The sequence below is a fragment of the Neoroseomonas terrae genome, from assembly GCF_018129025.1.
GTDB lineage: Bacteria > Pseudomonadota > Alphaproteobacteria > Acetobacterales > Acetobacteraceae > Neoroseomonas > Neoroseomonas terrae.
Genome location: NZ_JAAEDI010000014.1, coordinates 111,411 through 167,704, shown reverse-complemented (window position 1 = coordinate 167,704; position 56,294 = coordinate 111,411). Strand labels below are relative to the sequence as shown.

49 protein-coding genes (2 of these 49 cut by a window edge) are annotated in these 56,294 nt (G+C 69.4%); 21 read left to right on the top strand and 28 right to left on the bottom strand.

The genetic code is table 11. From position 1 onward, the window contains the following. From GXW78_RS14590 to GXW78_RS14580, 3 genes are all read left to right on the top strand, one after another. A protein-coding gene (locus tag GXW78_RS14590; RefSeq protein WP_456307083.1) for an acetolactate synthase large subunit crosses the window boundary here: on the top strand, positions 1-158 show its end. The gene continues 1,411 nt to the left of window position 1, outside the view; 158 of the gene's 1,569 nt are visible here — the last part of the coding sequence; its start codon lies beyond the left edge, outside the window; it ends in the stop codon at positions 156-158. 110 nt (positions 159-268) lie between these two features. Next, on the top strand, positions 269-514 hold the full coding sequence (locus tag GXW78_RS14585) for a hypothetical protein (protein WP_211869551.1): 246 nt from the start codon (positions 269-271) through the stop codon (positions 512-514). Positions 515-666: 152 nt separating this feature from the next. Further along, positions 667-1,440 carry a short-chain dehydrogenase/reductase gene (locus GXW78_RS14580; protein WP_211869550.1) on the top strand — a complete coding sequence of 258 codons (774 nt, stop codon included), beginning with the start codon at positions 667-669 and terminating at the stop codon, positions 1,438-1,440. A 41-nt stretch (positions 1,441-1,481) separates the two neighbouring features. Here GXW78_RS14580 and GXW78_RS14575 read toward each other — a convergent pair whose 3' ends face one another. Beyond that, complete coding sequence (locus GXW78_RS14575; RefSeq protein WP_211869549.1) at positions 1,482-4,850, bottom strand: hypothetical protein; 3,369 nt, start codon at positions 4,848-4,850, stop codon at positions 1,482-1,484. Between the two features lie 146 nt (positions 4,851-4,996). Further along, a complete protein-coding gene (locus GXW78_RS14570) occupies positions 4,997-5,947 on the bottom strand; it encodes a Bug family tripartite tricarboxylate transporter substrate binding protein (protein WP_211869548.1) in 951 nt (316 codons plus the stop codon). Between the two features lie 238 nt (positions 5,948-6,185). Here GXW78_RS14570 and GXW78_RS14565 point away from each other — a divergent pair, with 238 nt between their 5' ends. Beyond that, complete coding sequence (locus tag GXW78_RS14565) at positions 6,186-7,250, top strand: LLM class flavin-dependent oxidoreductase (RefSeq protein WP_211869547.1); 1,065 nt, start codon at positions 6,186-6,188, stop codon at positions 7,248-7,250. 50 nt (positions 7,251-7,300) lie between these two features. Here the strand turns inward: GXW78_RS14565 and GXW78_RS14560 are convergent, their stop codons facing one another. Together GXW78_RS14560 and GXW78_RS14555 are read right to left on the bottom strand one after the other, a co-directional pair. Further along, the gene (locus GXW78_RS14560) at positions 7,301-9,331 is read right to left on the bottom strand and encodes an HWE histidine kinase domain-containing protein (RefSeq protein ID WP_211869546.1); all 2,031 of its coding nucleotides are present in this window, start codon (positions 9,329-9,331) and stop codon (positions 7,301-7,303) included. Between the two features lie 129 nt (positions 9,332-9,460). Beyond that, positions 9,461-10,480, bottom strand: a complete 1,020-nt coding sequence (locus GXW78_RS14555) for an NADP-dependent oxidoreductase (protein WP_211869545.1) — start codon at positions 10,478-10,480, stop codon at positions 9,461-9,463. A 117-nt stretch (positions 10,481-10,597) separates the two neighbouring features. On the opposite strand from GXW78_RS14555, the gene GXW78_RS14550 reads away from it, so the two are divergent. Then, positions 10,598-11,398, top strand: a complete 801-nt coding sequence (locus tag GXW78_RS14550) for an enoyl-CoA hydratase/isomerase family protein (protein ID WP_211869544.1) — start codon at positions 10,598-10,600, stop codon at positions 11,396-11,398. A gap of 39 nt (positions 11,399-11,437) precedes the next feature. Here GXW78_RS14550 and GXW78_RS14545 read toward each other — a convergent pair whose 3' ends face one another. From GXW78_RS14545 to gluQRS, 5 genes are all read right to left on the bottom strand, one after another. After that, a complete protein-coding gene (locus GXW78_RS14545) occupies positions 11,438-12,394 on the bottom strand; it encodes a Bug family tripartite tricarboxylate transporter substrate binding protein (RefSeq protein WP_211869543.1) in 957 nt (318 codons plus the stop codon). 2 nt (positions 12,395-12,396) lie between these two features. Further along, positions 12,397-13,062, bottom strand: coding sequence for a flavin reductase family protein (locus GXW78_RS14540; protein ID WP_211869542.1), 666 nt, complete (start codon positions 13,060-13,062; stop codon positions 12,397-12,399). 10 nt (positions 13,063-13,072) lie between these two features. Continuing rightward, on the bottom strand, positions 13,073-13,867 hold the full coding sequence (locus GXW78_RS14535; protein WP_211869541.1) for a class II aldolase/adducin family protein: 795 nt from the start codon (positions 13,865-13,867) through the stop codon (positions 13,073-13,075). 155 nt (positions 13,868-14,022) lie between these two features. Then, positions 14,023-14,988: a Bug family tripartite tricarboxylate transporter substrate binding protein gene (locus tag GXW78_RS14530; protein WP_211869540.1), complete on the bottom strand. Its 966-nt coding sequence runs from the start codon at positions 14,986-14,988 to the stop codon at positions 14,023-14,025. A gap of 45 nt (positions 14,989-15,033) precedes the next feature. Next, the gene (gluQRS, locus tag GXW78_RS14525) at positions 15,034-15,939 is read right to left on the bottom strand and encodes a tRNA glutamyl-Q(34) synthetase GluQRS (protein ID WP_246522204.1); all 906 of its coding nucleotides are present in this window, start codon (positions 15,937-15,939) and stop codon (positions 15,034-15,036) included. 18 nt (positions 15,940-15,957) lie between these two features. On the opposite strand from gluQRS, the gene GXW78_RS14520 reads away from it, so the two are divergent. Together GXW78_RS14520 and GXW78_RS14515 are read left to right on the top strand one after the other, a co-directional pair. Then, the gene (locus tag GXW78_RS14520) at positions 15,958-16,629 is read left to right on the top strand and encodes an alpha/beta hydrolase (RefSeq protein WP_211869539.1); all 672 of its coding nucleotides are present in this window, start codon (positions 15,958-15,960) and stop codon (positions 16,627-16,629) included. Between the two features lie 174 nt (positions 16,630-16,803). Next, on the top strand, positions 16,804-17,379 hold the full coding sequence (locus GXW78_RS14515; RefSeq protein WP_211869538.1) for an HNH endonuclease: 576 nt from the start codon (positions 16,804-16,806) through the stop codon (positions 17,377-17,379). 7 nt (positions 17,380-17,386) lie between these two features. On the opposite strand, the gene GXW78_RS14510 is transcribed toward GXW78_RS14515, so the two are convergent. From GXW78_RS14510 to GXW78_RS14470, 9 genes are all read right to left on the bottom strand, one after another. After that, positions 17,387-18,499 carry a 2OG-Fe(II) oxygenase gene (locus GXW78_RS14510; RefSeq protein WP_211869537.1) on the bottom strand — a complete coding sequence of 371 codons (1,113 nt, stop codon included), beginning with the start codon at positions 18,497-18,499 and terminating at the stop codon, positions 17,387-17,389. 46 nt (positions 18,500-18,545) lie between these two features. Next, positions 18,546-19,385: a carbohydrate ABC transporter permease gene (locus tag GXW78_RS14505; protein ID WP_211869536.1), complete on the bottom strand. Its 840-nt coding sequence runs from the start codon at positions 19,383-19,385 to the stop codon at positions 18,546-18,548. Continuing rightward, positions 19,382-20,302 (bottom strand): carbohydrate ABC transporter permease, encoded by a 921-nt coding sequence (locus GXW78_RS14500; protein ID WP_211869535.1) that lies wholly within the window; start codon positions 20,300-20,302, stop codon positions 19,382-19,384. Before GXW78_RS14500 ends, GXW78_RS14505 begins: the two co-directional genes overlap by 4 nt. After that, entirely contained in the window at positions 20,296-21,567 is a 1,272-nt protein-coding gene (locus GXW78_RS14495) for an ABC transporter substrate-binding protein (protein WP_211869534.1), read from the bottom strand. The genes GXW78_RS14500 and GXW78_RS14495 overlap by 7 nt, the downstream gene beginning before the upstream one ends. A gap of 319 nt (positions 21,568-21,886) precedes the next feature. Then, positions 21,887-22,678 (bottom strand): enoyl-CoA hydratase/isomerase family protein, encoded by a 792-nt coding sequence (locus tag GXW78_RS14490; RefSeq protein ID WP_211869533.1) that lies wholly within the window; start codon positions 22,676-22,678, stop codon positions 21,887-21,889. Beyond that, positions 22,675-23,385 carry a metal-dependent hydrolase gene (locus GXW78_RS14485; RefSeq protein WP_211869532.1) on the bottom strand — a complete coding sequence of 237 codons (711 nt, stop codon included), beginning with the start codon at positions 23,383-23,385 and terminating at the stop codon, positions 22,675-22,677. Before GXW78_RS14485 ends, GXW78_RS14490 begins: the two co-directional genes overlap by 4 nt. Positions 23,386-23,402: 17 nt before the next feature. Next, positions 23,403-23,885, bottom strand: a complete 483-nt coding sequence (locus tag GXW78_RS14480; RefSeq protein ID WP_211869531.1) for a MaoC family dehydratase — start codon at positions 23,883-23,885, stop codon at positions 23,403-23,405. A 77-nt stretch (positions 23,886-23,962) separates the two neighbouring features. Further along, complete coding sequence (locus tag GXW78_RS14475; protein ID WP_211869530.1) at positions 23,963-24,631, bottom strand: hypothetical protein; 669 nt, start codon at positions 24,629-24,631, stop codon at positions 23,963-23,965. An 87-nt stretch (positions 24,632-24,718) separates the two neighbouring features. After that, positions 24,719-25,315 carry a HupE/UreJ family protein gene (locus GXW78_RS14470; protein WP_211869529.1) on the bottom strand — a complete coding sequence of 199 codons (597 nt, stop codon included), beginning with the start codon at positions 25,313-25,315 and terminating at the stop codon, positions 24,719-24,721. A 143-nt stretch (positions 25,316-25,458) separates the two neighbouring features. On the opposite strand from GXW78_RS14470, the gene GXW78_RS14465 reads away from it, so the two are divergent. Further along, the gene (locus tag GXW78_RS14465; protein WP_211869528.1) at positions 25,459-26,844 is read left to right on the top strand and encodes an aspartate aminotransferase family protein; all 1,386 of its coding nucleotides are present in this window, start codon (positions 25,459-25,461) and stop codon (positions 26,842-26,844) included. 3 nt (positions 26,845-26,847) lie between these two features. Beyond that, positions 26,848-27,645 (top strand): RMD1 family protein, encoded by a 798-nt coding sequence (locus GXW78_RS14460; protein WP_211869527.1) that lies wholly within the window; start codon positions 26,848-26,850, stop codon positions 27,643-27,645. Positions 27,646-27,678: 33 nt separating this feature from the next. Here the strand turns inward: GXW78_RS14460 and GXW78_RS14455 are convergent, their stop codons facing one another. From GXW78_RS14455 to GXW78_RS14445, 3 genes are read right to left on the bottom strand one after another with little or no spacing between them, the layout of a single operon-like run. Beyond that, positions 27,679-29,064: an amidase gene (locus GXW78_RS14455; protein ID WP_211869526.1), complete on the bottom strand. Its 1,386-nt coding sequence runs from the start codon at positions 29,062-29,064 to the stop codon at positions 27,679-27,681. Further along, entirely contained in the window at positions 29,061-29,252 is a 192-nt protein-coding gene (locus tag GXW78_RS14450; protein ID WP_211869525.1) for a hypothetical protein, read from the bottom strand. Before GXW78_RS14450 ends, GXW78_RS14455 begins: the two co-directional genes overlap by 4 nt. Before the next feature lie 53 nt (positions 29,253-29,305). Further along, on the bottom strand, positions 29,306-30,484 hold the full coding sequence (locus GXW78_RS14445) for a pyridoxal phosphate-dependent aminotransferase (RefSeq protein WP_211869524.1): 1,179 nt from the start codon (positions 30,482-30,484) through the stop codon (positions 29,306-29,308). Positions 30,485-30,549: 65 nt separating this feature from the next. Between GXW78_RS14445 and speB the strand changes: the two genes are divergently transcribed. From speB to GXW78_RS14425, 4 genes are all read left to right on the top strand, one after another. Beyond that, positions 30,550-31,446 (top strand): agmatinase, encoded by an 897-nt coding sequence (gene speB, locus GXW78_RS14440; protein ID WP_211869523.1) that lies wholly within the window; start codon positions 30,550-30,552, stop codon positions 31,444-31,446. A 556-nt stretch (positions 31,447-32,002) separates the two neighbouring features. Then, positions 32,003-33,229, top strand: a complete 1,227-nt coding sequence (locus tag GXW78_RS14435; RefSeq protein ID WP_211869522.1) for a type III PLP-dependent enzyme domain-containing protein — start codon at positions 32,003-32,005, stop codon at positions 33,227-33,229. A gap of 29 nt (positions 33,230-33,258) precedes the next feature. Further along, positions 33,259-34,665, top strand: a complete 1,407-nt coding sequence (locus GXW78_RS14430; RefSeq protein WP_211869521.1) for a homospermidine synthase — start codon at positions 33,259-33,261, stop codon at positions 34,663-34,665. A gap of 41 nt (positions 34,666-34,706) precedes the next feature. Beyond that, entirely contained in the window at positions 34,707-36,410 is a 1,704-nt protein-coding gene (locus GXW78_RS14425) for an acyl-CoA dehydrogenase family protein (RefSeq protein WP_211869520.1), read from the top strand. 524 nt (positions 36,411-36,934) lie between these two features. Here the strand turns inward: GXW78_RS14425 and GXW78_RS14420 are convergent. The 3 genes from GXW78_RS14420 to GXW78_RS14410 are packed head-to-tail and all read right to left on the bottom strand — an operon-like array spanning position 36,935 to position 39,914. Then, positions 36,935-37,906, bottom strand: coding sequence for a Bug family tripartite tricarboxylate transporter substrate binding protein (locus tag GXW78_RS14420; RefSeq protein WP_246522202.1), 972 nt, complete (start codon positions 37,904-37,906; stop codon positions 36,935-36,937). A 20-nt stretch (positions 37,907-37,926) separates the two neighbouring features. Then, positions 37,927-38,724, bottom strand: coding sequence for an enoyl-CoA hydratase/isomerase family protein (locus tag GXW78_RS14415; RefSeq protein WP_211869519.1), 798 nt, complete (start codon positions 38,722-38,724; stop codon positions 37,927-37,929). Next, complete coding sequence (locus GXW78_RS14410) at positions 38,721-39,914, bottom strand: CaiB/BaiF CoA transferase family protein (RefSeq protein WP_211869518.1); 1,194 nt, start codon at positions 39,912-39,914, stop codon at positions 38,721-38,723. Before GXW78_RS14410 ends, GXW78_RS14415 begins: the two co-directional genes overlap by 4 nt. Positions 39,915-40,157: 243 nt before the next feature. On the opposite strand from GXW78_RS14410, the gene GXW78_RS14405 reads away from it, so the two are divergent. Then, positions 40,158-41,126 (top strand): Bug family tripartite tricarboxylate transporter substrate binding protein, encoded by a 969-nt coding sequence (locus tag GXW78_RS14405; protein WP_211869517.1) that lies wholly within the window; start codon positions 40,158-40,160, stop codon positions 41,124-41,126. Positions 41,127-41,176: 50 nt separating this feature from the next. Here the strand turns inward: GXW78_RS14405 and GXW78_RS14400 are convergent, their stop codons facing one another. From GXW78_RS14400 to GXW78_RS14385, 4 genes are all read right to left on the bottom strand, one after another. Continuing rightward, complete coding sequence (locus tag GXW78_RS14400; RefSeq protein ID WP_211869516.1) at positions 41,177-41,962, bottom strand: IclR family transcriptional regulator; 786 nt, start codon at positions 41,960-41,962, stop codon at positions 41,177-41,179. 121 nt (positions 41,963-42,083) lie between these two features. Beyond that, entirely contained in the window at positions 42,084-43,076 is a 993-nt protein-coding gene (locus GXW78_RS14395; RefSeq protein ID WP_211869515.1) for a Bug family tripartite tricarboxylate transporter substrate binding protein, read from the bottom strand. Beyond that, positions 43,073-44,128: an amidohydrolase family protein gene (locus tag GXW78_RS14390; protein ID WP_211869514.1), complete on the bottom strand. Its 1,056-nt coding sequence runs from the start codon at positions 44,126-44,128 to the stop codon at positions 43,073-43,075. The genes GXW78_RS14395 and GXW78_RS14390 overlap by 4 nt, the downstream gene beginning before the upstream one ends. A gap of 5 nt (positions 44,129-44,133) precedes the next feature. Beyond that, positions 44,134-45,096, bottom strand: a complete 963-nt coding sequence (locus GXW78_RS14385) for a Bug family tripartite tricarboxylate transporter substrate binding protein (RefSeq protein WP_246522199.1) — start codon at positions 45,094-45,096, stop codon at positions 44,134-44,136. Positions 45,097-45,440: 344 nt separating this feature from the next. Between GXW78_RS14385 and GXW78_RS14380 the strand changes: the two genes are divergently transcribed. The 7 genes from GXW78_RS14380 to GXW78_RS27990 form a co-directional block, all read left to right on the top strand. After that, positions 45,441-46,121 carry a DUF4142 domain-containing protein gene (locus GXW78_RS14380; protein ID WP_211869513.1) on the top strand — a complete coding sequence of 227 codons (681 nt, stop codon included), beginning with the start codon at positions 45,441-45,443 and terminating at the stop codon, positions 46,119-46,121. A gap of 210 nt (positions 46,122-46,331) precedes the next feature. Next, positions 46,332-46,829, top strand: coding sequence for a DUF4126 family protein (locus GXW78_RS14375; RefSeq protein ID WP_211869512.1), 498 nt, complete (start codon positions 46,332-46,334; stop codon positions 46,827-46,829). Positions 46,830-47,101: 272 nt separating this feature from the next. Further along, positions 47,102-47,461, top strand: a complete 360-nt coding sequence (locus GXW78_RS14370; protein WP_211869511.1) for an NAD-dependent epimerase/dehydratase family protein — start codon at positions 47,102-47,104, stop codon at positions 47,459-47,461. Positions 47,462-47,476: 15 nt separating this feature from the next. Beyond that, a complete protein-coding gene (locus GXW78_RS14365) occupies positions 47,477-49,120 on the top strand; it encodes a glycosyltransferase family 2 protein (RefSeq protein ID WP_211869510.1) in 1,644 nt (547 codons plus the stop codon). Positions 49,121-49,306: 186 nt separating this feature from the next. After that, on the top strand, positions 49,307-52,990 hold the full coding sequence (locus GXW78_RS14360; RefSeq protein WP_211869509.1) for an FkbM family methyltransferase: 3,684 nt from the start codon (positions 49,307-49,309) through the stop codon (positions 52,988-52,990). After that, positions 52,977-55,757, top strand: a complete 2,781-nt coding sequence (locus GXW78_RS14355) for an FkbM family methyltransferase (RefSeq protein WP_211869508.1) — start codon at positions 52,977-52,979, stop codon at positions 55,755-55,757. Before GXW78_RS14360 ends, GXW78_RS14355 begins: the two co-directional genes overlap by 14 nt. A 57-nt stretch (positions 55,758-55,814) precedes the next feature. Continuing rightward, positions 55,815-56,294, top strand: partial view of a class I SAM-dependent methyltransferase gene (locus tag GXW78_RS27990; RefSeq protein WP_246522197.1) — the 5' end (the start) only. The gene runs 1,425 nt beyond the window's last position; 480 of the gene's 1,905 nt are visible here — the first part of the coding sequence; it begins with the start codon at positions 55,815-55,817; its stop codon lies off the right edge, out of view.

Sequence of the window (56,294 nt, the reverse complement as noted above, 5' to 3'; positions counted from 1 at the left end):
ACATGCTCGACCTCGGCAACCCGGACCTCGACTGGGTGAAGATGGCGAACGGCATGGGCGTGGAAGGCGCGCGGGCGACGACGCTGGATCAGGTCGGGGATCTGATGGCGCAGTCCTTCGCGCAGAAGGGGCCGTTCCTGATCGAGCTGATGATCTGACTGCGCTCGCGGAGAGGGGCTTTGCCCCCTCCGAGCGACCGCGCCAGGGGTGCGGAGCGCGTGGGGAACGCGCTCTCGCCCGACGTCACGGGCGGGCTTACGCTGTCCGCATGACACGCTTCAGCCCGCGACGGGCGCTAGCCCTGGTTCGCCTGATCGACCGGCGAGCCAGAGGAGTCGAGCCCGGGGACGACGCCCTGTCCCGCTTGCGGTTCGACAGGCTGGCGCCTGCACCGCGTCAATGGCTGGGTCACACCCTCGCCAAGCTGGCCGTGGTGCTCATATTGGCCGCGCTGGTCGCTGGGGTGTTCACAGGCGGGATTGCCGCCATGAAGGCGTTGGGCCTCGAGCGCTGAGCCCTGACGGAGCATTTGCCGCGGAAGCCCGTCCGATGGTTCCACGCATGACGGCATCCGAGGTTTGCAGAGGCCCTAGGTCTTTGGCACGAACGGACCGGGAGAGGCAGCGCCCCGCGCGGTCCTCCATCACAGGCACAGGGAAATCGTCCATGGACATGCAGCTTCAGGGTAAGCGCGTTCTCGTCACCGGCGGATCGAAGGGCATCGGCCTCGCTTGCGCCGAGGCGTTCGCGGCCGAGGGCTGCGACGTGGTGCTGGCTTCCCGCGATGCGGATGCGCTGGCCGCCGCAGCCGACAAGGTCCGCGCCGCGCGGCAGGTGCGCGTCGAGACCCTCGCTGTCGATCTCTCCCAGGATGCCGAGCGCGAGCGGCTGCACGCCGCCTTCCCCGACATCGACATCCTGGTGAACAACGCCGGTGCGATCCCCTCGGGGCGGCTGCAGGACATCCCGATGGCGCGGTGGAAGCAGGCCTGGGACCTGAAGGTGCTGGGCTACATCCACATGTGCCAGCTCTATTTGCCGGGGATGGAAGCGCGGAAGGCCGGCGCCATCGTGAACATCATCGGCATGGCGGGCCGTGCGCCGCGCGCCGGCTATATCGCGGGCGGCGCGGGTAATGCGGCGCTGGTCGCCTTCACTTCGGCGATCGGCGCGGCGGCGCAGGCATCCGGTGTGAAGGTCGTCGGCATCAATCCTGCCGTCACCAAGACAGATCGCATGCTGACCCAGGCACGTACGAACGCGAAGCTGAAATTCGGCGACGAGGAACGCTGGGCCGACACGCTGACCAACCTGCCCTTCGGCCGCCCGATCGAGGCGGGCGAGATCGGCGATCTCGCGGTGTTCCTCGCCTCGCCGCGCGGCCATTACGTGAACGGCACCGTGGTGGATGTGGATGGCGGCGGGATGTTCCGCGCCTGAGCGGCCCATGCCCGCGCCATAGTGGCGCGGGCATCGCGGACTCAGACGAGTTCGGGCTCCAGCACCGGCCGCAGCCGCATAACGACGTCGTTGTAGTCGAAATCCGAGTCCTCGGCGGCGGTGAGATCCTCGAAGCCGAAGGTGTTGTCACCGAAGATGCGGATGTATTCCTGGCCGCCGGCATTGCCGTTCCCGGGGACGAAGATCTGGCCCGACTGGGTGATGAGGACGGGCGCGTAGAAGCCGGTCCCGCCGGCGACGGTCCATTCCGCGGTGTCCCGGAAGGTGCCGCCGCCGACCTGGGCGCTGAAGCCGGCGTCGAGCGCATCCCGCACTGCCAGGCGGAAGGCGTCGCTGTCGGCATAGGCAACGCCACCGACCGTCGCCGTGCCCTCCGCCTGGTCGAAGTCGATCCGCACGAAGCCCAGCGTGTTGATGTTCGAAGCGCTGCCGGCCAGGGCGATCTCCAGCACCTCCCCCGCATCGAGATGCATCACCGGCAGGCCGTACATGCGCTGCACCGAAGCGGCCTGGAGGCCGGCGGAAAGGGTGTTGTCCACCGCGGCCGTCAGGGTGATCCCGCCAAGGTCGATGCTGAAGCTGCCGTCGCCTTTCGCCTCCGGCACGACAGGGCGCAGGTCCAGCGTGTCGCGCGCCGAGACGACAGCGAAGTGCAGTTCCTGCCCGAGCCCGAGATAGACGGCCTGGGTGCCGTCGAGCAGCGTCTCCCCGTCGTCGCTCGCGACGGAACCGACCCAGCCGAGGATGGCGTCGGCGACACTTGCGACGATGCTGCCGTCGGGGCCGACCGGATTGCCCGCCGCATCCGTCGCGTAGAGGGCGACCGCCACGCCTTCCGGCAGCCCGTCGCCCAGGGCGGAAAGGTGAATCCAGTTACCCTCGGTGCCGCTCTGGTCCGGCGACAGGGCAAGGCCGTCGCCGCTCGCGCCGAGGGCGAGCTTGGTCAGCGCGACGGTAACGGTCAGCGTCGCGCTTTCCTTGGTCAGCGGCACGGCCTCGTCGGGCTGGTTCGGCGCGTGCAGCTTGGCGGCATAGGCGGTCATCGACACGTCGTAGACGCCATTGCCGAGTTGCTGCGCCACGCTTCCCTGCCAGCCACCGACGAGATCGGCCTTCGCGTGGATCGGCGCGATGGCGTGGCCGCCATGATGGGCGATCGAGATGACGGCGATGGAGCTGCCCTGGACGAGGTTGGTGAAGGTCTCGGTCCAGGTCGTCCTGTCCGGGGCGCTGCTGAGCCCCGTCCAGCCGAAGGCGAGCTTGCCGGCATGGGCGGTGACGGCGAGATCGACGCCATTGCCCAACGTATCATGCACGTCGTCGGTCTGCCCGGCGACGGCGACGAAGGCGCCGGCATGCAAGACGCCGGCGACAGGTGCGGTGGCGGTGGTCTGGCCGTCGAGGAAGCTGCTGCTGGTGTTGGCCTGCATCAGCGACAGGTCGAGCGTCGGCGAGACGCCCGTGACATTGACCGAGAAGGTCAGCAGCCCGCCGCCGGTCGGCTGCATGGCGCCGGGCACCAGCGTCGCCAGGCCGTCGACGCCGAACAGCGACGGATCGGTGCCGAAATCCGAGAACTGCGGAAGCGTGGCGCCGTCGGGCAGGAAGGTGCTGGTGTAGAGGTTGTAGACCTTCTCGACGCCGCCGCGGTGCAGGACGATCTGGTACCAGCCCGTGCCGCTCTCGGCCATCGGGATGCCGGTGAGCACGAGGCTCTGCGAGGTCTGGCCCGCAGAGCCCCCGCCGCTGACCGAATAGGTCGTGCCGTCATGGGCGAAGGTCCAGTTCTGCCACGGGGACTGGCCGTTGCCGCCGAGGCGGATGTCCTGCCACTGCGGCGTGGTGCCGTCGTAGCCGGTCAGGATGCGGATCGAGATCGCGACGTCGTCGCGCAACACCAGCGACTGGGCGAGGCTATCGCCGGGATTGAAGTTGAGCGTGATGTTGGAGCCGTTGCCCTCGTACCACTGCGCCACTTCGTAGACCTCGGTTTCGAGGCCCGGCGCGACGTAGTTGTAGATCAATGGCGGCGTGTAGAGGCCGGCGGTCGGCGTTTCGGTATCGGCGAACAGCGTCACCGTCATCGTCGAGACGTTCTGGCCATTCGCATAGGTGGATAGCTGCGGCCCGCCCTGCGCGAAGCCCGTCATCAGGGCGTCGGCATACTGCGTCCCGTAGGAGTTCGAGTAGCGGTAGAAAATCTCCGAATACGGATCCCACCGCACCGTCACGTCGGAGCCCAGGTGGCTGTCGGTGTTGTTGCCGTAGGCGTAGTCGGGCGACCAGTTGTAGTTCTTGTTGAAGTCGATGCCGCCGGTGATCTCGGTGTTGGGCAAGATGCCGCTGGATTGCAGGTAGCCGGCCGTCAGGCCGAGCGTGAGCTGCTGCAGCACCTGGCCCCAGGCGTTGTTCGCGCCGACATTCATCTCGCTGGTGCCGGGATACAGCTCGAAAGGCGTGGCCGCGTGGGGCGTGTCGTAGAGCTCGACCGTGCCGAGGGTGGAGTAGATGCTGTCGGCGAGCTGGCCGGCGGTCAGCTTGATCGCACCCTGGATCTGGCTGCCTTCGGTGGGCGTCAGCCAGAAGGTGTTCTCATGCTCGTCCCAGTCCAGCCTGTAGCTGAAGAAGCCGGCATTGCGCCAGATGACGGGCGTGCCCGATGCCGCGCCGGCCTGGAGGTCGCCCGCGCCGTTGAAGTAGCCATTGATGATGATCGGCGTGTCGGGCGCCTTGAGGGCATCGATGTACCTCGTCCAGTCGTCGGCGCGGTAGAAGGCGTAGTCGTTGTGCGGGTCCACCGCGACGGCCGGGGAAACCGCCTCGCGGTTCTGCCCGGCGAGGCCGCCCTGGGTGAAGGTCGTCACCGGCTGGCTGCCGGCGACGGTATCCGTCGGTGCCGCGGCGAGGTCGGTGAAGAGCGTGCCGGCGGAGACCGCGTAGCTGCGCGAGCCGGTCGAGGCTTCGAGCGCCATGCCGATGCCGAAGCCTTCGATCGAGGTCAGGTTCGCCGCGTCGCCCGCAGCCCCCGTCAGGCTCACCTCAATGCTGTCGTACCGGTAGTCGAGCGCCGCCGCATTGGCCCAGGTGATGCTGGACTGGGCCAGCGTGGAGGGGTCGATCGCATCCGCCGTATCGTCCACGCTCTGGATGATGAAATAGACCTTGCCGCCATAGAGGTTCGGCTGGTCGCCCTTGGTCAGGTCCAGGGTGAAGGATCCGCCCGACTGCACCGCGCCGTCGCTGACCATGGTCTGCCACCCGAGCGGGGTATCGGCCGCGCCGCCCGCGACATCGCTGCCATAGAGGACGGCATAGGCGTAGACGCCGTTGCCGCTGCCCAACCAGGTCTGCATGTCCTGCGTCAGGTTGATCTGCAGCGTCGTGGTCATCGTCCGGTGGCCCCTCGGAGCGGCAGGCGTGGCATGCGGTCAGGATGCCGGCGGGACCATCTTCTTATGATGAACGCGATTCGGCCGCCGCATCGTGGCTGGCGGCCCATGCGGCGGCAAGCGGAGGCGGAACGAAATCGGCGGCGTCACTGCTTCCAGGGGCTGGTCGCCCAGATGCGGCGATAGGTCTCGGCCTGCTCCCGCACGAAGCTGGTCATGGTCGGGCGATCCATGTAGCGCACGACGAGGAAGTCGCGGTCCGTGATGGCGCGGAACTCGGGGTCCTGCGCGGTGCGGCGGATCGCTTCTTCCCAGCGCGCGATGATCGGCGCGGGCGTCGCCACCGGCAGCGCGAAGCCGCGCGCGGAACCCGCCGCGACATCGATGCCCTGCTCGATCCCCGTGGGCAGGTCCGGCGCCTTGTCCCAGCGTTCGCGCTCCATGATGGCGACGATGCGCAGCGTGCCCTGCTGGTGCGCCCGCACCGTCAGGCTGACGGTCGAGATCGAACCGGCGACATGCCCGCCCTGGACGAGCTGCACGGCCTGGCCCGCGCCCTGCGTCGGCACCCAGGTGAACTTCACGCCGGCTGCGCGCTCGATCGCCATCATCGCGAGATGCGGCGCGCCGCCCACGCCGGCGCCGGCGATGGTGACCGTCTCGGGTGCGGCGCGGGCGGCCTCCACCAGGTCGCGCAGCGAGCGATAGGGCGTCTCGTTGCCGACGAACACGGTATAGGGCTCGTCCGTCAGCAGGCCGGCATAGGCGAAGCTGTCGACGCGGTAGCGCGGCGTGTTGTCGTAGAGCGCCGTCACCAGCGCCGGAAAGGAGACGAGTGCGACGTGGCGCCCGTCGGGCGCGGCCGCCGAGACCTCGTTCAGCATCAGCATGCCGCCGGCGCCGGGCTTGTTGACGACGATGATCTGCGTGCCGCCCAGGTGCTTCTCAAGGAACGGCGCGGCCATGCGCGCAGCGAGGTCGATGTTCCCGCCCGGCGCGAAGCCGACATAGATCTGCACCGGACGATCCTGCGCGCTGGCGGACAGTGCCGGCAGGGAAAGCGCGCCCCCGACCAGGACCCGGCGCTTCATCGTCATGTGGCTCTCCCGCCTGATGCTGCGCAAGGCTGCATCGCGCCCCCCGGATGCGCAAGCGAGGACACTGCGGAATTCCCCGCGGGCGGCGCCGGCATTGCCTGCGGCGCGGGCGCAGGCGGATGCATCCAGCCTGCCGCGTGGGCGGCCGCGGTGCCGGGCGGCCGCGGCGATGCGGCCGGGTGATTTCGCCCCGCACCGATCTGCTCTAGCCTCCCCGTCTCACAGCGGAGACGGCGCGATGCTGCGCTTCAGCAACTTCCTTTTCCCCGAGAGCCGCGACCCCGATCGCGATGCCGACGTGATTGCCGACTGCATCGCCGAGGCGAAGCTGTGCGACGAGCTTGGCGTCGAGGTACTGTGGCTCGCCGAGCACCATTTCGACGGCAACTGCGCCTATGTGGACCCGGTGACCTTCGCGGCCGCGGTGCTGACCGCGACGAAGCGGATCAAGGTCGGCTTCGCGGTGGCGCAGGTGTCCCTGCATCATCCGATGCGCCTCGCCGAGGAGATGTCGCTGCTCGACAACATCGGCCGCGGCCGCGTGATCGTCGGGCTAGGGCGCGGCACTGCCTACAACGTCTACGAATACCAGGGCTATGGCATCCCGCATGAGGAAGCCGGCGAGCGGTACGAGGAGGCCGAAGGCATCATGCTCCAGGCCTGGACCAGCCCGAACGGCTTCACGCATGAGGGCAAGCACTGGACGCTGAAGGTGCCGCGGCTGCGGCCGACGCCGTTCACGAAGCCGCACCCCTACCTGATCCGCGCGGCGTCCTCCGAGGAAGGCGCGCTGCACCTCGCGCGCCGCGGGCTGCCGTTCCTGATGAATGTGCAGACCAACGAGACGACCGCGAAGCGGATCGCGCTCTACAAGCAGACGATGACCGAGGCCGGCTTCGACGCCGCGCATCTCGCGCGCTGCCTGGACGAGACATGGGTGTGGCGCAACATCGTCGTCGCCGAGACGGATGAGGAAGCGCGCCGCATCGGCATCCCGGCCTTCGAGGCGATGCAGGAGCACCGCAAGACCCTGCGCGAGAAGATCTATGCCGAACAGGGCATCATCATGAAGCGCGAGACGGCGCCGCCGGCGCGCGTCGGCATCGATTCGGGCCTCGTCGTCGGCTCGCCGGAGACGGTGGCGGCGAAGATGGCGGAGATCGAGGCGACGGGCGTCGGCGGCGTGATCTGCTCCTTCCGGCTCGGGCCCATGCCTGCGGATGCGGCGGCGTCCTCAATCCGGCTGTTCATGGAGAAGGTGGCCCCGCGCTTCGCGCCAAAGCTGCGCGCCGCGGCTGACTGACACCGGGTACCAGCGCGTCGGTTTCGCGCGGCGGCCAGCCTGCTCCGTGATCAGCCTGGCCCCGCGCGCGCCTGCGTGAGCGGCAGCACCAAGTCGCAAACGAGCCCTTCATCCGGCCAGCGGCGGTCCACCCCGCCGCCCAGCTGTCCCTTCACCGTGGCCTCGATGACACGCGAGCCGACGCCGCGGCGCGTCGGGAAGCTGGGCGGCGGGCCGCCCGTCTCGGCCCACCGGATGCGCAGCACGCCCGTGGCCTCGTCGACGACCCAGGTGATCGTCACCTGGCCTTCGGGAACTGACAGCGCGCCGTGCTTCGCCGCATTCGTCGCCAGTTCGTGAAACACCATGCCGAGCGCCTGCACGGCCTCGGCGCGGATGCGGAAGGCCGGGCCGTCGAGCCGCAGGCGCGCCTCGGCCCCGCCGGCGGCGGGGACCGCCTTGCCGAAGGGTGTAAGTTCATCTGCGATCAGCGCCGCGAGCGGCGCGCCGGTCCAGTGCTCCGCCGCGAGCAGCGACTGCGCGCGGGCCAGCGCCGACACCCGCCCCTCGACGAGGCGCGACAGCTCGGCCGCGGTCCCCGCCTTGGCGAGGCGGAGGATGGACTGCACGATGGCCAGGGTGTTGCGCGCCCGGTGGTTTACCTCCTGCGTCAGGAGTTCGCGGCGTTCTTCGGCCTCCCGCCGTTCGGTGATGTCCTTGATCGTGCCGGCGAGGCGCAGCGGACGACCGGTGGCGGGGTCGACGCGCACCGCGCTGCCCGTGCTCTCCAGCCAGCACCAGCCGCCGTCGCTGTGTCGGAAGCGGTACTCCACCTGGTAAAGCGCGAGCCTGCCGGCGCCGAGTGCGTCCCAGGCATCGAGGATTCGGCGGCGATCGGCCGGGTGGATGCGGGAGCGCCAGTCCTCGGCCGATGAGACGGCAATGCCGGGGGTCAGGCCGAAGATCTCGACGGCGCGCGGCGATCGCGTGGTCATGCCGCTGGCGAGCTCGGTCTCCCAGGTGCCGAGCTGCCCGGCTTCGACGGCGAGGCGCAGGCGCTCCTGCTCCTCGCGCAGCGATTCCGTGCGCTCGGCGACACGATGTTCGAGTCCGTCGAGCGCAATGCCCAGCGCCTGCTGCTGGCGCCGGACGACAAGGGCGAGGCCGAGCAGCGCGAAAACCGCCGGCAGGCCGACGCCCAGCAGCGGCAGGACCGCCTGGCGCCAGCTCTGCACCACGACGGCGCGTCGGCGGACCACCGCCACGGCGAGGTCCGGCATGCCCGGGACGCGCTGGAAGGCAATTGCGACCGGCATCCTGCTGCGCGGCATCACGCCGACGAGGCTGCCGCGCTCCCGCCCGGCCGCAAGCGCCTGCATCAGCGGCGTGTCGGAGGCCAGTGGCGAGGGAACCGCCTCGAAGGGGGGGGAGCGCGACAGCACCTGGCCGTCCAGGCGCAGCAGGCCGGCCATGTCGGATTCACTGGTGATGTGCCGCGCCAAGCCGCGGCCGAGTTCGACGGCATCCACCACCAGCACCACCGCGCCGCCCGGTGCCGGCAGCCGGAGCCCGATGGCGAAGACCGGTTCTTCTCCGTCGCGGCGATAGGCGCTGCCGGTCACGACGGTGCCGGGGGTCGCATCGTCCAGCGCCTCGAACAGCCCGCCGGCGGGGCGGCCTGGCGCGCCGCCGCCACGACTGTCGATCCGCAGCTGTTCTTGCCCGCCGGGGCCGTAAACCAGCACGGTGCGCAGCAGCGGGGCATCACCAAGCAGGGCGACGACGCGGTCCGACGTCGCGCTTCCAGCCTCGTCCGGTTTGCCACCGACGGTCTGCGCGATGCGAGTGCCGGCCTGGACCAGCCCCTCGATGCTGCGCTCCACGTAGTCGGCGTTGAAATCGGCGGCGCGGGCGAGGTCCCGCGCGGCGTCAGCCCATGTCAGGCGCCAACTGGCCCAGGCCCCGGTCGCGAGAATGGCAACCGGCAACGCGACAGCCGCCGCGAACAGGGGCCAGAGGCGCGGACTGCGCCGCCCGACTCGCCGCGGCTCTACGGCGCCATCGCGAAGGGTGGCGCTTTGCTGGAGGGCGGCGTCGTCCATTAATCATCCGCTTGCGACAGCGGGGCGGCGCCGCGGCCGCCGGCTGGCTCCCTCGGCGACTATTCCGTGGGGTCTCCCGCGGTGCAAGACGAATTACCGTTATTCAATCTTTGGAGAGGCGCCGCTACCTCAGTCCACGCGCACAACGAGCTTGCCGAAATTGGCGCCCTTCAGCATGCCGATGAAGGCCTCAGGTGCCTTACGGAGACCATCCACGACATCTTCGCGCCAGCGCACCCGGCCATCGCGGATCCATGCTTCCATCTGCGAGCGGAAGTCACCGTAGCGTGACCAGCCGGTGTCGCTGACGATGAAGCCCTGGATGCGCAGGCGCTTGCGGACGACGGGGCCGAGGTTGGGGCCCGGCGGCGCGCCGGCGGCGTCCGCGCCCGGCGCCTCGTTGTACTGGGAGATCATGCCGCACATGACCATGCGGCCGAAATCGCGGAAGCGCGGAAAGACGGCGGCCTGGGTCTTGCCGCCGACATTCTCCCAATAGACGTCGATGCCCTCGGGTGCCGCGGCATCGAGCTGCGCATCGAGGTCGCCATGATGATCGACGCACGCATCGAAGCCGAGCTCCTTCACCACGAACTCGCACTTCGCCGCGCCACCCGCGACGCCGACGACCTTGCAGCCGCGGAGCTTCGCGATCTGCCCCACCACCTGCCCGACCGCGCCGGAAGCAGCGGAGACGACGACGGTCTCGCCGGCCTTGGGCTGGCCGATATCCTCGAGGCCGGTCCAGGCGGTGAGGCCCGGCATGCCAAGCACGCCGAGGCTGCTCGACAGCGGCGGGTCCGACACCGGCACCTTGAACAGCCGCTCCGGCCCCACGACCGAGAAGCGCTGCCAGCCATAGCCGCCGAGGACGACGTCGCCCGGCTTGAAGCCCGGATGGCGGGAGGCGACGACCTCGCCCGCCGTCTGGCCTTCCATCACCGCGCCGAGGGCGACGGGCTTCGCGTAGGATTTCACATCGGCCATGCGGCCGCGCATGTAAGGGTCGAGCGACAGGAAGCGTGCGCGGACCAGCACCTCGCCCTCGCGAGGTTCCGGGGCGGGCGTCTCGACGATGTCGAAATCCTCGGGCACCGGCGCGCCGACGGGGCGGCGCTTCAGCAGGATCTGCAAGTTGGTCTCGGGCATGTCGTGTCCTCCGCTCGGCGCGGAGGATGGCATGCGGTAGCGGGGTCGCCTACCGCGGTTGCGTGCGGGCACGTTCCGCGCGACACGGGCGGCGACCGAGCGAGGGAAGGATCATCCATGGACCTGCCGCAATACGAGACGCTGGCGCTGGAAGCGCCGGAGCCGCACATTCTGGTCGTGCGGCTGAACCGCCCGCAGGTGTCGAATGCGCTGAATACGCAGATGGGGCGCGACCTGCATGCGGTGTGGATGCATCTGACGGCGGAACCCGGCGAGACGCGCTGCGTCGTATTTGCCGCCGCCGGCGAGAAGGCCTTCTGCGGCGGCGGCGACCTGAAGGAACGCCACGGCATGACCGATGCCGCCTGGCGCCACCAGCACGAGATCTTCGAGCGTGCCTATTGGGCGCAGCTGGACTGCCCGATCCCGATCGTCGCGGCGGTGAGCGGCCATGCCTATGCCGGCGGGCTGGAGATGGTGCTGGCCTCGGACTTTGCCTACGGCGTCGCCGCCGCGCGCTTCGCGCTGACGGAAGTGACCATCGGCATCATGCCGGGGGCGGGCGGCACGCAGACGCTGCCGCGCATCGTCGGTGAGCGGCGGGCGAAGGAGATCATCCTGACCGGCCGCCCCTTCACCGCTTCCGATGCGCGCGACTGGGGCATCCTCAACCGCGTGGTCGAGACCCGCGAGGAATTGTGGGACGCCGTGATGGAAACCGCGCGCACCATCGCGCGCAACGCCCCGCTATCCGTGCGGCAGGCGAAGCGGTCGATGCATTTCGGGCTGCAGATGGATCTGCGCTCCGCCCTGCGCTTCGAGGTGGAGTGCTACAACCAGCTCGTCGGCACCGAGGACCGGCGGGAGGGCATCGCCTCCTTCAACGAGAAGCGGAAGCCGGTCTTCAAGGGCCGCTGATCGAGACGCGCGCCGCAGAGGCGGCGCGCGCCCGCCAGGTCAGCCGACGGTGATGTTGCCGGCGGCAAGCACGCCGCGCCAGTTCTCCGCCTCCGTCCGCAGCCGCGCCGCGAAGGCCGGCCCGGCCAGCGGCGCGGGCGTGAAGCCGGAGGCTTCCAGTCGCTCGATCACCTCGGGGCGCGCGAGGGCGCGGGCGGATTCAGCCGCCATGCGCTCCGTGACGGGCGCGGGCACCCCGCCCGGCGCGATCAGCCCGTACCAATTGTCGAAGGACACGCCCGGCACCGCCTCGGCGATGGTCGGCGTGCCCGGGCTCGGCGCCCAGCGCTCGGCGCTGCTGACGGCCAGGAGGCGCAGGCGCCCCTGCTGCACCAGCGGCCAGGCCGTCGCGTCGCTGATCAGCACATCCGCATTGCGTGCGTAGATATCCGTCAGCGCCGGCGCCGCGCCGCGATAGTGAACGGGCTCCGTCCGCGTGCCGAGCTTCTGGTTGAGCCATTCGATGCCGAGATGCGTCGAGGTGCCGACGCCCGCCGAGGCGAAGCGCACCGAATCAGGCCGCTGCCGCATCCGCTGCAGCAGCGCGGCAAGATCGGTGTAGGGCGTGTCGGTGCCGGCCACGAGCAGGAAGGGACTGACCACCAGTCGCGAAATGTGCGTCAGCGCCCAGGGATCATACGGCGTGGCGCGAAGCTGCGGGCCGAGCGTGATGGTCGATCCGCTGCTGATGCCGAAGCTGTAGCCGTCGGGCTGGGCCCGCGACAGCGCGTCGATGCCGATGGCGCCGCCGGCGCCGGCCACGTTCTCGATGACGATGGTCTGGCCGATGGCGCGGCCGATCGGCTCGGCGAGCAGGCGGCCCACCAGGTCGAGCCCGCCACCGGCGGGGAACGGCACGATGATGCGGGCGGGACGGTCGGGCCAGGCGGCGAGCGCCGGGCGGGCGAGGATCGGGACGGCGGCGAGCAGCGCCAGGCTGCGGCGGGTCATGGTCATGGTCAGAACCTTTCGGTGCGCGGCACGGGGCGGCCTGCGGCCGCGGCCTCGGTGATGCGTGCGGTGTCGGGACGGGCGAGATCGAAGCGGTCGCGGATCCGCGCATAGGCGGATTCCCCGTGCAGCCGGCCGACGAGGTCGAGCTTCGGCGTGTCGATGTAGCGGCGCTGCGGGTCGAGTACGCAGTCGTCATGCACATGCAGCGCGATGATGCGACCGAGCACCGCGACGCGGCGGCCGAGCGGCAGCCGATCGTGCACCACGCATTCCATCGCGACCGGGCTTTCCGCGATGCGCGGCACGCCGATGCGGGTCGAGGGCACTGGCGTGAGCCCCGCGAGGGCGACTTCATCGACCCCGGCGGGAACGTCGGCGGCGGTGACGTTCATCGCCTCGGCCGTGGCGTCGGAGACGAGGCAGACGGTGAATTCCCGCCGCGTCTCGATGTTGAGCAGCGTGTGCTTCAGCTCCCCATCGGGCCGTGGCGCGATGCCCACCGAGAGGATCGGCGGATCGTCCGACAGCAGGCCGAAGAAGGAATAGGGCGCGGCGTTGACGCGGCCCTCGGCATCGGTGGTGACGACCCAGGCGATGGGCCGGGGCACCACCGTCGAGACCATCAGCTTGTACCGTTCCCTGGCCGGCAGGGCATCGAAGTCGAATTCCATGGCCGGTCCCTCAGCTCAGCAATTCGGGTTCGTCTTCGACGATGCCTTCCCACAGGGACTGGTAGCTGAGCAGGGCCGAGCGCGGCCGGCCGATCTGCTTCTGCGTCAGCCGCGCCGTCTCCGCCGGGATCAGCTTCGGCGTGCCGGCGGCTTCGGCGAGGAGCTGCGCCTGCGCGACATTGTCGAGCGCGAGGAACCACCAGGCCGCTTCCTCGACGCTGCCGCCGACGGTCAGCAGGCCGTGGTTCTGCAGGATGACGGCCTTCTTTGAGCCGAGCGTGTGGGCGATGCTGGCGCCCTCCGATCCTTCCAGCACGACGCCGTTGAATTCGCTGAACAGGGCGTGGTCCTCGAAGAAGACGCAGGCATCCTGGGTGATGGGGTCGAGCAGGCGGCCGAGCGAGGACCACGCCTTGCCATGCATGGAATGCGTATGGGCTGCGGCGATCGCATCGGGCCGCGCCGCATGGATCTCGGAATGAATCGCGAAGGCGGCCTGGTTGATCGGCTTGTCGCCCTCGACCACGCGACCTTCATGGTCGACCAGCAGCAGGTCGGAGACGCGGATGCGCCCGAAATGCACGCCGAAGGGATTTACCCAGAAGTGATCGGGGAATTCCGGGTCGCGTGCCGTGACGTGGCCGGCGAGGCCCCAGCCGAAGCCGGCGCGGGCGAAGATGCGGAAGGTCGCGGCCAGGCGCTGCTTGCGGTGCAGTCTTTCCTCGGCCGTGGTTCGATTACGTTGCAGGCCGCGCAACAGGTCATCGAAATCCTGCCGCGCATCGCCGACGAACTCACCGGTCATCACCCAGTCTCCAACACGGGCCGCGGCGCCATGCGGCGCCGGGCGAGGAAACGTGTGAACTGGTCCCGACCGAGAGCGCGGGCCGTACCCGCGCGCTTTCACTTGACCCGACTGTACAATCGGGATGGCGCCGCAGGCAAGCGGCGCCCGCCGCATCAGTTGGCGTTCGCGCCGGCGCGTTCGATCACCGGGCGCCACTTGGCCGTCTCGGCCCGGATGAAGCCGGTCAGCTCCTCCGGCGTGCTCGGTGCCGGTTCCAGCCCGTGCTTGGCAAGGTTCGTCGCAACGTCGGGGTCGCGCATGCTTTCGTTCATCGCGGCGTTGACGCGATTCACGATCGGGCGCGGCAGGGCGCGCGGACCCATCATCGCGTACCAGTTGGCGACCTCGTAGCCCGGCAGATTGGCGGCTTCGGCGACGGTCGGCACGTTGGGCAGCAGCGCGCTGCGCCGCGGGGACGGCACCGCGAGGGCGCGCAGGCGGTCGGCCTCGATATGCGGCAGCACGGTCGCGGCGGTGGCGATGGAGAAATCGACCTTGCCCGAGAGGATATCGGTGATGAGCTGCCCGCCGCCGCGATAGGGCACGTGGATCGTCTCGATCCCCGCCATGGAATCGAGCAGCGCGCCGCCCAGATGCCCCGCCCCGCCGACCCCGGAGGAGCCGTAGGAAAGCTCGCCCGGCCTTGCCTTCGCCGCCGCAATCAGTTCGGGCAGCGTGCGCCACGGCTTTTCCGGCGCGACGACAAGGAAGTTCGTCACCTCGACCGAGCGGCCGATGGCCGTGAGGTCGGTCAGCACGTCGAAGGGCAAGCGCGTCATGATCGGGTTCATCACCAGGGAGGCGATGGTGCCCATCATCAGCGCGGAGCCGTCGGCCGGTGCGTTGACGGTCGCCTCGGAGGCGAGGTTGCCGCCGGCGCCCGGACGGTTCTCCACCACGATCGGCTGGCCGAGCAGCGTCTGGAGCTTGGCGCCGATGGTGCGCGTGGTGATGTCCGTGCCGCCACCGGGGGCGAAGCCGACCAGCATGCGGATGGGGCGCGTGGGCTGCCACTGCGCGAGCGCGGGGCGCGCGAGCAGGCCGAGGGTGGTCGCGCCGATCAGGCGGCGGGTCAGCATGGACGGTCTCTCCTCACGCCCAGTCCCGGGCGGTTGCAGGAGAGGCTACGGCAAATCCGACGCGGGTGGCACTACCCCCGCGCGCCGCAGCACCTCTGCCGCGCCGACCCCGGATCGGCGCAGGTCGCGGATCGTCGCGGCACGGTCGCGCTTGGCGAGGCGTCGGCCGCCTTCGTCCGTCAGGAGCAGATGGTGCGCGTAGTGCGGCTCCGGCCAGCCCATCAGCGTCTGCAGCAGCCGATGGAGATCGGTCGCCGGCTTGAGGTCCTCCCCGCGCGTCACGAGCGTCACGCCCTGCAACGCGTCGTCATGCGTGACGCAGAGGTGGTAGGAGGCGGGCACGTCCTTGCGCGCCAGCACCACATCGCCGAAGTGGGCGGGATCACAGCGGAGGCGCCCCTTGCCTTCTTCCTCGAAGCTGAGCGGGGCGGTCAGCGCCGCAAGCGCGGTCCGCATGTCGAGGCGCAGCGCATGCGGTTCGCCGCGCGCCATTCTGTCCGCACGCTCGGCCGGTGACAGCCGGCGGCATGTGCCGGGATAGAGCGGGCCGTCGGGCCCGTGCGGCGCGGATGCGCTCGCCGCAACCTCGCGCGCGATGTCGGCGCGGGTGCAGAAGCAGGGATAGAGCAGGTCCCGCGCGGACAGCGCATCGAGCGTCGTGCGGTAATCCCCCAGATGCGCCGATTGCACGCGCACGGGACCATCCCAGTCGAGGCCGAGCCAGGCGAGGTCTTCCAGGATCGACTCGGTGAACTCGGGCCGGCAGCGGGTTGGGTCGATGTCCTCGATGCGCAACAGGAAGCGGCCGCCCGCCCGGCGCGCGTGCCGCCAGGCGAAGGCGGCGGAATGGACGTGGCCGAGATGCAGATGCCCGGTCGGGCTCGGCGCGAAGCGGGTGACGATGGTGGTTGCGCCCATGCGCGCCACCCGGTAGCGGGCGAGCCCGACCATCGGCAAGGGGGATCATGCATGGACGTGCTGGACGGGCCACGATTCGGCCCGGCGAATGGCGAAGCACCCGACGCGCTGGTTGTGCTGGTGCATGGCTTCGGTGCGGATGGACACGACCTGATCGACCTCGCCGCGCTGTGGGCGGAGGCCCTGCCGGGGGCGCTGTTCGTCGCCCCGAACGCGCCGGAACCCTGCGCGGGGATTCCCTACGGCCGGCAATGGTTCGCGCTATGGGATCGATCGGCGCCGCAGCTTGAAGCCGGGGTGTCGAGCGCGGCGGCGGCACTCGGCCGCTTCGTGGCGGCCGAAGCGGCGCGGCTGGGCCTGCCGCCCGAACGCGTGGCGCTGATGGGATTCAGTCAGGGTGCGATGACGGTGCTCGAAGCCGGCCTGTGCGGCCACGTGCCGGAACCGGCCTGCGTGCTCGCCTATTCGGGTGGCATGATCGGCGCGGAGGCGGCGGCCGGGCGGTTGGCGGCGCGACCGGCCGTCCTGCTGGTGCATGGGGAAATCGACGACGTCCTGCCCGTCGCTGCGACACGACGCGCGGAAGCTGCGCTCAGCGCCGCCGGCGTGCCGGTTCGGGCGCTGTATCGGCCGGCGCTGGGCCATGGCCTGGACGAGGCCGGGCTGGCGGCCGGTGCCGCGGTGCTGGCGGCCTGCCTCGGGACGGAGGGCGCCGCCGGCTGATCGGCTTGCATGACAGGGCGTTGAAACCCGCAGCCGCAGTCGGCAGCGAGACTTGCGGCACCCCTTTCAGCATGGCAATCATGCGCTGCATACGCGGCGGCGCCACATCATCTGGGGCCTTTCCGCCGGTCAGGCCCCAAGGACTTGTTGGCGCTCCGCTGGAAGGAGCGGCGCTTGCCTGACGGCGGACAGTTCTCCGGCGGCCAGTCCTATCCGGCCCTCGTGCTGAATGCGGATTTTCGGCCGCTATCTTATTTCCCGCTCTCCATCTGGTCCTGGCAGGATGCGGTGAAGGCGGTGTTCCTCGACCGCGTCTCGGTGCTGAGCGAATACGAGGTGGAGGTGCACTCCCCGTCCCTCGCCTTCCGCCTGCCCTCGGTGATCGCGTTGAAGGAGTTCATCCCTGCGACGCGGCGCCCGGCCTTCACGCGATTCAATGTGTTCCTGCGCGACCGCTTCGAGTGCCAGTACTGCTCCGAGGGCCGGCCGACGCCGGAGCTGACCTTCGACCACGTCATTCCGCGGTCCCGTGGCGGGCGGACGAGCTGGGAGAACGTCGTCACCGCCTGCGGCCCATGCAATCTGCGCAAGGGCAGCCGCCTGCCACGCGAATGCGCGATGATCCCACGGCAGGAGCCACGGCAGCCGACCTCGTGGGAGCTGCAGGACAATGGGCGGGGCTTCCCGCCGAACTACCTGCATGAGTCCTGGCGAGACTACCTGTATTGGGATTCGGAACTGGAGGGCTGAGTGCGGGCTATCCGGCCTTCGCCGGCGCCGCGCGGTACGCCCCGACCCCGTCACCCAGCTTGGCGTTGTTCGCCTCGCGGATCGCAGCGGCCGCGTCGTCATACAGGAACGGCAGGAAGGCGTAGCGACGGCCCGCCGTGACCGGCAGCGCCTGGTGCAGCAGGGAGCACGAGAACACCACCGCGCCGCCGGTCGGCGCGCGCCAGGATCGCTTGCCGTATTCCGGGAAGCGCAGCTCGCCGCCTTCGAATTCCTCTGCGTTCAGGTTGATGGTCACAGCGAAGCGGCGATGCGCGGTGCCGGAGGTCGTGTTGTCGCGATGCGCGCCGAAATGGCCGAGATCGGCGGAATCGTAGCAGGCCACGATGTAGCGCTCCATGCGCGTCGCCTTGAAGTGGTGTACCTTCAGCAGTTCCGGCACCACGCGGCGCAGGATGGCGGTGCGGGCGGCAACACGCAGGGATTCGTCGGCGATGGTGCAATCCGCGCGGCGCTTCAACGCGGCATCGAAGACCCCGACCGTCTTGCCATTCACCTCGCGCATGAAGCCGGACGGGGCGCCGCCCTGCGCCTCATAATGCGCGATCAGGGCGCGGCAGAGGCCGGGCTCGAAGACACGCGGCAGAACGAGCACAGGCGGCGGGATGTCGGTCCCCGCATGGTCGAAGACCGGCGGCAGGGCGGCAAGGCGATCCAGCATTGCCTCCGCCTCGTTGATCGGCCGCGTCTCGATCACCCGCATCATGGGGTCGAGCAGGAGCCAGCAGGGAACCAGCCGCTCCGCCGCCCCGGGCTGCGCCGGGTCGCGGTGGACAACGCCGTACTCGCGGCACACCCGTCCATCGAGGTCGAACAGGAAGCGGATGCCGGGCAGGATGGGCGCCAGCCGTTCGCGGTCGGCCGGATCGACGCTGATGCCGAAAAAGCAGGCGCGGTCATCGTCGAACAGGTCGCGTCGCGCCGTGGCGGCGGCGAGCGCCGCTTGGGCTTCCGGCCGCGCAGCGGAGCCAAGGAAGCAGATCAGGATGTAGCGCCCCGCCACGGAGTGGAAGGCGTAGCTGGGGTTGTCCGTGGACGGCAGGGTGAACCACGGAGCGGGATCGCCGGATTGCAAACGCATGACGGGGCAAGCGTAGAGCAGATCGCGATCAGGTGAAATCGCCTGGTCAGCCCTTCACCGCGCCCGCCGTCAGCCCGGCCACGATGCGGCGCTGGAAGACCAGCACCAGCAGGATCAGCGGCACGGTGACGATGACCGAGGCCGCCATGATCCGCCCCCAGGGCAGTTCGAAGCTGCTGGCGCCGCTGATCAGCGCGATCGCCACGGGAACGGTGCGCATCTCGTCCGTCAGGGTGAAGGTCAGGGCAAACAGGAACTCGTTCCACGCGGCGATGAAGGCGAGCAGGCCGGTCGTCGCCATCGCCGGGCCCATGATCGGCAGGAAGACGCGGATCAGCACGATGAAGGGCGAGGCGCCGTCCATCATCGCGGCTTCCTCGAGTTCCTTCGGCAGCTCCTTCATGAAGGTGGTCAGCACCCAGACGGTGAAGGGCAGCGTGAAGATCAGGTAGGAGAACACGAGGCTCAGCAGGTTGTTGTAGAGGCCGAGCCAGCGGATCAGCTCGAACAGGCCGGACAGCACCGCGACCTGCGGGAACATCGAGACGGCGAGGATGGTCGCCAGCAGGAAGCCGCGCCCGCGGAAGGAGGCGCGGCCGAGCGCATAGGCGGCCGAGAGCCCGAGCGCGAGCGAGAGCGCGACAACCGATCCGGAGACGATCACGGAGTTCAGGATGTTGCGGCCGAAGGGCCGGTCGCGGAAGGTGGCGACGTAGTTGTCCCAGGCCGGCGGGATCGGCAGCGGGCTGGCGGTGAACAGCGCGCTGCCCGATTTCAGCGAGGTGATGATGGCCCAGGCGAAGGGGAAGACGGTGTAGATCGCGATCGCCACCATCAGCAGCACGAAGAGGACGCGGCCGATCTGCCGCTTCAGCCGCCGGCTCATCGCGCATCCTCCGCACCGCCCAGGCGCACGCGGCCCAGCGTGACCAGCAGCACGGTGCAGATGGCGACGATCGCGAAGAGGCCCATCGCAGCGGCGGAGCCAAAGCCGAGATCCTGGAACTCGACAAGCTGCTGCCGCGCATAGACCGACATCGACGCCGTCGCAGCACTGTTGCCGGACAGGACGTACATCAGGTCGAAGACGCGCAGCGCATCCAGCGCGCGGAAGATGATCGCGACCATCAGCGCGGGGCGGATCAGCGGCAGGGTGATGCGGAAGAAGCGTCCCACGGGGCCGAGCCCGTCGATCTCGGCGGCCTCGTAGATCTCGCCGGGCAGCAATTGCAGCGCGGCGAGGATCAGCAGCGCCATGAAGGGCGTCGTCTTCCACACATCGACGGCGACGACCGCCCACAGCGCGAGGTCCGGGTCCGCGGTCCAGGCGATGGGCTGATCGATCAGGCCCAGGCCGAGCAACGCGGCATTCACCACGCCCGCCTGGTCGTGCAGCATCCAGCCCCACATCTGCGCGGAGACCACCGTCGGGATCGCCCAGGGGATCAGCATCGCGGCGCGCAGCGCGCCACGGCCGCGCATCTTTTCATTCAATGCGAGGGCGATGATCATGCCCAGCACGGTCTCGATGGTGACGGAGACAATCGCGAAGACCAGCGTGTTGCGGACCGCGTTCCACCATTCGGGATCGCGTAGCAGCAGCGCGTAGTTCTCCACCCCGACGAAGGCGCCGGGCGCGGCCTCGTCCAGCCGCGCATCGGTCAGGGAGAACCAGGCCGTGCGAAACAGCGGCCACCCTGCGACGAGGAGCACGGCCACGACCATCGGCAGCAGGAACCAGAACGCCGCACGGCGCCGATCCTGCGCGACGGCCGAGAGCCCGACCGGACCGCGGGTCACCATTGCCCGTCACGCCCGATGCGGTGCAGCCGCGCTTCCAGCAGGCGCAGCGCGTCCGCAGGCTCGGCGCGGCGGCTCAGCACGTTGTGGACTGCGTTGCGAAAGGCGGCGGAGACCTGATTGTAGCGCGTGCCCGTCGCCGCGGCAGGCCGAGGCACGGCGTTCCGGAAGGTGTCGAGCAACGGGCCGAAGAACGGGTTGGCGTCCAGCACCGCGCGATCCTCATAGAGATCCCGATAGGTCGGGTTCAACCCGCCCTCCACCGCGCGGCGCTTCTGTTCCTCGCGCGAGGTCAGGTACACCACCAGCGCCGCGGCTTCCGCCGGGTGACGGGAATAGCGGGACACGGCGAGCTGTTCCCCGCCCAATGTCGCGCTGTGCCGACCACCCTCCCCCGTGCCCCGCGGCAGCACGGCGACGCCGACGCGGCCGTGCACCGGGCTGTCCGGCGCATTCAGCAGCGGCCAGGCATAGGGCCAGTTGCGCATGAAGATGGCTTGGCCGGGCTGGAAGACGGCGCGCGCCTCCTCCTCCGCATAGTTCAGCACGCCCTGCGGCGCGATGGTGCCGATCCAGCCCGCCGCTTCGCCGATTGCGGCGGCGGCCCGCGGATTGTCGATGGTGACGGCGCCGTCCTCGCCGACGATCGTCCCGCCGCCATGGCTGTTCACCCATTCCAGGGCATTTGCCGTCAGCCCCTCATAGGCGCGCGCCTGGAATACGAAGCCCCAGAGCCTGGTGTCGCCGGCAGCGCGCTCGGCCGCCATGATATGCCGCGCCGTCTCGGCGAGGTCCGCCCAGCTTTCCGGCACGGGCCGGCCATACTTCTCCAGCAGGTCCCGGCGGTAGTAGAGCACGCCCGCCGCGGTGAACCACGGCATGCCGACCAGCCGGCCCTCCACCGTGTTATTCGCAATCATGGCCGGGAACTGCGCGTCGCGCGCCGCCTGGTCCAGCCGGTCCGACAGATCCGCCAGATGCGCAGCCAGCATGCCCGGCCAGACCGCGTCGATCTGCAGCACATCGATATCGGGGGACCGCGCCGCCAGAAGCTGCTGGTACAGCGCCAGCCGCTCGGATGCGCTAGCGGGGGTCGAGACCATCGTCACCCGGTTGCCGGTCTCGCGCGCCCAGGCCTCCGCACCCTCGCGGCATAGCCGCGCCTCCACGCCGACCGAGCCGCAGGAAACGGCAAGGGTTACCTCGGCGCGGGCAGGCAGGGCCGCGAGCGGCAGCAGCATCGCGATGAGCGCGGCGATCCGGCGCATGGTGATCCTTCCGATAGCGTGCCGGGATGGCAACGCGCGGGGGCGCGGAAGGATGCGATGCGGGGGAGCGGATCAGGAAGGGGCTCTGCCCCTTCCCGAACCCTACCCCGGCAAAGGCCGAAGGGCCTTTGCAAACCTCGACCTGGCGCCGCGCGCGAAGCTTCGGCCCCTTCTCATGACACGCTTCCGCGCACGGCAGGGGGCTTAATGCCAGGGGAATGGTCGTCGTGCTCATCGCCAAGTCCCTGCGGTCCAGGTGCTCCAAGCACCTGGCGGGGTGAGGCTCGGAGAGGGGCGGCGCCCCTCTCCGCCATCCGGCTCAGCGCCCCTTGAACACCGGCTTCCGCTTCTCCGCGAAGGCGGCCAGTGCCTCCTTCGTGTCCTCGGTCTTCGCCAGCAGCGCCGTCTGCGTCTGCTCGTAGACGTAGCCTTCGCGCAGCGGCATGTACTCGTTCAGCGTGAAGGCCCGCTTCGCGGCCTCGACGGCCAGCGGCACCTTGCCCGCGATCTCCCGCGCCATCGCTTGCGCCGCCGGCAGAAGGTCGTCCTTGCCGTAGCAGCCGGACGCGACGTTCATGCGGTACAGCTCGGTGCCGGAAAGCCGCCGCGCCGTCAGGAGGAACATGCGGGCGTCGGACTGGCCGAAATGGCGCAGGACATGCGCGACGCCGCCGGCGAGGCCGACATCGACCTCGGTCATCGACATGAACGAATCCTCGGCGACGAGCACGATGTCGCAGACCAAGGCGAGCACGCAGCCCGCGCCGATCGCGGCACCATTCACCGCCGCGATCACCGGCTTGCGGCATTCCATCACGCAGTCGAAGCCGGCGCGCACGGCGCGGCCATGACGCGGGAAGGCGCCGGGGCGCGTCGCATCCGGCCGGTCCTTCAGGTCGGCACCGGCCGAGAAGGTCTTGCCCGCGCCGGTCAGCACGATGGCGCGGACGTCCGCGGATTCATGCAGCACGTCGAAGATGCGCGTGATCTCGTCGCGGAACGCGCTGTTCTGCGCGTTGACGGGCGGGCGGTCGATGATGACCGTCGCCACGCCGTCCGCGACCTCGACGCGGAAGACCGTAAGATCCTCCAGCCCGGGAATGGCGCTCATGCCGTGAAGGCCGTGTTCTTCTCGGGCACCAGCACGCGGGCATTGGCGCCGTTCATTTCCTTCTCGAAGCCCGACGCATCCGGCAGCAGAAGGCCGAACGTCGCGTAGTGGCACGGGATTGCCGTGCGCACCGACGGGAGGAAGCGCTTTACCGACAGCGCCGCGGCGCGCGGACCCATGGTGAAGCGGTCCCCGCAGGGCACCATGGCGATGGACGGGCGATACAGCTCGTCGATCAGCGCCATGTCCGAGAAGATGTCGGTGTCGCCCATGTGATAGACGGTCGGCTCCGCCTTGTCCTTCGGCGTCACCACGATGCCGTTCGGCGAACCGAGGCATTGCGACACGCCCTTGTCGTCCATCTCCGACGCGGAATGGAACGCGATGGTGAGCGACACGCTGAAATCACCCTGGTCGGTGGTGCCGCCGGTGTTCATCGGGTCGAACTTCTCGACGCCCTGCTTCGCGAGATAGACGCCGAGATCGTAGTTCGTGACGAGCTTCGCGCCGGTGCGCTTGCAGATCGCGACGGTGTCGCCGATGTGGTCGCCGTGGCCATGCGTCAGCAGCACATGCGTGGCGCCCGCGCTGGCCGCCTCCACATCGCCGCCGAAGGCCGGGTTGCCCGACAGGAACGGGTCGATCAGCACGACCGATGAACCGAATTCCAGCCGGAAGGCGGAATGGCCGAACCAGGTGATCTTCATGGGTCGTGCTCCGTCGATCAGGGGAAGGTCATGCGGATGGTGTCGGCGATCAGGGCGGGCTTGTCCTTGCCCTCGATCTCCATCGTCTGGCGCACCACGATGCGGTGCGTGCCGTTCGCGCCGTCATCGACGCCGACAAGGGCCTGGCGCAGCCGCACGCGGTCGCCCGCCTGCACCGGATTGATGATGCGCACCTTGTCCGAGCCGTAGTTCAGCGTGCGCGACGGCCAGGACACCTTGTAGACGCCGGCGCCGAGCTTCGGCAGCAGCGACAGCAGCAGATAGCCATGCGCGATGGTCTTGCCGCCCGGCATTTCCTTCTTCGCACGCTCGACATCGACATGGATCCACTGGTGGTCGCCGGTGACCTCGGCGAACTGGTCCATCATCGCCTGCGTCACTTCCAGCCACTCGCCGACGCCGAGTTCCTGGCCGATCAGCGCCTTCAGGGCGTCCGGTGATTCCACCATGCGCATGCTGCGTTCCTCCGTGCCTTGCATCGGCGCGGAGTGTCGGTCGGGGCCGCGCCGCGATCAACCCCAGGGGCAACCCCGGCCGGCGGCGCGGCCCGTAACGGTCAGTCGACCGCGAAGCAGTAGAACAGCCCGGCACCGCCGGTGCTGCGCAGACCCTCCTGCGAACACCCGCGCGAGGGATGCGACATGTTCCACGAGCGCGACGGTGCGTCGTCGCGCAGGCCGATGCGGTCGTGGTGGCCGACCAGCGCGGATCCGTCCGCACCGCTGTAGGTCCAGTTGCGGCAGGTCGTGTCGTCGCTGCCGGTGGAGGCGGTGCCGTCGGGCTGCGAGCCGGTCAGCATGTCGTGGTTGTTGGTGGCGTCGCCGCGGCCGCTCACCACCTCGCCCCGCTCGGTCAGGGCCGTCTGCTTGGTCAGGTTGTTCGCGTCGCTGTGCAGGTCCTCGACACTGCGCGCAATGGCGACGCCCCGGGCGTTGAGCCAGGGACCGCGGCCGATGCGGTCCCGCGCATTCACCGCCGGGCTGCCGCCGGCGGCGGTGGTGCTGAGATAGGCGCGCCAGTTGCGCGGTCCCATGCCGGTGGCGAGGGCGAGCGCCTGGCAATGCGCGTCGGCGCCGGCAAGGCCCCCGAGATCGGCGCCACGGCCGGAGCCGACGCTGGTGACGAAGAAGGTCATCTGGCCCGGCTGGGGTGCCTGGGCCTGACCGCCGCCGCTGAACGCGAGCAGCGCGGCGAGCATCGCCGCGGGTGGCATGATGCGTGTCATCTCGATCCTCCCGATGGGCGCCGCGTGCGATGGGCGCCGGATAGGGAGGATGCCGCAGATTCCGGCCCGGGCGGGACTCCGCTTTCGCTACGCGGCCAGGGCCAGGTAGACGAACAGCCCGCCGGCGACCGCGACGCCGGCGCCGGCCGCCTCCCTCAGCCGTGGCCATTGGGGGGCGAGCCGCCGGGCCAGCAGCATGACGCCGAGGCCGATGGCCGCCTGGGTCACCGCCAGCGCGGCGAGGTACGCGACGAGCGGCCCCTCCTCGGCACCGATGATCGCTTCCGCGAAGGCGTGGCCATGGAACAGGCCAGCCACCGCGAAGCCGGCGAGCAGCGCGGCGGCCGGCAGCCGCGCCCAGAGCAGCGCGACGCCGGCGGCGAGGACCGTGAAGGCCACCACGGCTTCCACCGGACCGAGGCCGATGCCGGCGAGATGGATCAGGCTGCCCGCGAAGCCGCCGAGGACGAAGGCGAGAATGGCAAGCACCCCGGCGCGCAGCGGCAGCATGGCCGCGAGCAGGCCGGCCGCCAGCAGGAAGGCCAGATGGTCGGCCCCGATCACCGGATGGCCGATGCCGGAGGCGATGGCCTGCCACAGCGTCGCGGGTGTCTCCCCGCCCATGGGGTGATGCGCGGCGGCAGGCAGCGGCAGCAGGGCCAGCAGGGCGGCGAGGCGCTTCATGGTCGTCTCCTTTGCCGGGCATGCTCGCCGCTGCCGGGCGTGGCCGCAAGGGTGGTCGGCCCCTCCCCTGCTGCCGGCGATGGACAGCGCCCAGCCGCCCGCGCAGGCTGGCGCTCTTCCCGCCCAGCCGCCGAGGCCGCTCGATGGACACCAACGCCCCGACCAATTCCCCGATCATCGCCGCCTTCGCCGCACGTACGCCGGGCAGCGCCGCGGCCTATGCCGAGGCACGCACGCATTTCCCCGGCGGCGTCACGCACGATACGCGCTTCGTACGCCCCCACCCGATTGCCGTCGCGCGCGCCGCCGGGCCGCGGAAATGGGATGTCGATGGTCATGAGTATGTCGATTACGCTGGCGGCCATGGCGCGCTGATCCTCGGCCATGCGCATCCGCAGGTGATGGCGGCGGTCGCCGAGCAGCTGGCGAACGGCACGCATTACGGCGCGAACCACCTGCTGGAGAATCGTTGGGCGGCGCTGATCAAGGAACTGATGCCGAATGCGGAGATGATCCGCTTCACCAATTCCGGCACCGAGGCGACGCTGATGGCGTTGCGCGTGGCCCGCGCCGCGACGGGGCGGCCGAAGCTGCTGCGGCTGCGCGGGCATTTCCATGGCTGGCACGACCACATGGCCTTCGGCGTGACCAACCATTTCGACGGCACGCCGACGCCGGGCATTCTTGAGAACCTCGCCGGCAACGTGCTGCTGGTAGACCCGAATGACGAAGCGGGCCTCGCCGCCGTGATGGCGGCGCATGGCAGCGAGATCGCGGCCGCCATCCTGGAACCCACGGGCTCCACCTTCGGCCAGGTGCCGCTGCGCGACAGCTTCGTGCACGCGCTGCGCGCCGAGACCGCGAAGCACGGCATCGTGCTGGTGTTCGACGAGGTGGTCACCGGCTTCCGCGTCGCGAAGGGCGGCGCGCAGGAGGCGCTCGGCATCACGCCGGACCTGACGACGCTCGCAAAAATCCTCGCCGGCGGGCTGCCGGGCGGTGCCGTGGTCGGACGGCGCGATCTGCTGGAATTGCTGGACCCGGAACGCGCCGCAGCGCGCGGCGTGGAGAAGATCCCGCACCAGGGCACCTACAATGCCAACCCAGTCTCGGCCGTGGCGGGCATCGTGACGCTGGAGATCCTGCGCGACGCCGATGCCATCGCGCGCAGCCACGCCTACGCCGCTGACCTCCGCGCGGCGATGAACCAGGCGCTGGTCGAAATGGGCGTCCCCTGGGCCGTCTATGGCACCTATGGCGGCGTGCACATCTTCACCAACTGGAAGCGGCTGCCGATCTCGCCGACCGGCTTCGACCCGCTGGGGCTTGGCTATGCCGATCTCAAGGTGCCGCGCGGGATGCAGACGGTGACGAAGCTGCTGCTCGCGCTGCGCACGCATGGCGTGGATTTCTCGCCCTGGCCGGGCGGGCCGGTCTCGGCCGCGCACGGGCCGGCGGAGCTTTCGGACACCGTCGCCGCCTTCCGCGCCGCGGTCAGCGACCTGCGCGCGGAAGGCGAGATCGGCTGACCAATGACCGCCGCGCCGCGGCTGCCGGCCCGTGCCCTGTTGCTCGGCGAACGGCTCGACCATCGGGGCCTGCCGCGGGAGGGCGCGCCGACCTTCGACCCGGTGCCGCTGGCGACCCCCGAGGGCTTTACCGCCTTCGCCTTCCGCTGGGGCGCGGTGGTCTTCATCGGAGCGAAACCGGCGCAGGAAGCCGCCGTGGTGGAGATGCTGAAGCCGCGGCTGACCAACGCGCTGCCGCGGCCGATCGAGGAGGTGGCGCAGATTGCTGACGAGGCCGAGCAGGATGGCGTCGACCCCGACGGCGTGATCCGGCTGCGGGACCTGTCCGTGCCGCGCTTGGCCGTGGTGGCGGATGCGCTCGCGAAGAGCGCGGCGCTGGCCCATCAGGAAGTGCTGCTGACCGAGGCGCTGGACCGGTTGGAGCCGATCGTCACCACCCTGCGCACCGAGGGGCGGCTCGCGGCATCATCGCGCGCGCTGCACCGGCAGATCGGCCACGCGCTTGCGGCGCGCAGCCGCACGACGGCGCGCGTCGAGGCGGAGGACAAGCCGGAGCTGCTGTGGGACCACCCGTCGCTGGAGCGCCTGCATGCGCGTCTCGCGGACGAGTACGAGTTGAAGGAGCGCAGCGACGCGCTGGACCGCAAGCTGTCGTTGATCGGCGACACGACGGAGGGGGTGCTGTCGCTGATCCATGGGCGCCGTGCGCTGGGGCTGGAAGTCGCCGTGGTCGTGCTGGTCGGGATCGAGGTGGTGTTCACCCTCTGGCAATACGTGCTGGCGCCGCTGCTCGGACGGTGATGGCGGCTGTCGAGGGGCTCCGTTGCCGCCTTCTCACCCCGCCATCGCTGGCCGCCTCGCCCGCCATCCTGTCGCCTGTTCATAGGCATGGCCGGCGCGCAGCACCGTCGCGTCCTCGAAGGGCCGGCCGATGATTTGCACGCCGACCGGCAGCCCCCCCTCCCCGAAGCCGGCGCAGACCGTCAGCCCCGGCTGGCCGGTGATGTTGAACGGGTTGGTGAAGTTCGGCGCCTCGAAGGAGGTCCACTTGCCCGGCACCGTAATCGGCGGCGCCTCGCTGAGCGCGCCGGCCGTGAGCAGGATGTCGCAGCGCTGCATCGCCCGCGCCACGGCATCGCACAGTTCCCGCCGGCGCCGCTGCGCCTGCAGGTAGTCCGCGGCGGTGATCGTCGCGGCCAGCGCCAGCCGCTCGCGCAGGAATTCCCCGTACTCGCGGTACTTCGTGCGCAGCCAGGGCTCGTGCACCGCGAAGGCGTCGGCGGCGAGCACCAGCCAGCCCACCGCGTTGAAATCCTGCAGCGGCGGCAGCGTCACGTCGGTGACGATGGCGCCGAGGTCCTCCAGCGTCTTCGTCACATCCGCGATACCCGCGGCGACACCCGGCGTCACCGGCGCGTCGGTCTCGTGGAAGTGGCGGATGACGCCGACGCGCAGGCTCTTCACCCCGCCGTTGAGTCCGGAAATCAGGTCGGGCTTCGGCCGGTTCGCGGAGGATGGGTCGGCAGGGTCATATCCGGTCAACGGGTCAAGCAGCAGCGCGCAGTCTTCCGTTGTCCAGGCCAGCGGCCCGACGGTGTCGAGACTGTGGGAGAGCGGCAGCACGCCGACGCGCGAGCAGAGGCCGAAGGTCGGCTTGATACCCGCCGTCCCGCACAGCGCCGCCGGCCCGCGGATCGACCCGCCCGTGTCGGAGCCCGTCCCGCCGAGGATGACGCCGGCCGCCACCGCCGCGGCGGTGCCGGAGGAGGAGCCGGCGGTGAAGCGGGACGTGTCCCAGGGGTTGCGCGCCGGCGGCCAGGGCAGGTCGAAGGACGGCCCGCCCCAGGCGAATTCATGCGTCGCGAGCTTCCCCAGCGTGACCGCGCCGGCCTCGGCCCAGGCGAGCACAGCCGCGGCGTCGGTCTTGGGGACGTGGTTCTCCAGCACGCGCGAATGCGCCGTGGTCGGGATGCCGGCGGTCTCGTAGATGTCCTTGTGGGCGATCGGGATGCCGTCGAGCTTCCCCTTCAGCGTCCCGGCCATCTGCCGTGCCTCGGCGGCCTGCGCCTGCTTCAGCGCGAGATCGGGCGTGAAGCGGATGAAGGCGTGGATCTCGGGGTTCAGCGCCTCGGCCTTGGCCAGGCATTCCTTCATCAGCTCGACGGGTGAGAGCTTTTTCGCCGCGATCAGCGCCGCGGCCCCGGCGATGGTCGGGGTCATTGCGCGGCTTTCGGCCCGAAGGTCACAGCCATCTCCGCGCCGGCCTCACGCGGGGTACGGACGCGCTCGGCCATCGCGAGGATATGGCCGGTGACGGCGCGGATGCCTTCGCGCTCGGCCTCGGTCAGCGGAATGCCGTGGCGCGCGATCAGCGCGTCGAATTGCGGCTTGTCCATCGGCTCGGGCATGGCGCTGCGTCCTTGGCTGCGGTCGGGGCATGCTGCGCGACCCGCCACGAAGGTCAACCCTGCCTTGGGCGCTCCGACAGCGCCTGCGCGACGCGACTGCAAGCGGCGCCGAGACGATCCTCGCTCTGGGCAAAACATAGGCGGAGGTGGCCTTCGCCGCCCGCCCCGAAGGCCGCGCCCGGCGCGAGGCCGACGCCGGCCAGGGTCAGGAGGGACTTCGCCAGGGCCACGCTGTCGGTGCAGCCTTCCACGCGCAGGAACAGGTACATCGCGCCGTCCGGCCGCGGCGCCGCGACGCCCGGCACGGCGCCGAGGATGCCGAGCGCGAGGTCGCGGCACGCGCGATACCGCGCCCGCGTCTCGGCAATGAAGGCATCGCCCTGGTCCAGCGCGACGACGCCCGCGTGCTGCACGAAGGTCGGTGCGGAGGACATGTTGAACTCGTTCAGCTTCGCAAGCGCGTCCATCAGCGCCGGCGGCGCCACGATCCAACCGAGCCGCCAGCCGGTCATCGACCACGATTTGCTGAAGGAGTTGGTCGACACGACGCGGTCCTCCTCGGTCGCGATCGACAGGAAGGACGGCGCCGCCGCGGCCGGGAAGTACAGCCGTTCATAGACGTCGTCCGACAGGATCCAGGTGCCGGTGCGGCGGCAATGGTCGAGGATGGTGCGCTGGTCTTCCGGGCCCAGCGTCCAGCCGGTCGGGTTCCCTGGGCTGTTGAGGAAGAGCATCCGCGTGGCCGGCGTCACGGTCGCCAGCAACTCATCCATGTCCACGCGCCAGACGCCGTTCGCGATGCGCAGCGGCAGCGGCGTGACGCGCGCGCCCATTACCCGCGCGATGCCGTCCATGTTCGGCCAGGCGGGCATCGGGATCACCACCTCGTCGCCCGGATCGAGCAGCGCCTGCGCGACCAGCATCAGCGCATTGACGCCGGAGGTGGTGACGGCGATGCGCTCGGCAGGCACCGGGCGCCCGTTGCGGATCAGGTAGCGGGAGATCGCCTCCCGCAGCGGCGCGATGCCGGGGTTCGGCGCGTAGAAGGTTTCCCCCGCATCGAGCGCGGCCTTGGCGGCATCGCGGATGAAGCCGGGCGTGACGGTGTCCGGTTCCCCGAAGAACAGGCGGATCAGGCCGGGGATGCCGCGGCCGGCCTCCGAGACCTCCCGGATCAGGGAGCCGGGGATGTCGTCCAGTGCGGTGCGCGGGCCGGTCGGAAAGGGCGTCATGGCCCTGGTGGTAGCGAACCGTGCCTGTTCTGGACAGCGTCCCGGGCGGCGGGCTTAACAGCACCATGGTCACACCCGTCACCTTCGCCGCCCCACACGCCTTCCTCGGCGCCCGCCTGTACGACCGGAAGGCGACGTTCTGCGTCGCCGGCATTCCCATGGACATCGGCACGACGAACCGCGCCGGGTCCCGGGACGGGCCGCGCGCCATCCGCGCCGCGGCCCGCATGCTGACGGATGGGCGGCATCCGGACAGCGGCGTCGATCCGACGGCGCTGGACCTGTCCGACCTCGGCGAGTTCGAGCTCGCGCTGGGCGACATCCCCGCGAGCCTCACGCGGATCGAGGAGCAGGCCGCCGGCCTGAACCATCTGCTGGCCTTCGGGGGCGAGCATGGCGTTACGCTCGCCCTGCTGCGCGCGCTGGTGAAGCGGATCGGGGAGCCGGTCGGGGTCGTTCACATCGACGCGCATCTCGATACGTCCGAAGACAATTTCGGCCAGCGCTTCGCCCATGGCTCCGTGTTCTGGCACGCCATCACCGAGGGGCTGATTGCGCCGAAGCGGATGATCCAGGTGGGCATCCGCGCACCCGCCTGGCCCGACATGTATGAGTGGACGCGCGGCCAGGGCGTGACGATCGTCCCGGCGCAGGATGTGCACGAGAGCACGCCAGCGGCCATCGCCGCGCAGATACGCGCCGTACTGGGCGACGGACCCGCCTATCTGTCCTTCGACATCGACGGGCTGGACCCGGCCTTCGCGCCAGGGACCGGGACGCCGGAGATTGGCGGCCTCGCCACTTGGCAGGCGCAGGGCATCCTGCGGCGGCTGACCGGCATCGACTTCCGCGGCGCCGATGTGGTGGAGGTTGCGCCAGCCTACGACGTGTCGGAGATCACGGCGCTGGCGGCGGCGACGATCGGCTGGGAGTACCTCTGCTTACAGGCGGTGCGGGACTGAGCGAGGCATCACACGGCTCGCACTTTTCGCAACTTCGAACCCCTGCCGGCGTCAAGCACGAAATATCCTGTCTCACCGGAGAGTTTCCGGCGATCCTAGGGAAGAATCCGGGCGATATGCGCGACCTTTAATGGAGTCGCGCGAGATTTCACTTGCAATCCTATGCCCAGCAGCACTATTTCCCGTCTGCGCCCGACGGTACGGGCGCTGACGCCATCGCACGTGCCGCGAGGCCCGATTTCCCGGGCCACAAGCAACGACGGGACGCGTCCTTTGTTCGATCCGGCCATGTCATGTGGGCCGGAAGGTTCGAGGGAGCCGCCTGTGTCGCCTGTCCGCCGCCTTGCGATGGAACCCCATCGCATCAGCCGCAGCGCCTGATCCGCGCCGCTGCGCCGCCGTCCCGTCCCTAAGCTCGCAAGGGCCGAGGGGGTCGCGGGGCGTCGTCCGCGGCAGACCGCCGGTAGGCTCCCTCATTCCCCGCCGCCGCGCCCGGCCCACGATGGCTGAGGCGCGGCGGCGGGCGCGCCCTTCTCGCCCCGAAAGTCCTGATGCGATGACCCAGATCCGCCCCCGCGGCGCCGTCGCGCCGCTCCGCCGCCCCGCCCTTTCCTCCCGCCGCCCGAGCGTGGATGCCGTGGTTGCGTCCCTGCGCCCGGAGGAGCCGGTGCATTGCCTGCGGCCGCAGGCCGTGAGCGCGGCGGCGCGCGCCTTCGTCGCCGCTTTCCCGGGCGATGTGCTGTACGCGGTGAAGTGCAACGCCGAGCCGACCGTGCTGCGCGCCATCGCGGCCGGGGGCGTCACGCATTTCGACTGCGCCTCGGAGGGCGAGGTGCGTCTCGTGCGTTCCCTGTTCCCGGACGCCGCGATCCACTTCATGCATCCGGTGAAGTCGCGCGGCGCGATCCGCAGCGCCTGGCAGCAGCACGGCGTGCGCGACTTCGTGCTCGACACTGATGGCGAGCTGACCAAGATCCTGGAGGAGACCGGCGACGGCGAGGATCTCGGCCTGGTCGTGCGGCTGGCGCTGCCGAAGGGCAACGCGGCCTATGACCTGTCGGGCAAGTTCGGCGCGGCGCCGGCGGAAGCCGCTGCCCTGCTGCGCGCGGCGCGGCCGCATGCGGCGCGGCTCGGCCTGTCCTTCCATGTCGGCTCGCAGTGCATGGACCCGTCCGCCTGGACGCGCGCGCTGGCGCTCGCCGCCGAGGTGATCGCGGCCGCCGATGTGGCCGTCGAGATCGTCGATGTCGGCGGCGGCTTCCCGGTCGCCTATCCGGGCAGCGAGCCGCCGGCGCTCGACCTGTTCATGGACGCGATACGCGCGGGTGCCGCGCTGCTGCCGGAAGGCGTGCGGCTGTGGGCCGAGCCGGGCCGCGCGCTGGTCGCGGGTGGTGCCTCCGTCGTCGTGCAGGTGCAGCAGCGGCGCGGCGATGCGCTGTATGTGAATGACGGCGTCTATGGCGCATTGTCGGATGCCGGCGCGCCCGGCTTCCGCTTCCCGCACCGTCTGATCCGCCTGGATGGCGAGGCCGCCGAGGTGGAGCGCGCCTTTACGCTTTTCGGTCCGACCTGTGACAGCGCGGATGTGATGCGCGGTCCCTGGATATTGCCCGCCGACGTCGCGGAAGGCGACTGGATCGAGATCGGCCAGCTTGGCGCTTACGGCACCGCGCTGCGCACCGCCTTCAACGGCTTCGACCGGGCGCATGTCACGGAAGTGTCTGATTCGCCCATGCTCGCCACGCCGGGCTATGAGGCAGGCGCGCCCGCGCGCGCCGCCTGATTCACTCGCAGTCACAAGGATACGGAACGATGAAGCACGCCGCCTTTGCGGGCCGCATGGTCATGCTCGGCTTCGGCTCGATCGGCCAGGGCGTCCTGCCGCTGATCCTCCGCCATATCGACATGCCGAAGGACCGCATCGAGATCGTCACCTCTGATGACCGCGGCGCGGCCATCGCCGCCGAGATGGGCGTAAAGCACACCGTGTTGCCGCTGACGCGCGACAACTACGAAGCCGAGCTGCGCGCGCGCCTGTCGAAGGGCGATTTCCTGTGCAACCTGTCGGTCGATGTGTCCTCCGTCGCGCTGATCACGCTGTGCCGGGAGATCGGCGCGCTGTATCTCGACACCTGCATCGAGCCCTGGCTCGGCGGCTACACCGACCCGTCGCTGACGCCGTCGCAGCGGTCGAACTACGCGCTGCGTGAATCGGCGCTGGCGCTGAAGACCGGCGCGGGCCCGACTGCGGTGACGACGCATGGCGCGAACCCTGGCCTCGTCTCCCACTTCGTGAAGCAGGCGCTGCTGAACATCGCGAAGGATGTCGGCCACGACGCGACCGCGCCGGCGAACCGCGAAGGCTGGGCGAAGCTCGCCGCCGATCTCGGCGTGAAGGTGATGCACATCGCCGAGCGCGACACGCAGGTCGCCGCCGGCCGCCCGAAGAAGCGCGGCGAGTTCGTCAACACGTGGTCGATCGACGGCTTCACCGGCGAAGGCTGCCAGCCAGCCGAGCTCGGCTGGGGCAGCCATGAGAAGGGCCTGCCGGAAGACGGCCGCCGCCACGATTTCGGCTGCGACGCGGCGATCTACCTGATGCGCCCGGGCGCTTCGACGCGCGTGCGGTCCTGGACGCCGCTGGAAGGGCCGATGCACTCCTTCCTGATCACGCACAATGAGTCGATCTCGCTCGCCGACTACTACACGGTGCGGGATGCGTCGGGCGCGGTCACGCATCGCCCGACGGCGCACTACGCCTATCACCCCTGCGACGACGCGGTGCTGTCGGTGCATGAGTTCGCCGGCGGCAACTGGGAAATGCAGCCCGAGAAGCGCCTGATGATGGAGGAGATCACCTCCGGCATGGATGAGCTCGGCGTGCTGCTGATGGGGCACAAGAAGGGGGCCTACTGGTACGGTTCCCGCCTGACGGTCGAGGAAGCGCGCACGCTTTGCCCGCACAACAACGCGACCTCCCTCCAGGTTTGCGTCGCCGTGCTGGCCGGGCTGGTCTACGCGATCGAGAACCCGAATGAGGGCGTGCTCGAGGCGGATGAGCTGGACCATGCGCGGGCGCTCGAGATCTGCTTTCCCTATCTGGGCGAGATGGCGGGGGTCTACACGGACTGGACGCCGCTGCAGGATCGCGGGCAGCTTTTCCCCGAGGATGTGGACGCGGACTGCCCCTGGCAGTTCAAGAACTTCCGGGTCGTCTGAGTACCGGGCATGGGCGTATCCTCCACGGTGAGGAGACGCCCATGACCATCATCCGACCAAACCGCCCCGCGCCCGTGGGTGCCGAGGCCGTGCCGGACAGCCGCGGCCTCAATCTGTATCGCGCCGATCCCGCGTTGGCGGCGCTGCTGCCGCTGTATCTGCCGCCGGATCTGCTCGATCACCTGACGCCGCATCTTGACCGGCTGGGCGGGCTGGCGGGCGGTCGGCTCGCCGATCTCGCATCGACCGCGGACCTGAATCCGCCGGAACTGCTGCACCGTACGCGGCGCGGAGAGGATGCGCAGTCCATCGCCTACCATCCCGCCTATCGCGAGATGGAGCGGCTGGCCTTCGGCGAATACGGTCTGGCGGCGCTTTCGCATCGTGGCGGCGTGCTGGATTGGCCGGCGCCGATGCCGGCGGCGGCGAAGTACGCCATCACCTATCTGTTCGTGCAGGCGGAATTCGGCCTGTGCTGCCCGGTATCGATGACCGACAGCCTGACGCGCACGCTGCGCAAGTTCGGCGCACCGGAGCTGGTGAAACGCTACTTGCCGGCGCTGACGTCGCAGGACATGGACGACCTGTTCCAGGGCGCGATGTTCATGACGGAACAGGGTGCGGGGTCGGACATCGCCAACACCGCCGTGACCGCCGCGCCGAATGGCGATGGCTCCTGGGCGCTGAGCGGCGACAAGTGGTTCTGTTCCAACGCCGACGCTGAACTTGCAATGGTGCTGGCGCGGCCCGAAGGCGCCCCGCCGGGTATCAAGGGTGTGTCCCTGTTCCTGCTCCCGCGCGTGCTGCCGGACGGGACGCCTAACCGCTACCGCATCGTCAGACTGAAGGAGAAGCTCGGGACGCGGTCGATGGCGAGCGGCGAGATCACCCTGCAGGGGGCGACCGCGTGGATGATCGGCGAACCCGGCGCCGGCATGCGCCAGATGGCCGACATGGTGAACAATTCCCGCCTGTCGAACGGCGTGCGCGCGGCGGGGATGATGCGCAAGGCGGTGACCGAGGCGCTGTACATCGCGCACCGGCGCATCGCCTTCGGCACGCCGATCGTCGCCCTGCCGCTGATGCGGCGGCAACTGGCGAAGATGCTGGTCCGCGCGGAGCAGGCACGCACGATGGTGTTCCAGACGGCCGAGGCGCTGCGGCGAGCCGACGCCGGCGAGCCGGATGCCTATGCGCTGCTGCGCATCCTGACGCCGCTACTGAAGTTTCGAGCCTGCCGCGATGCGCGCGTCGTCACCGGCGATGCGATGGAGGTGCGCGGCGGCTGCGGCTACATCGAGGACTTTCCCGACGCGCGGCTGGTGCGCGATGCGCATCTCGGCTCGATCTGGGAAGGAACATCGAACATCGTCGCCCTCGACGTTCTGCGCGCCGCCGCGCGGGAGGGCTCGCTGGAGGCGCTGGAAGCGCAGCTCGCTAAGTTGCGCGCAGCGACACCCGAGCCGCTGCCGGCGCTTGCCGACGCCACGGACCGCGCCTTCGCGCTGGCACGCCACCCCGGCGCCGATGGCGGTCCGGTACTGGCACGGCAGGCCGGGACGGCGTTGTACAATGTCGCTTCCGCAACCGCGATGGCGTGGGAGGCGGCCGCATCACATCAACCGCAACGGCGAATCCTGGCGGCGATGGTGCTGGCGCATCGTGTGCTGCCGCGCGATCCGCTTGCCGCAACAGCCGAGGACATCCCTGACGTCCTGTTGGCGGATACCGGTGCCGCGGGATGATGCCGGCCGCCGGAGCCGTTGCCAGCACCGCATCGAAGCCCGCTGACCGCGCTTTCCATCTGCTCGCGGGGCAGCGAACTCGGTGCCCGGATTAGGCCCGCATGCCCGGCACCAGGCTTTTCGCCAGGAAGGGCTTGCGGGGCCGCCGAGCGGCCCGAGGCTTCTCCGCCGCGCGAGAGGCCAGCTTCTCCAGCGCCTGCTTGGCGTCGGGGCTGAGATCAGCGACACCATCCGTGCCAGGGGTGGGGCGACTGGAATTGGAACGTGCCATGGTTTCGCCCTTTTTGCTGCGCCAGGGCAGAACCCCCGGGCCGCGCGGAAGTTTCGCGACGTCGCAGGGGCCGTGGCAATTCTTCTTCCTATGAATGCTCCGCGAGTGCGGGGAGCGCGGCCGCAGCGTCGCGCGATCCCCGCTCCCCATTGCCGACGGTGCTCGCCAGTACGCGCGAACCCGGCGGAGGGCATCCGCACCCCCGCTTGCCAGGCCGAACCCCCCGCACCCTTCACGTCAGTCGGTTACAAACCTAGTCCATGCGCGCGCCGGAGCTGCGCACAAGTTCGGCCCATTTCGGGATCTCCGCCTGGATGTAGGCGGCCGTCTCCTCGGGCGTGCTGGCGACGACCGCGGCCCCGCTGTTGGTGATCTGGTCGCGCAGCGCCGGCTGTTCCAGCGTGCCGCGAATGGCACCGAACAGCGCCTGCAGCCGGTCGGGCGGCGTCCCTGCCGGTGCGAGCACCGGATACCAGTTTTCCAGCTCGATGCCCGGCACGCCGGCCTCGGCGAAGGTGGGCACCTCCGGCATGGCCGGGCTGCGCCCGGCACTCGTCACCGCAATGGGGCGCACGGCGCCGCTGCGGACCTGTTCGATCAGGGCGGTGGGATCGAGCAGCGCGAAATCCACCTCCCCCTGAACCACGGCCATCGTGGCCGGCGCCGCGCCACGATACGGCACATGCGTGAACTGCATCCCCGTGCGCATGCGCAACAACTCACCGGCGAGGTGCACCGAACTGCCGGGGCCTGAGGAGCCAAAGTTCAGCGGCCGCGTCTTCGACACGGCCACCAGTTCCTGCAGCGTGCGTACCGGCAGACGCGGATTCGTCATCAGCAGGATCGGCACCCGCGTGATCATCGATACCGGCGCGAAGGCGCGCGCCGGGTCATAGGGCGGGTTGGCCACCATATGGATGGTGATGGCCACCGCGCCGGTGCTGCTGAACACCAGCGTATGGCCATCGGGCGGCGCCTTCGCGACCGCATCCGTGCCGACGATGCCGCCGGCGCCGGAGCGGTTCTCGACCACCACCGACTGGCGAAGCCGTTCACTCATGCCTGCCGCGAGCAGCCGTGCCTGCACGTCGGCCGGGCCGCCCGGGGCGAAGGGCACGATCAGGCGCACCGGCCGGTCGGGGAAGGCTTGCGCCGCCGCAGGACGCGCCGCCAGCAATGCGGTGGCTGACAGCGCGATGCCACGCCGCGTCATGGTCGTCGTCATGGTGGCTCCTCCGGGACCCCTCATGCCTTGCGCGCCTGCGCCCAGTCGGGCTGCCGCTTCTCGACGAAGGCCGAGATCCCCTCGCGCGCCTCCCGCGTGGTGATGGCGGTGCAGATGCAGTCCACCGCCGTGGCCACGGCGCTGTGGTAGTCGGCGTCCTCGACCTTCCACACCACCTGCTTGGTCCGCGCCAGCGCTTCGGGGCTCGCGCGGAGCAGCTCACCCAGCATCTCCTCGAGGAGTGCGTCGATGCCGCCCTTGGGTGCCACGCGGCTGACGAGCCCGATGCGCAGCGCCTCCTCGGCGCGGATATTGCGCGCGGTCAGCAGCAGGTCCATCGCGATCTTGCGCGGCACGCCGCGGATCAGGCTGACCGTGGTCTGGGAAGGCGGGAGCCCGACCTTCACCTCGGGATAGCCGAGCAGCGTGTCTTCCGCGGCAATGGCAAGATCCGACCAGGTGGCGAGCGCCGCCCCGGCGCCGAGCGCATAGCGCTCCAGCACCGAGATGGTCGGCTTGCCGCAGTAGTAGACCGCTTCGTTCAGCTCGCGCAGCACCTGGTAGGTGGCGGCGATCGTCTCGGCATCCGCGCCCTGAAGCTGCAGGAGGTTGTTCAGCTCGCGACCGGCGCAGAAGATGCCGCCGACGCCGCGCAGCACGATGGCGCGGCAGGACGGATCCCGGCCGAGATCGCGCAGCGAGGCGATCAGCGCATCAATCATCGCGTCATTCAGCGCGTTGCGCATCGCCGGGTTGTCGAGCCACAGCGTGACGACGCCGTCGGCGCGGCGCTCCTGCCGAATGGTACCCGTCGTCATACCGCTTCCTCCTTGCGCAGCTCGGCGATCTGCTGCGCCGAGAATCCGAGTTCGTTGAGAATGTCGTCCGTGTGCTCACCGAGATCCGGCGGGCGACGTGCCGTCACGGTCGGGGTGGCCGACATGCACAGCGGCACGCCGCAGAGTTTCAGCACGCCACCGCGGTCGTCGGGCACCTCCATGACCATTTCCATCGCTTCGACCTGCGGATGGGCGAGTGCCTGCGCGATGTCGTAGACGGGGCTGCACGGAATGCGCGCGGCATCCAGCGCCTCGAGCCAGCTCTCGGTGCCACGTGTCAGGAAGATGGGCTCGATCAGTCCGATCAGCTGAGCCCGGTTGCGCACGCGCCCCGCCGTCGTCGCATAGTCCTCATGCGTGGCGAGTTCGGGGACGCCGAGCACCGCGGCCATGCGCTGCCACACGGCGTCATTGGTCGCGCCGGCCAGGATCCAGCCATCGGCGGTGCGAAACGCCTGGTAGGGCACGATGTGCCAGACCGCCGAGCCGGAGCGCTCGGGCACCGCGCCCGCCATGGTGTAGGCGGTGTAGTGGTAGCCAAGCTGAGCCAGCGCGGTCTGCATCAGTGAGACCTCGACGTGCTGCCCTTCGGAGCGACCCATCTGCCGCGCCAGCAGAGCGGCGCAGATCGCCGCGAAGCCGAGCATGCCGGTGCCGAGGTCGATCACCGACGGGCCCAGCCGCGCCGGGCCGCTGTCATGCTCGCCGGTCATCGCCATCATGCCGCTGAAGGCCTGAAGCATGTTGTCGTAGCCCGGGCGGTCGCGGAGCGGACCCTTGCTGCCATAGCCGGTGACCGAGCAATGGATCAGCCGCGGATTCACGCCGATCAGCCGCGCATGGGACAGGCCGAGCCGTTCTGCGGTGGAAGGCGGGAAATTCTCGATCAGGACGTCGGCCTGGCGGACGAGGGCTTCCAGAATCTCCTGCCCGCGCGGGCTCTTGAGATTCAGCGTCATGCCCCGCTTGCCGCGGTTGGCGCTGAAGTAGTTGGCGCCACGGCCATCGACGACCGGCATCCAGCGGCGGTTTTCGTCGCCCTGGCGATCCTCGATCTTGATCACATCCGCGCCGAGGTCGGCCATGAGTTGCGCGCAGGACGGCCCCGCGAGCACGCGGCTGAGGTCAAGGACGCGGATCCCCGCCAATGCGGGCTGCGGCGCCGTCACCGGCACGCTTCCCGGATGGATGAGCGGTTGTTGCCATGCATGCTGCTGCGTCTCCTGCCCATCGCTAGGCTATGTTTTTGATAGATGAAAATATAATTCCAGTGGATAATATATCGACAGGCAGGTAGCTGCACAAGCACACCCGGCGCGCTTGCCGCCCAGGTGCGACCGCGCTACGGGTAAAGTGAAATCGTATTTTCATTCCACGAAAACCTGCGGCGCTACCGCAGAGGGGGAAACCAGATGTTCCGCATCGCGCGCCGCCGCATGCTGACCGGCACACTCGCAATGCTTGCCACCCCGGCGCTCGCCGAAGCCTGGAAGCCCAGCCGCCCGATACGCCTGATCGTTCCCTATGGGCCGGGCGGTGGTGCCGACACCACGGCTCGGCTGCTCGAACGCCCTATGTCGCGCATCCTCGGCCAACCGATCGTGGTAGAGAACCGCGCCGGCGGCGGCAGCACCATCGGCACCGGCGAGGCAGCACGGGCCGCGCCGGACGGCCACACGCTGGTCATCAGCGCCACGCCATATCTGGTGGCCCGCTTCATCGTGCCCGATATGCCGTACGATGACGCGACGCTCGTTCCCGTCAGCCGGGTCATCGTTCTGCCGCAGATCCTGCTGCTGCCGCAGGAACTGGGGGTGGCGAACCTGCCTGCCCTGGTGGAGCATCTGCGTCAGCAGAATGGCGCCGCGTCCTACGGCACCTCAGGGATGGCGACGGCCTCCCATCTCGCCATGCTCGACCTGCTGAAGCGCGCCGGGGTGGAGGCGATCCACGCGCCCTATCGCGGCATCGGGCCCGCGCTGCAGGACCTGCTGGGCAACCGCCTGACCATGGTGATCGCAACCGTCGCCTCGGGCGCACCGCTGGCGCGCGACGGCAAGGCGCGTGCAGTCGGCATGACCTCGGCCAGCCGGATCGGCGTGCTGCCGGACATCCCGACCATTGCCGAGCAGGGCTTCCCCGGCTTCGAGCGCGACGAATGGAACGGCGTCATGCTGCCACCGCGCACGCCCGCGGCCATCGCTGAGCGATACCACGAAGCCATCCGCGAGGCCCTGGCCGATGGCGACGTTCGCGCGCGTCTGGAGGCCATGGGCGCGGTCGCGGAGGGCAGTTCCCCGCGGGACTTTGCGGCCTTCCTGGCGGGTCAGCGCCAGAGCATTCCGGCATTGATCGGCGAAGGCGGCATCAGGATCGAGTGAGACGGGCCGGCCGGCAGCTCCCGGCCGAGCTTCCGTGGACGGGCCCGCGGCTATCGCGGCGTGCCGACAATGGCGGCGGACAGGGTCTGTGCCGCCGCCGCGGTCAGGACCTGGCAATGCTGGAGGTGGCGCTGGTCGCAGCGCTGGATGGGCCCGGTGCAGGCCACGGCCGCGATGACCTGGCCGTCCGGCAGGCGCACCGGTGCCGCCACCGACCAGATGTCCGCACTGGTGTCCCGCATCGCGCTGACCACGCCATTCTCATGCGTGGCAACGAGGTTGGCATCATCCTGGCCGGCCTGCGGATACAGCGACAGGACGGCGGCGCGCTCCGCTGGCGGCAGGTTGGCGAAAAGCAGGCGGCCCGCCGCACCGCGCCAGAGTTCGCCGAGCGGGCCGAGCGTCAGGCTGCGCCGCACCGCCTGACGGCTTTCGGCGTGGTAGAGGCAGAAACGCAACGCGCCGTCGCGGATGACGAGGGCGGAGGTCTCGCCCGTCTCGTCCCGCAGATGGTCCACCAGCGGGCGCCCGCGATTGACGAGGACATTCTGCGCCCCGTAGCTGGCGCCGAGCACCAGGGCCAGCGGCCCGAGGGCGTAGCCCTCGCCGCTGCTGCGGTCGGCGAGGCCCGCGCGTTCGAGATTCCAAAGGATGCGGAAGGCCGTCGAACTGGTCGTCTGCGCGGCGGCTGCAATCTCCGTCAGTTGCAGCGGGCGGGTGGCGCCGGACAGGGCGCGCAGCACCTGCACGGTCCGTGTCAGCACGTCGATCGTGTAGTCGTTGCCCGCGGCCGGGCCGTCACCCGTGCCGCCGGCTGACCTGCGCGGCGATTTCATGGTGTTCTGCCTAGCGCATGACGATGCGGACAGCGAATCCCGCCGGCGGCCGGATGCCTGCCTGCAGGCGGCCCGCCGCCGGCGAGGCAATGCACCGGAGCGCGCATTTCCCCGCCGCGTCCTATTGCGCGCGCAGCCCGGTCCGTTCGACCACGGCGGTCCACTTCCCGATTTCCTCGCGAATGAAGGCATCGAAGGCCGCGGGTGTGGTGCGCCCGCCCGGCAGCGGCAGCGGCAGCGGACCCCCGCCCAGACTAGCAAGGCGCTCCTGCACCGTCGGCTCCTCTAGGGCGGCCTGCATCTCCGCCCCCACCCGGTCGACGATGGCACGTGGCGTGGCGGCGGGGGCGAGAATGCTGAACCAGGCCGTCGCCAACACCTCGGGGAAGCCCGCCTCGACGGTGGTCGGCACGTCGGGCAGCGCCGCGCTGCGCTCCTGCTGCGTGACCGCGAGGCCGCGCAGCAGGCCATCCCGGATGTGCCCCGCCGACGCGGTGATGCCGTCGGCGGCGTAGTCGATGGTGCCGGCGATGAGTTCCTGCACCACCTGCCCGCCGCCGCGGTAGTTGACGGTGGTGACTTCGATGCCCGTCGAGGCGGCGAGCAGCGCGCCCGTCATCTGCACCGAGGAGCCGAGGCCGGTCGTGCCGAAATTGAGCTTGTCGGGATTGGCGCGCGCGAAGGCGACGAGGTCGCCGAGAGTGCGGAATGGCGAGTCGCTGCGCACCACGATCAGGTTCGGCGCTGCCGCGATCAGCCCGACGCCGGTCAGGTCGCTCGGACGATAGGGCAGCCGCGCGCCATAGAGCGGATAGTTGATCGCGGCGTTGCCGACGCTGGCATAGAGCAGCGTGTATCCATCTGGGGCCGAGCGCACGACCGCTTCCGTGCCGATGATGCCGCTGGCGCCGGGGCGGTTGTCGCAGACCACGGGTTGGCCGAGCTTCGCGCCCAGCCGATCGGCCATGAGGCGGGCTGCAAGATCCGAGCTTCCACCGGGTGGGAAGGGAATGATCAACCGGATGGGCCGCGTCGGCCAGTCGTCACGTGCCAAAGCGGGGAGCGGCAGCAGCGCGGCGAGGCCTGCGAGCGCGTGGCGGCGGGAAAGAGTCATTGCACCATTCCTTCCCGAAGGCTGGGAATACCATCGAGGCGATAGACACGGGCCGCCGTCCGCCAGAAGAGATCATCCTTCTCCTGTGCGGATGCGCCGGCGGCGAGGCGCTTGAACGCGTTCCAGAGCACGCCGTAGCCGACGGCGCCCTTGTCGACGGGGAAGTTGCTTTCGAACAGGCAGCGCTGCGCGCCGAACAATTCGATGCAGGTCTGCACGTAGGGCCGCCAGATCTGAGCCCGCTCGGCGGAGGAGGCCGGTCGCTCCTGAGCCTCGAAGCCGAAACCGAGCATGCGCATCGACAGCCCGCCGATCTTCACATGCACGTTCGGGCAGGTGGCGAGGCGCTGCATCGCGCCAGCCCATTCCAGCCGCGCTTCCTCCCTTCGGCCCGCGTAGCGGCCGATGGCGAGGGGTCCACCGATATGGTTCAGCACGATGGCGGTGCCCGGGAAGGCGCGAGCGAGGTCGACGAGGTCGTCGAGTTGCGGGTGCAGCAGCCAGGCATCGAAGCTGAGCCCGAGCGGCGCCAGCTCCGCGAAGCCGGCGCGGAAGACGGGGTCCAGCAGCATGTGCTGCCCCGGCTGATACGCGGGATTCAGCATGGTCGGATCGGGGTCCCAGGCGGCGATGTGACGGATGCCGCGGAACCGGCCACCGCCGGCGCGGATATGCGCCTCGAGCACCGGCCGGACCGCCGCACCCAGCCGCAGATCCGCAAAGCCGACGATGCCGGCGCAGATGTGCGTGGGCCCGTAGCCGCCGCTCTCGCTCATCGCCGCCATGCCGGCGGCAAATTCGGTCTCGCCGACCGGGCGCAATTCCTCCGCGCCCCTGGCACGAAGCATGGCGCGCGCCTGCACATAGACGCTGGCGAGGATATTGTGTCCGCCCTGCGCGATGTCGCGGGCGAAGTCATCCGCGAGGTAGCGCCAGCCCGGCCGGTCCCACAGGTGATGATGCGCGTCGATGATCGGCTGCGCCGGATCGAGCGGTTCCTCCCGCGTCTGCGCGAGCCAGTCCTCGCGCACCGAAAGATAGTGCTGTGCCATGCCGCTCAATCCGCCCGCAGCCCGCCGAGGCGGACGACCTCGGCCCATTTCTCCACTTCGGCCCGGATGAAGGCCGCGCTGTCCGCGGGGCCGCTGATGACCATCCGGCCGCCCTGGTCGGTGAACAGCCGCGCTATCTCCGGGCGGTTCAGGGTGGCGCGGGAGATTTCCCAGAGTTGGTCGATGCGGTCGCTCGGCGTCCCGGCGGGGGCCAGCAGCGCATACCAGTTCTCAACCTCGACGCCGGCGACGCCGGCCTCGGCGACGATCGGCACCTCGGGCATGGCGGCGCTGCGCGCCGGGCTCGTCACCGCGACGGCGCGCGCCTTGCCCTCACGCACATGCGGCAGCAGGACGAGGGGGTCGAGGATGCAGGCATCGACCTCCTCGCCCAGGAAGCCGGCCACGCAGGGTGCCGCGCCGCGATAGGGCACGTGGGTCATGTCAAAGCCGGCGCGTTGCTTCAGCAACTCGCCCGAGAGATGCGGCGCCCCGCCCGGGCCGGATGTTCCGTAGGTCAGCGGCCGCTGGCGCGCGAGGGCGATGAAGCCGGCGAGATCGCGCACCGGCAGCGAAGGTTGAACGACGATGAGCATGGGGATCGCCGATACGATGACGATCGGCGTGAGGTCGCGACGGACATCATAGGGGGTGTTTGGGATCAGGCTCTGGTTGACCGCCACCGCGCCTGTGCTGGCGAAGCTGAGGACGTACCCATCGGGCGGCGCCTTGGCGACGGCATCGACGCCGATGACACCGCCGGCACCACCACGGTTCTCGACCACCACGGGCTGACCGACCGCGCCGGTCAGGGCGCGGGCCAGGATGCGTGCGCCCGCGTCCACCGGACCGCCGGGAGGGAAAGGTACGACGATACGAACGGGGCGGTCGGGGTACGCACGATCGGCCAGTGCCGGCCCGGAGAGGCCGATCAGGCTGCCCGCCAGGAGATTCCGTCGCGATGGCATGGTTTTCCTCCGGCCCATGGGCCTCAAATTTTCACTGAATAACAATTGACTTTCTTCTGATGGAGCATGGCAGCGAGTAGGACTTTCGGCAAGCGCGCCCGCGCAGCGCTTGTTGCTTCCCGGGCGGCCTGTCGCAGCCGAGCCAGCCGCGATGATGACGGCGCGAAGGAAGGACCACCTGCAGCGACAGCCTGGCGCGCCGAGATCGGATGTGACGGGCGTTCCCGGGCGATGAGCGGCGGTGCCGGGGGACCAGGCGGCGCATCGAGCACGCCAGCGCCGCATGGACGACATGCCCCAGGCGACACCGGTTGCCTTGGCCTTCAGGGCGCCACGGAACGTTGATGGATCTCGCGGGCCACGCCCAGAACGCCGCCTGCCTTGGCCGGTTGAATCAGATCGCCGCCGCCAACCAGGGAGCCCGCGACATGATGCGTCGTCTCGTCTTCGGTGCCATTGCAGCACCAGTGCTCTTTCGCCCCGCTTGGTCGCAGGGACAGCCTCCCCAGGGTCGAACCACGGAACCGCCGCGACAGTCCGACGTCCCGCCGTCGCGGGTCCCTCAGCCGACGATGGAAGGGCGTTCCGCTGCCGCCACGGAAGGCCAGCAGGGGGACCAGATGCTCGCCGCGATGGCCATGGCGTTGGCAAGCGCTCAGCTAGGTACGCGGTCCGCTGCGGATGAGGGCGTAAAGCTGTTCGCGCAGCTTGAACTCGAGGAGCAGATGGCGTTCGCGGAGGCCCGGCGCCTTGCAGGCCTTTCCGCGCCCGCGCCGAACATGCTGACGGCTCAGCAGCAACAGAGCCTGGGCGCTTTGCGTGCGCAGAGCGGCGCCGCCTTCGACCGGATGTTCGTATCGGTGCAGACCGAGGGTCACCAGGAGCTTCTTCGCCTGAACCGAGGGACCGCCGAGCGCCCACCCGGACGGGAGGAGGCCATGCTCGCGACGGTCGCCATTCCCGCCATCCGGTCTCACCTCACCATGCTGGCAGGGATGCAGCGCGCGTTGCCGGCGCCGAGCTGATGGAGTTGCTCGGCGGGGTTGGATCCCCCCTTGGTGGGGTGCCTTGCGGCAGGACAAGCGGGGCCCGTCCTCATGGCATCATGGCCGTCGCTAGCCTCGAACAGGCCCGCTGCGTAATGGCACGGGGATGGTTGGCGCGATGCGCCAGGGCGGCCCGCTGATTTCGGACCCCGCGCGCTCCATCGGGCAACTGCATCCCTGACGCCTGCGTTGCTCCGCCTGAAGCAACGTCGGAACGCTATCATGCTCGCGTCGTTTCTCATTGGCCTCGTGGGTGGTCAGCGCGCAATGACCCCTCTGGCAGCGGTCTCCATTGCAGCGGCGCGAGGCGGTCTGCCTGCGGACAACGGCGGTCTGCGCATCATCGGGCACCCGCTTGTGGTCGCGGGTACGGTCGCCCTCGCTACGGCCGAGCTCGGTGGCGACAAGATGAAGTCGGCGCCCGATCGGATCGTGCCAATCGGGCTGGCCGCGCGGTTCATCACATCGGCGATCGCGGGTGCTTCGCTTGCGCCGCGACGGCAGCGCTGGATCGCCGCAGCGCTCGGTGGCGCGACCGCTGTCGTCGCGTCCTATCCGGGATGGCGCGCGCGGATTGCTACCATGCCCCGCTACGGGCAGACGCGCACGGGCCTGATTGAAGATGCGATTGTTGTCGCTAGTGCTGCGGCGATCCTGCGATCATTGGAACGACTGTCCAGGAAGTAGCCGACCGCCGGTGTCGGGCCCTACTGATCAAGAGGGCGGCGGCTCAGGTGTCCCTGATCCGGATAACCTAACCCCCGAGTAGGGCCGTTCGAGATAAGCCGCCGACACGGATGAGCAGGGACGCTGCCGGCGTTGATCAAGCCTTTGGCGGTGGATTGGCACAGCCAGAGCCAGCAGTCCGTCCCTATGGAGGCAACTCGGGCATTGAACGAGGCTGCCACAAAGGATAATGGACTTTCATATGCTATCGAAAATGTAAAATGCCCCTTTTGATGACCGGCGACTATGGCTTCATCGGCTCGACCATGGTGCGCCGGCTACTCTCCACCACCGATGCGGTGGTGGTGAACGTGCACCGCGAGACCCACGTCGCCAGCCCCGAGAGCCTCGGCCCCTGGCTGCGCGACCCGCGCCATGTCCATTTGAAGGCCGACATCTGCGACGTCGCGGCGATGCGCCAGGTCGTGGCGACCCACCGGCCGTCGCGCCCGCGCACGCAGGCAATCGCGAGTGCGGACTACCCCAGCAAGGCCACACGACCCGCAGATGAACGGCTCGACACGACCGGGCTCCGCGACACCTTCGGCGTCGCCCTCCCCCACCTGGGAAGCCGGGTTGGCGCGCGTCCTTAAGGCGCTGCACGCAGTATGAAGCAGGACGTCCCATCCATAGAGGCTGGCGCCCCATCAGACGGGGCGGAAATGCCATCGCCTTCGCAGAAAGGGCCCTATCGCGCCGGCTTGCGGCATTCTGCTTCGTCAGGCATCGCTGCTACGGACGCGGCGGCGACATTCGCCATCGCTGTGACCCGGCAATTGGCATTGGCTATGGCCGAGCTGGTTGCCGTGCGCGCCGAGCGTGTTTCCGCAGACCGGAATCCTAGGGCCGTTAGCAACACTACGATCTCGCGTCGTTCAGCACCCTTGCGTCGGCTGATCGATTGGTTGTCGAAGATCCGGCGCGCTTCGCGCCTGTCGCGTCAGCGCCCGCGCGCGGCGCCCCCGGCAGCAGAAGCTGCATCGCAGCCCAGGGACTTGAGTTCGCTGAAGGGAATGTTCCGCGACCAATGCAGGCGCGAGCTGGATGAATTCCTGGCATCAGGCGACCGACTATCCCTGCCGGCAGCAAAAGAACCGCGCGTCAGCATAGTGATCGTGCTGTTCAACCAGGCCGAACTGACCTTGCACTGCTTGCGTTCCCTGGCGCTGGAGGCCGGCCTCGAAGCCGAGGTCGTCATCGTTGACAACAACTCGACAGATCGGACCGGCGCGCTGCTCGACAGGCTCGACGGTGCGCGCGTGATCCGCGCGCCGGAGAACCTGCATTTCCTGCGCGGCGTGAACCGCGCTGCGCAGGATGCGCGCGGTACGTACCTGCTGCTCCTGAACAACGACACGCGCGTCGAGCCCGGGGCAATTGCCGCCGCGGCTGCGCGGCTCGACGCCGAGCCGAGCCTCGGGGCGGTTGGCGGCCCTATCGTAATGCTGGACGGCACCCTGCAGGAAGCCGGATGCATCATCTGGAATGACGGGCATACCCAAGGGTACGGGCGGGGTCGCCACCCTGGCGATTGGGAATTCAAGTTCCGGCGCGACGTCGACTACTGTTCCGGCGCGTTCCTGATGGTGCGGCGCGATCTGTTCGAACGCCTGGGCGGCCTGGATACCACCTATGCGCCCGCCTACTTCGAGGAGACCGATTTATGCATGCGGATCCGCGAAGTCGGGTTTCGCGTCGGCTACGAACCCGCAGCCGGTATCGTCCACTTCGAATACGGCTCTGCGACAACCTCCGACGGAGCAAGGAAGCTCTATACGCGCAACCACAAACGCTTCGTTGTGCGCCACGCGGCGGCGCTTGCGAGTAGCCATCACGCGCCGGGGACGTCCGCGCTCATCGCCAGCATGAGAGATCGCTCGGCGGGCCGCGTCCTGATTATCGCCACTGGTGGCCGAAGCGTACTCACCGCGGCATGCCGCACCATTGGCCAATGGGTGGCCAAAGCGATGCTGGATGCGGGGTTCGCCGTGACCTACTGCGCGTCAAGCAAGACCCAGGAAGATCCGGCGGGCGCCGACCTCGGGATGCCGGAGAACGTCGAGCGCGCCATCGTTCAGGACCTGGACGGGAGCTTGGAACTGCTGCGGCGGCGCCGCGGTTACTACAACACCGTCGTGCTCCTCGGTCCCGAGCGCGATGATCTGCCGATGGAGACCAGGGAGGCGTTGGAGAGCGCGCTTGCAGGGGCATTCCTGATTAATCTGCCGTGCCGGCCCGAAGGTGCGGCGTGATACCGCCAACCCTCGCCTCACGTCGTCGGACGATGCCGACCCCTACAACCCTATCCCGATGACGCCCACGCCAACGAGAGCTCAGCGCGCAGCGTCGTGCAACCGGATGGTCGGGAAAGCAGCCGACATGAACGCGGTAGAATGCAAGCAGGACTTGATCGATCATCATTGCGAAAGCAAGTTGATATGATCACTCGTGAAGACGTTGTGGCGATATATGGAGCGATCCTTGGCCGGGAGCCGGAGAGTGAGGTGACGGTCGCGGCGGCGCGGGAAGCGGCGTCGGCGACTGCGCTGGGGCAGCGGTTGCTGGAGAGCGAGGAGTTTCGCGCACGCATGGCCGTGGACGTGTTCGCGCGCAGCAAGTGGGTCTGCGCAGAGATCCGCGACGGCCTGAAGCTCTGGCTTGACCTCGCCGATCACGGTGTCTCGCTGGGGTGCCTGCGCGGGGCGTGGGAACCGGCCGAGACGGATTTCATCCTGACCGTGCTCGAACCCGGCGACGGCTTCATCGATGTCGGGGCGAATATCGGGTGGTTCTCGATCCTTGCGGCGCAGGCGGTGGGGCCCCAGGGCCGGGTTCATGCCTTCGAGCCACGGGCGGACCTTTCCCGCCGCTTGCGTCAGTCCGTTGCCGACAATGGCTTCGACGAGCGCTGCCGCATCGAGGCGATCGCGCTTGGCGCCGAGGAAGGGGCGATCGAGTTGGCCTGGGCGCCGGATGAACGCAATCCCGGCCACAGCTTCCTCGTCCCCGGCGCCATGCCGGAGGGCGCGGTTTCGCTGGGTCGGGTGCCGGTTCGACCGCTGGATGCGCTTGGCATCGAGGGTCCGGTGCGGCTGATCAAGATCGACGTGGAAGGGGCCGAACCGCTGGTGCTGCGGGGCGCGCAGGCGCTGATTGCCCGCGATCGGCCGGTCCTGCTGGTCGAGGTCTTCCCCCATTGGCTGAGCCGGGTCAGTGGCACCACCGCCGAGGCGCTGCTGACCCAACTGCGAGAGTGGGGCTATCGCCTCTTCCATCTCGGTGAGAGCGGGATCGGGCGCGAATTGCACGCCGGCGATGACGGCACCGAACCCGGCGGTCCCGATTACTTCAATCTGGTCGCGCTGAGCGCGGCGGATTGCCGCCGCTACCTCTCGCTGCGCCTCGACCAGCGGGTGAGCGGGTTGGAGGAGCGATTGCGCCGCGAGATGGAGGCCCATGGCGCGGCCAGGGCCGAGGCCGCGGCGCTGCGCTCGGAAAGCGCGGCCGCCATCGCGCAGGCCGATGGCAAGACGGCGGCGCTGCACGCGGAAAACGCGGCCGCCATCGCGCAGGCCGATGACAAGGCGGCGGCGCTGCATGCGGAAAACGCGGCCGCCATCGCGCAGGCCCAGGCCGAGGCCGCGACGCTGCGCGCGGAAATCACCGCGGCCGGCGCCCGGGCCGAGGCCCGCGCCGCCGCCGAACGTGGCGCGCGGTCGGAACTTCAGTCCAGTCAGGACCGCCTGCGGGCTATCGAGAACAGCACACTCTGGCGCGCTACCAACCCGATCCGCCGCATCGGGCAGCGCCTGCCCACCAGCCTGCGCCGCGCCGTGGGTCGCAGCGCCAAGCTGCTCTGGTGGACCATCTCCCTGCAACTCCCGCACCGCCTGCGCCTGTACCGCGATGCAACGGCCCACCACGCGACCGGCCAGGGTGCCGCGGTCCAGCCGAACGCCGGCAAAACCGACGCCTTCTCCCCCTCGTCAGGGCACAAGCCGCCAACAACTCGAGCGGAGCAGCGCATCGCCATCATCTCTCATGACGCCCGCTTTCACGGCGCTCCATTGCTGGTGCTGCACATCGCCGAGGAAGTGGTCCGACAGGGCGAATGTGAGGTCGAGATCATTCTCGGCGATGGCGGCGAGCTCCGGGACGCGATGGCGGCGGTAGCGCACACCCGACTCGTTCCCTTCGCCGACCGACAGGCCTGGGAGGCCACGGCCCGGGACCTGGCCGGTAGCGGGGTCTCGACCGTCATCTGCAATACGACGGTCTCCGGCCAGATCATCCCTGCCCTTGCCGCGGCAGGGCTGCGAAGCATCTGCCTAGTCCATGAGATGCCTGGCATCATCCGCGAGTACGGGCTGGAGGCCGCTGCGAGAACCGTCGCAGCTGAAGCCGATGTCGTGGTCTTTCCGAATGATGCGGTGCGCGCTGCCTTCATCGGAACATTCGGAGATACGAGGCATCGATGGCTGGTTCGGCCGCAGGGGCTATACCGCCCGTCGCTGCCTCCGGATCAGCGCGAGGCGGCGCGCGTGCGCATTCGCAGTGCTTTGGGTGTGGGGCCGGACACGATCCTGATCCTTGGCCTCGGCTTCGGGGATCGCCGCAAGGGCCTGGACCTATGGCCAGCCATCGCGTCGGCCCTGCGCGCAGAGGGGCATGCGGCGCGCTTCGCCTGGGTCGGTGCCATTGAACCGGGAGTGGAGGCCGGACTGCGCGCCGCGATTGAGGCGCAACACCTCCAGGATGTCATCCTGTTGCCGGGGAAGACGGAGACGCCGCAGGAGTTCCTCTCCGCCGCCGACATCTTCCTGCTTTCCTCGCGCGAGGATCCCTTTCCGAGCTCGGCGCTTGAAGCCGCCGCGCATGGGCTTCCTGTCATCTGCTTCGATCGGAGCGGCGGGATGCCCGAGCTTGCCCGCGAGACGGGCTTGCTCCCCCCGGCGTTCGAAGATGCCGAAGCGATGGGCCAGGCGATCGGCGCGCTGATCCGCGATCCGGTGCTCAGGGCGCACGCAGGCCAGGCGGGCGAGCGGATCGTCGCGGACAGGCTGAGCTTTCCTGCCTATGTGCGGGACCTTGCCACCCTGGCTCTGCCGCCCAACCGCGTGACGGCCGTCGTTCCGAACTACAACTATGCGAGATACCTGCCGGAGCGTGTGCGTTCCATCTGGGCGCAAAGCCATCAGGTATCGGAACTCATCGTGCTTGACGATGCCTCATCGGACGACAGCCTGGCTGTTCTCGAGACCTTGCGCGCGTCGTCGCCCGTACCGATGCGGATCGTGCCGAATGCGCAGAACTCTGGAAGCGTGTCTCGGCAATGGGCTCGGGGCGTCGAATTGGCGCGGTATCCGCTGGTCTGGATTGCCGAGGCCGACGATCTTTCGGAACCGGCCTTTCTCAATTCCCTCATTCCGGAATTCGCCAATCCAGCCGTCGTGATGGCCTATACGCAGTCGAAGCAGATCGACGAGCACGGCGCGGTCATCGCGCCGGACTATGTCGCCTATACGAGCGATGTGGATCCTGCGCTCTGGACCTCCGACTACCGGCGCCCGGGCAGCGAGGAGATCCGACACTGCCTCAGCGTGAAGAACACTATTCTCAATGTGAGCGCCGTGGTGATGCGGCGCGATGCCGCGCTACCTGTCCTGTCCGAAACCATCGAGGCCATGGTCTCCCTGCGCAACGCGGCGGACTGGCTGTTCTATATCCGCATGCTGGAACGCGGGGACATTGCCTTCAAGGCGGCGGCGCTGAACCATCACCGGCGGCATGCGCGGGGCCTTACGATCACCTCGGGGCATACCCGTCATCTGGAGGAGATCGCCCAGGTCCAGGCTCTGGCCGCGCGCGTTTCCAGCCCCGATGCGGAACGCCGTCAGGCTGCGCGAGCCTTCCTCGAATACGCGGCCGGTGTCTTCGGGCTGGAGCGGGCGGAGGCGGCGCGCTGCATCGAACTGGCCAGGACGCTGGAGAGCGCGAACGCGCTGCCGTTGCAACCTCCGCTGCACCCCGGCACGGGCGCTGGCCCTATGGCTCGAGCTTCAACACCAGGAACTCCCGCCAGCGACGCGGACAGTTCAGGATCCCAGCATGATCACTCGTGAAGACGTTGTGGCGATATATGGAGCGATCCTTGGCCGGGAGCCGGAGAGTGAGGTGACGGTCGCGGCGGCGCGGGAAGCGGCGTCGGCGACTGCGCTGGGGCAGCGGTTGCTGGAGAGCGAGGAGTTTCGCGCACGCATGGCCGTGGACGTGTTCGCGCGCAGCAAGTGGGTCTGCGCAGAGATCCGCGACGGCCTGAAGCTCTGGCTTGACCTCGCCGATCACGGTGTCTCGCTGGGGTGCCTGCGCGGGGCGTGGGAACCGGCCGAGACGGATTTCATCCTGACCGTGCTCGAACCCGGCGACGGCTTCATCGATGTCGGGGCGAATATCGGGTGGTTCTCGATCCTTGCGGCGCAGGCGGTGGGGCCCCAGGGCCGGGTTCATGCCTTCGAGCCACGGGCGGACCTTTCCCGCCGCTTGCGTCAGTCCGTTGCCGACAATGGCTTCGACGAGCGCTGCCGCATCGAGGCGATCGCGCTTGGCGCCGAGGAAGGGGCGATCGAGTTGGCCTGGGCGCCGGATGAACGCAATCCCGGCCACAGCTTCCTCGTCCCCGGCGCCATGCCGGAGGGCGCGGTTTCGCTGGGTCGGGTGCCGGTTCGACCGCTGGATGCGCTTGGCATCGAGGGTCCGGTGCGGCTGATCAAGATCGACGTGGAAGGGGCCGAACCGCTGGTGCTGCGGGGCGCGCAGGCGCTGATTGCCCGCGATCGGCCGGTCCTGCTGGTCGAGGTCTTCCCCCATTGGCTGAGCCGGGTCAGTGGCACCACCGCCGAGGCGCTGCTGACCCAACTGCGAGAGTGGGGCTATCGCCTCTTCCATCTCGGTGAGAGCGGGATCGGGCGCGAATTGCACGCCGGCGATGACGGCACCGAACCCGGCGGTCCCGATTACTTCAATCTGGTCGCGCTGAGCGCGGCGGATTGCCGCCGCTACCTCTCGCTGCGCCTCGACCAGCGGGTGAGCGGGTTGGAGGAGCGATTGCGCCGCGAGATGGAGGCCCATGGCGCGGCCAGGGCCGAGGCCGCGGCGCTGCGCTCGGAAAGCGCGGCCGCCATCGCGCAGGCCGATGGCAAGACGGCGGCGCTGCACGCGGAAAACGCGGCCGCCATCGCGCAGGCCGATGACAAGGCGGCGGCGCTGCATGCGGAAAACGCGGCCGCCATCGCGCAGGCCCAGGCCGAGGCCGCGACGCTGCGCGCGGAAATCACCGCGGCCGTCGCCCGGGCCGAGGCCCGCGCCGCCGCCGAACGTGGTGCGCGGTCGGAACTTCAGTCCAGTCAGGACCGCCTGCGGGCTATCGAGAACAGCACACTCTGGCGCGCTACCAACCCGATCCGCCGCATCGGGCAGCGCCTGCCCACCAGCCTGCGCCGCGCCGTGGGTCGCAGCGCCAAGCTGCTCTGGTGGACCATCTCCCTGCAACTCCCGCACCGCCTGCGTCTGTACCGCGATGCAACGGCCAACCACGCGACCGGCCAGGGTGCCGCGGTCCGGCCGAACGCCGGCAAAACCAAGGCCTTCTCCCCCTCGTCAGGTCACAAGCCGCCACTGCTGCCGGTCGCACCTACAGGCTGGCGGCCTACCTTCGTGGAACCGGTTGTCGTCAAGGATGGCGGGCGGGCCTGTCTGCCGCCCCCTGCCAAACCGCGTGCCCTTATCATCGACAGTCGCTGGCCCAGGCCGGATCGCGATTCGGGATCGGTCGACGCCGTGCTCCAGGCCCGCACGCTGCGCGAATTCGGCTATGAGGTCGTGTTCGTGGGGGATCATTCTTTCCGTGAGTCGTCTTCCTATCGCGACAGCCTGGAAGCAGAAGGCATCATCTGCCTGACGCCGCGACTCACACCCTCGATCCAGGCCTTCCTTCGCAGCGACGGTGAGACGCTGACGCTGTGCATCCTTTCGCGCGTCTATCACGGTGGCCGCTATCTCGAAGCCGTCCGCCGGCATGCGCCGCGCGCAAAGGTCGTCTTCAACACGGTCGATCTGCACCATATGCGAGAGGACCGAGAAGCGCGGCTGACCGGCAACCTGGAGGAAATGCGCCTTTCGGAGACGACCCGGGAGCGAGAATACTATCTGACGCGCCAAGCCGACGCGACGATTGTCGTCTCCTCCGCCGAACGCGCCGTGCTGTTGCGCGACGTGCCCGGTTCGGCGGTGTTCGAAATGCCGCTCGCGCGCCCAGTCCGCCCGGCGGCGGCCATCCCCGGCTTCGCAGGCCGCAGCGGCTTGGGTTTCGTCGGTGGCTTCGAACATACGCCGAACGTCGATGCAGTGCGGTATCTGCTTGACGAAATCTGGCCACACGTGGCGCAGCGTCTACCGCACGCGACGATGTCGATTGTCGGGGCGGACCTGCCGGAGGATCTACGGTCGCAGATGCCACCCGGCGTCCGCTATCTCGGCCCCCTGCCCGATCTCGAGCCCTGGTTCGACGGCCTGCGCCTGACGGTCGCACCTCTGCGTTACGGCGCGGGTGCCAAGGGCAAGGTGGCATCAAGCCTCGCCGCCGGCACCCCCTGCGTGGCCACGCCGATGGCGGCGGAGGGAATGCACCTACAGGACGGCCGCGACGTTGCCATCGCGGACACGCCGGAATCCTTCGCCGCGCGGATCTGCGACCTGCACGAAGATCCGACGCTGTGGGCCAGACTCTCCGCCGGCGGCCATGCGCAGGCGCAGGCAAAATTCTCGGTCGACGCAGGCGCGCGTCGGCTGGCCGAGATGCTTCACGCGCTGGGCCTCCCGGCCACCAAATGATCGAAGATGGATGTCTTCATGATGAGAGAGCCAGCAGGCCGCTTAGATGGCAGCGACATGGAGCCGGCAGTTGCACCAGCCTTCATCGCCTTCACGATCTGTTCGAGAAACTTCCTGGCCCAGGCGCAGGTGTTGCATGACAGCCTGAGACGACATCATCCGGGGGTCCACTTCTACGTCGCCCTGTGCGACGAGCCGACTGGCGTCGATTTCGACGGCCTGCCCTTCGACATCCTCCGCATGAGTGATCTGGGAATCCCGCAGCTCGCTCAGATGACCGAGCGATACAACATCACGGAGCTCAACACCGCCATCAAACCTTTCGCCTTTCTGACGCTGTTCGATCGGCACCCCGGCGCGGCCGTCGCCTATTTCGATCCGGATATATGGGTCATGTCGCCGCTGGAGGAACTGCACACCCTGCTGTCAGACGGCGGGGCGGATTGCGTCCTGACGCCGCATCTCTGTGAGCCCGCGGAGTATGCCGAGATGGATGAATCGAAGATGCTGCGGTTCGGCATCTACAACCTCGGTTTC

Excerpts from the sequence above, each read along its gene's own strand:
- GXW78_RS14495 (WP_211869534.1), bottom strand. The coding sequence starts at position 21,567 with ATGCGCCGGATCGCCGCGCTCATCGCGATGCTGCTGCCGCTCGCGGCC.
- GXW78_RS14530 (WP_211869540.1), bottom strand. The coding sequence starts at position 14,988 with ATGCTGACCCGCCGCCTGATCGGCGCGACCACCCTCGGCCTGCTCGCG.
- GXW78_RS14420 (WP_246522202.1), bottom strand. The coding sequence starts at position 37,906 with ATGACGACGACCATGACGCGGCGTGGCATCGCGCTGTCAGCCACCGCA.
- GXW78_RS14450 (WP_211869525.1), bottom strand. The coding sequence starts at position 29,252 with ATGCCCGAGCCGATGGACAAGCCGCAATTCGACGCGCTGATCGCGCGC.
- GXW78_RS14365 (WP_211869510.1), top strand. The coding sequence starts at position 47,477 with ATGAAGCAGGACGTCCCATCCATAGAGGCTGGCGCCCCATCAGACGGG.
- GXW78_RS14475 (WP_211869530.1), bottom strand. The coding sequence starts at position 24,631 with ATGACACGCATCATGCCACCCGCGGCGATGCTCGCCGCGCTGCTCGCG.
- GXW78_RS14380 (WP_211869513.1), top strand. The coding sequence starts at position 45,441 with ATGGATCTCGCGGGCCACGCCCAGAACGCCGCCTGCCTTGGCCGGTTG.
- GXW78_RS14565 (WP_211869547.1), top strand. The coding sequence starts at position 6,186 with ATGCTGCGCTTCAGCAACTTCCTTTTCCCCGAGAGCCGCGACCCCGAT.
- GXW78_RS14465 (WP_211869528.1), top strand. The coding sequence starts at position 25,459 with ATGGACACCAACGCCCCGACCAATTCCCCGATCATCGCCGCCTTCGCC.
- GXW78_RS14575 (WP_211869549.1), bottom strand. The coding sequence starts at position 4,850 with ATGACCACGACGCTGCAGATCAACCTGACGCAGGACATGCAGACCTGG.
- GXW78_RS14425 (WP_211869520.1), top strand. The coding sequence starts at position 34,707 with ATGACCATCATCCGACCAAACCGCCCCGCGCCCGTGGGTGCCGAGGCC.
- GXW78_RS14460 (WP_211869527.1), top strand. The coding sequence starts at position 26,848 with ATGACCGCCGCGCCGCGGCTGCCGGCCCGTGCCCTGTTGCTCGGCGAA.
- GXW78_RS14415 (WP_211869519.1), bottom strand. The coding sequence starts at position 38,724 with ATGACGACGGGTACCATTCGGCAGGAGCGCCGCGCCGACGGCGTCGTC.
- GXW78_RS14545 (WP_211869543.1), bottom strand. The coding sequence starts at position 12,394 with ATGACCATGACCCGCCGCAGCCTGGCGCTGCTCGCCGCCGTCCCGATC.
- GXW78_RS14445 (WP_211869524.1), bottom strand. The coding sequence starts at position 30,484 with ATGACGCCCTTTCCGACCGGCCCGCGCACCGCACTGGACGACATCCCC.
- GXW78_RS14535 (WP_211869541.1), bottom strand. The coding sequence starts at position 13,867 with ATGACCGGTGAGTTCGTCGGCGATGCGCGGCAGGATTTCGATGACCTG.
- GXW78_RS14570 (WP_211869548.1), bottom strand. The coding sequence starts at position 5,947 with ATGACGATGAAGCGCCGGGTCCTGGTCGGGGGCGCGCTTTCCCTGCCG.
- GXW78_RS14470 (WP_211869529.1), bottom strand. The coding sequence starts at position 25,315 with ATGAAGCGCCTCGCCGCCCTGCTGGCCCTGCTGCCGCTGCCTGCCGCC.
- GXW78_RS14390 (WP_211869514.1), bottom strand. The coding sequence starts at position 44,128 with ATGGCACAGCACTATCTTTCGGTGCGCGAGGACTGGCTCGCGCAGACG.
- GXW78_RS14585 (WP_211869551.1), top strand. The coding sequence starts at position 269 with ATGACACGCTTCAGCCCGCGACGGGCGCTAGCCCTGGTTCGCCTGATC.
- GXW78_RS14430 (WP_211869521.1), top strand. The coding sequence starts at position 33,259 with ATGAAGCACGCCGCCTTTGCGGGCCGCATGGTCATGCTCGGCTTCGGC.
- GXW78_RS14560 (WP_211869546.1), bottom strand. The coding sequence starts at position 9,331 with ATGGACGACGCCGCCCTCCAGCAAAGCGCCACCCTTCGCGATGGCGCC.
- GXW78_RS14505 (WP_211869536.1), bottom strand. The coding sequence starts at position 19,385 with ATGAGCCGGCGGCTGAAGCGGCAGATCGGCCGCGTCCTCTTCGTGCTG.
- GXW78_RS14385 (WP_246522199.1), bottom strand. The coding sequence starts at position 45,096 with ATGCCATCGCGACGGAATCTCCTGGCGGGCAGCCTGATCGGCCTCTCC.
- GXW78_RS14500 (WP_211869535.1), bottom strand. The coding sequence starts at position 20,302 with ATGGTGACCCGCGGTCCGGTCGGGCTCTCGGCCGTCGCGCAGGATCGG.
- GXW78_RS14400 (WP_211869516.1), bottom strand. The coding sequence starts at position 41,962 with ATGAAATCGCCGCGCAGGTCAGCCGGCGGCACGGGTGACGGCCCGGCC.
- GXW78_RS14355 (WP_211869508.1), top strand. The coding sequence starts at position 52,977 with ATGATCACTCGTGAAGACGTTGTGGCGATATATGGAGCGATCCTTGGC.
- GXW78_RS14510 (WP_211869537.1), bottom strand. The coding sequence starts at position 18,499 with ATGCGTTTGCAATCCGGCGATCCCGCTCCGTGGTTCACCCTGCCGTCC.
- GXW78_RS14485 (WP_211869532.1), bottom strand. The coding sequence starts at position 23,385 with ATGAAGATCACCTGGTTCGGCCATTCCGCCTTCCGGCTGGAATTCGGT.
- GXW78_RS14480 (WP_211869531.1), bottom strand. The coding sequence starts at position 23,885 with ATGCAAGGCACGGAGGAACGCAGCATGCGCATGGTGGAATCACCGGAC.
- GXW78_RS14395 (WP_211869515.1), bottom strand. The coding sequence starts at position 43,076 with ATGACTCTTTCCCGCCGCCACGCGCTCGCAGGCCTCGCCGCGCTGCTG.
- GXW78_RS14370 (WP_211869511.1), top strand. The coding sequence starts at position 47,102 with ATGACCGGCGACTATGGCTTCATCGGCTCGACCATGGTGCGCCGGCTA.
- GXW78_RS14520 (WP_211869539.1), top strand. The coding sequence starts at position 15,958 with ATGGACGTGCTGGACGGGCCACGATTCGGCCCGGCGAATGGCGAAGCA.
- speB (WP_211869523.1), top strand. The coding sequence starts at position 30,550 with ATGGTCACACCCGTCACCTTCGCCGCCCCACACGCCTTCCTCGGCGCC.
- GXW78_RS14580 (WP_211869550.1), top strand. The coding sequence starts at position 667 with ATGGACATGCAGCTTCAGGGTAAGCGCGTTCTCGTCACCGGCGGATCG.
- GXW78_RS14405 (WP_211869517.1), top strand. The coding sequence starts at position 40,158 with ATGTTCCGCATCGCGCGCCGCCGCATGCTGACCGGCACACTCGCAATG.
- GXW78_RS14550 (WP_211869544.1), top strand. The coding sequence starts at position 10,598 with ATGGACCTGCCGCAATACGAGACGCTGGCGCTGGAAGCGCCGGAGCCG.
- GXW78_RS14435 (WP_211869522.1), top strand. The coding sequence starts at position 32,003 with ATGACCCAGATCCGCCCCCGCGGCGCCGTCGCGCCGCTCCGCCGCCCC.
- GXW78_RS14490 (WP_211869533.1), bottom strand. The coding sequence starts at position 22,678 with ATGAGCGCCATTCCCGGGCTGGAGGATCTTACGGTCTTCCGCGTCGAG.
- gluQRS (WP_246522204.1), bottom strand. The coding sequence starts at position 15,939 with ATGGTCGGGCTCGCCCGCTACCGGGTGGCGCGCATGGGCGCAACCACC.
- GXW78_RS14555 (WP_211869545.1), bottom strand. The coding sequence starts at position 10,480 with ATGCCCGAGACCAACTTGCAGATCCTGCTGAAGCGCCGCCCCGTCGGC.
- GXW78_RS14360 (WP_211869509.1), top strand. The coding sequence starts at position 49,307 with ATGATCACTCGTGAAGACGTTGTGGCGATATATGGAGCGATCCTTGGC.
- GXW78_RS14540 (WP_211869542.1), bottom strand. The coding sequence starts at position 13,062 with ATGGAATTCGACTTCGATGCCCTGCCGGCCAGGGAACGGTACAAGCTG.
- GXW78_RS14455 (WP_211869526.1), bottom strand. The coding sequence starts at position 29,064 with ATGACCCCGACCATCGCCGGGGCCGCGGCGCTGATCGCGGCGAAAAAG.